This window comes from Megasphaera sp. (assembly GCF_047831605.1).
Classification (GTDB): Bacteria; Bacillota; Negativicutes; order Veillonellales; family Megasphaeraceae; genus Megasphaera; species Megasphaera intestinihominis.
The window spans coordinates 2,130,152-2,187,822 of the sequence record NZ_CP181255.1; the positions used below are offsets into that span (position 1 = coordinate 2,130,152).

At 51.8% G+C, this 57,671-nt stretch carries 53 protein-coding genes and 2 pseudogenes (2 of these 55 running past the window's edge); 48 read left to right on the top strand and 7 right to left on the bottom strand.

The window, feature by feature from the left end:
• From hemZ to arsB, 7 genes are all read left to right on the top strand, one after another.
• Positions 1-239, top strand: the final stretch of a protein-coding gene (hemZ, locus tag ACFWUB_RS10160) for a coproporphyrinogen dehydrogenase HemZ (protein WP_416183906.1). The gene continues 1,297 nt to the left of window position 1, outside the view; only the last 239 of its 1,536 coding nucleotides appear in the window; the start codon falls outside the window, past its left edge; its stop codon occupies positions 237-239.
• Positions 240-1,505: a histidine--tRNA ligase gene (gene hisS / locus ACFWUB_RS10165; protein ID WP_020310867.1), complete on the top strand. Its 1,266-nt coding sequence runs from the start codon at positions 240-242 to the stop codon at positions 1,503-1,505. It abuts the gene before it with no gap.
• 7 nt (positions 1,506-1,512) lie between these two features.
• Positions 1,513-3,306, top strand: a complete 1,794-nt coding sequence (gene aspS / locus ACFWUB_RS10170; RefSeq protein WP_020310866.1) for an aspartate--tRNA ligase — start codon at positions 1,513-1,515, stop codon at positions 3,304-3,306.
• Between the two features lie 313 nt (positions 3,307-3,619).
• A complete protein-coding gene (locus tag ACFWUB_RS10175; protein ID WP_292260794.1) occupies positions 3,620-3,931 on the top strand; it encodes an ArsR/SmtB family transcription factor in 312 nt (103 codons plus the stop codon).
• Between the two features lie 72 nt (positions 3,932-4,003).
• Positions 4,004-4,450 carry an arsenite efflux transporter metallochaperone ArsD gene (arsD, locus tag ACFWUB_RS10180; protein ID WP_020310864.1) on the top strand — a complete coding sequence of 149 codons (447 nt, stop codon included), beginning with the start codon at positions 4,004-4,006 and terminating at the stop codon, positions 4,448-4,450.
• Entirely contained in the window at positions 4,447-6,180 is a 1,734-nt protein-coding gene (arsA, locus tag ACFWUB_RS10185) for an arsenical pump-driving ATPase (RefSeq protein WP_296818617.1), read from the top strand. The genes arsD and arsA overlap by 4 nt, the downstream gene beginning before the upstream one ends.
• 118 nt (positions 6,181-6,298) lie before the next feature.
• Positions 6,299-7,333 carry an ACR3 family arsenite efflux transporter gene (gene arsB, locus ACFWUB_RS10190; RefSeq protein WP_020310862.1) on the top strand — a complete coding sequence of 345 codons (1,035 nt, stop codon included), beginning with the start codon at positions 6,299-6,301 and terminating at the stop codon, positions 7,331-7,333.
• A 275-nt stretch (positions 7,334-7,608) separates the two neighbouring features.
• Here the strand turns inward: arsB and ACFWUB_RS10195 are convergent, their stop codons facing one another.
• Positions 7,609-9,120, bottom strand: a complete 1,512-nt coding sequence (locus ACFWUB_RS10195) for a dihydrolipoyl dehydrogenase family protein (protein ID WP_292281510.1) — start codon at positions 9,118-9,120, stop codon at positions 7,609-7,611.
• 324 nt (positions 9,121-9,444) lie between these two features.
• Here ACFWUB_RS10195 and rpsO point away from each other — a divergent pair, with 324 nt between their 5' ends.
• From rpsO to ACFWUB_RS10245, 10 genes are all read left to right on the top strand, one after another.
• Positions 9,445-9,711 carry a 30S ribosomal protein S15 gene (gene rpsO, locus ACFWUB_RS10200; protein WP_020310860.1) on the top strand — a complete coding sequence of 89 codons (267 nt, stop codon included), beginning with the start codon at positions 9,445-9,447 and terminating at the stop codon, positions 9,709-9,711.
• Positions 9,712-9,850: 139 nt separating this feature from the next.
• Positions 9,851-12,004: a polyribonucleotide nucleotidyltransferase gene (pnp, locus tag ACFWUB_RS10205; protein WP_416183907.1), complete on the top strand. Its 2,154-nt coding sequence runs from the start codon at positions 9,851-9,853 to the stop codon at positions 12,002-12,004.
• Positions 12,005-12,009: 5 nt separating this feature from the next.
• On the top strand, positions 12,010-12,456 hold the full coding sequence (locus tag ACFWUB_RS10210; protein WP_279018116.1) for a dUTP diphosphatase: 447 nt from the start codon (positions 12,010-12,012) through the stop codon (positions 12,454-12,456).
• 168 nt (positions 12,457-12,624) lie between these two features.
• On the top strand, positions 12,625-13,185 hold the full coding sequence (locus ACFWUB_RS10215; RefSeq protein WP_020310857.1) for an NUDIX hydrolase: 561 nt from the start codon (positions 12,625-12,627) through the stop codon (positions 13,183-13,185).
• A 12-nt stretch (positions 13,186-13,197) separates the two neighbouring features.
• Entirely contained in the window at positions 13,198-14,370 is a 1,173-nt protein-coding gene (locus tag ACFWUB_RS10220) for a phosphopentomutase (protein WP_020310856.1), read from the top strand.
• A gap of 4 nt (positions 14,371-14,374) precedes the next feature.
• On the top strand, positions 14,375-15,679 hold the full coding sequence (locus ACFWUB_RS10225; protein ID WP_292106703.1) for a thymidine phosphorylase: 1,305 nt from the start codon (positions 14,375-14,377) through the stop codon (positions 15,677-15,679).
• Between the two features lie 15 nt (positions 15,680-15,694).
• Positions 15,695-17,077, top strand: a complete 1,383-nt coding sequence (gene rlmD / locus ACFWUB_RS10230; RefSeq protein ID WP_294023975.1) for a 23S rRNA (uracil(1939)-C(5))-methyltransferase RlmD — start codon at positions 15,695-15,697, stop codon at positions 17,075-17,077.
• 394 nt (positions 17,078-17,471) lie between these two features.
• On the top strand, positions 17,472-17,741 hold the full coding sequence (locus ACFWUB_RS10235) for a chorismate mutase (protein ID WP_020310854.1): 270 nt from the start codon (positions 17,472-17,474) through the stop codon (positions 17,739-17,741).
• A gap of 2 nt (positions 17,742-17,743) precedes the next feature.
• A complete protein-coding gene (locus ACFWUB_RS10240; RefSeq protein ID WP_020310853.1) occupies positions 17,744-19,903 on the top strand; it encodes an ATP-dependent RecD-like DNA helicase in 2,160 nt (719 codons plus the stop codon).
• 12 nt (positions 19,904-19,915) lie between these two features.
• A complete protein-coding gene (locus tag ACFWUB_RS10245) occupies positions 19,916-20,563 on the top strand; it encodes a ComF family protein (RefSeq protein WP_292298713.1) in 648 nt (215 codons plus the stop codon).
• Positions 20,564-20,680: 117 nt separating this feature from the next.
• Here ACFWUB_RS10245 and ACFWUB_RS10250 read toward each other — a convergent pair whose 3' ends face one another.
• The 3 genes from ACFWUB_RS10250 to clpB form a co-directional block, all read right to left on the bottom strand.
• The gene (locus ACFWUB_RS10250) at positions 20,681-21,283 is read right to left on the bottom strand and encodes an HD-GYP domain-containing protein (protein WP_020310851.1); all 603 of its coding nucleotides are present in this window, start codon (positions 21,281-21,283) and stop codon (positions 20,681-20,683) included.
• Positions 21,284-21,313: 30 nt separating this feature from the next.
• Positions 21,314-21,817 (bottom strand): S-adenosylmethionine decarboxylase family protein, encoded by a 504-nt coding sequence (locus ACFWUB_RS10255; RefSeq protein WP_292106713.1) that lies wholly within the window; start codon positions 21,815-21,817, stop codon positions 21,314-21,316.
• Positions 21,818-22,082: 265 nt separating this feature from the next.
• Positions 22,083-24,671 (bottom strand): ATP-dependent chaperone ClpB, encoded by a 2,589-nt coding sequence (gene clpB, locus ACFWUB_RS10260; RefSeq protein WP_302681476.1) that lies wholly within the window; start codon positions 24,669-24,671, stop codon positions 22,083-22,085.
• Between the two features lie 182 nt (positions 24,672-24,853).
• On the opposite strand from clpB, the gene ACFWUB_RS10265 reads away from it, so the two are divergent.
• The 12 genes and pseudogenes from ACFWUB_RS10265 to ACFWUB_RS10320 all read left to right on the top strand — a co-directional run bounded on the left by ACFWUB_RS10265 (position 24,854) and on the right by ACFWUB_RS10320 (position 35,843).
• A complete protein-coding gene (locus ACFWUB_RS10265) occupies positions 24,854-25,663 on the top strand; it encodes a tetratricopeptide repeat protein (protein WP_416183908.1) in 810 nt (269 codons plus the stop codon).
• A gap of 19 nt (positions 25,664-25,682) precedes the next feature.
• Positions 25,683-26,111: a hypothetical protein gene (locus tag ACFWUB_RS10270; protein WP_020310847.1), complete on the top strand. Its 429-nt coding sequence runs from the start codon at positions 25,683-25,685 to the stop codon at positions 26,109-26,111.
• 676 nt (positions 26,112-26,787) lie between these two features.
• The gene (locus ACFWUB_RS10275) at positions 26,788-27,627 is read left to right on the top strand and encodes a phage replisome organizer N-terminal domain-containing protein (RefSeq protein WP_416183909.1); all 840 of its coding nucleotides are present in this window, start codon (positions 26,788-26,790) and stop codon (positions 27,625-27,627) included.
• A complete protein-coding gene (locus ACFWUB_RS10280; protein ID WP_301877542.1) occupies positions 27,611-28,000 on the top strand; it encodes a hypothetical protein in 390 nt (129 codons plus the stop codon). The genes ACFWUB_RS10275 and ACFWUB_RS10280 overlap by 17 nt, the downstream gene beginning before the upstream one ends.
• An 851-nt stretch (positions 28,001-28,851) precedes the next feature.
• Positions 28,852-29,391 carry an N-acetylmuramoyl-L-alanine amidase family protein gene (locus ACFWUB_RS10285; protein ID WP_416183910.1) on the top strand — a complete coding sequence of 180 codons (540 nt, stop codon included), beginning with the start codon at positions 28,852-28,854 and terminating at the stop codon, positions 29,389-29,391.
• Positions 29,392-30,078: 687 nt separating this feature from the next.
• Positions 30,079-30,297: a hypothetical protein gene (locus ACFWUB_RS10290; protein ID WP_302491453.1), complete on the top strand. Its 219-nt coding sequence runs from the start codon at positions 30,079-30,081 to the stop codon at positions 30,295-30,297.
• Positions 30,298-30,498: 201 nt separating this feature from the next.
• A complete protein-coding gene (locus tag ACFWUB_RS10295) occupies positions 30,499-30,729 on the top strand; it encodes a DUF2922 domain-containing protein (protein ID WP_292300832.1) in 231 nt (76 codons plus the stop codon).
• Between the two features lie 133 nt (positions 30,730-30,862).
• A complete protein-coding gene (locus ACFWUB_RS10300) occupies positions 30,863-31,459 on the top strand; it encodes an RNA polymerase sigma factor (RefSeq protein ID WP_416183911.1) in 597 nt (198 codons plus the stop codon).
• 149 nt (positions 31,460-31,608) lie between these two features.
• Positions 31,609-32,870 (top strand): annotated as a pseudogene (locus ACFWUB_RS10305) (IS256 family transposase).
• 291 nt (positions 32,871-33,161) lie between these two features.
• Entirely contained in the window at positions 33,162-33,830 is a 669-nt protein-coding gene (locus ACFWUB_RS10310; RefSeq protein WP_416183912.1) for a helix-turn-helix domain-containing protein, read from the top strand.
• Positions 33,827-35,350, top strand: coding sequence for a type I restriction-modification system subunit M (locus ACFWUB_RS10315; RefSeq protein ID WP_416183913.1), 1,524 nt, complete (start codon positions 33,827-33,829; stop codon positions 35,348-35,350). The genes ACFWUB_RS10310 and ACFWUB_RS10315 overlap by 4 nt, the downstream gene beginning before the upstream one ends.
• Complete coding sequence (locus ACFWUB_RS10320) at positions 35,340-35,843, top strand: restriction endonuclease subunit S (RefSeq protein ID WP_226886746.1); 504 nt, start codon at positions 35,340-35,342, stop codon at positions 35,841-35,843. Before ACFWUB_RS10315 ends, ACFWUB_RS10320 begins: the two co-directional genes overlap by 11 nt.
• Here the strand turns inward: ACFWUB_RS10320 and ACFWUB_RS10325 are convergent.
• Positions 35,840-36,541 carry a restriction endonuclease subunit S gene (locus ACFWUB_RS10325; RefSeq protein WP_416183914.1) on the bottom strand — a complete coding sequence of 234 codons (702 nt, stop codon included), beginning with the start codon at positions 36,539-36,541 and terminating at the stop codon, positions 35,840-35,842. The two genes, ACFWUB_RS10320 and ACFWUB_RS10325, sit on opposite strands and share 4 nt — an antisense overlap.
• Positions 36,542-36,600: 59 nt before the next feature.
• Here ACFWUB_RS10325 and xerA point away from each other — a divergent pair, with 59 nt between their 5' ends.
• The 8 genes from xerA to ACFWUB_RS10365 all read left to right on the top strand — a co-directional run bounded on the left by xerA (position 36,601) and on the right by ACFWUB_RS10365 (position 46,996).
• A complete protein-coding gene (gene xerA / locus ACFWUB_RS10330; RefSeq protein WP_416183915.1) occupies positions 36,601-37,581 on the top strand; it encodes a site-specific tyrosine recombinase/integron integrase in 981 nt (326 codons plus the stop codon).
• Between the two features lie 12 nt (positions 37,582-37,593).
• Positions 37,594-38,805, top strand: a complete 1,212-nt coding sequence (locus tag ACFWUB_RS10335; RefSeq protein WP_416183916.1) for a restriction endonuclease subunit S — start codon at positions 37,594-37,596, stop codon at positions 38,803-38,805.
• Positions 38,806-38,886: 81 nt separating this feature from the next.
• Positions 38,887-41,964: a type I restriction endonuclease subunit R gene (locus tag ACFWUB_RS10340; protein ID WP_416183917.1), complete on the top strand. Its 3,078-nt coding sequence runs from the start codon at positions 38,887-38,889 to the stop codon at positions 41,962-41,964.
• Positions 41,965-41,977: 13 nt separating this feature from the next.
• Positions 41,978-42,538 carry a hypothetical protein gene (locus ACFWUB_RS10345; protein WP_416183918.1) on the top strand — a complete coding sequence of 187 codons (561 nt, stop codon included), beginning with the start codon at positions 41,978-41,980 and terminating at the stop codon, positions 42,536-42,538.
• A gap of 222 nt (positions 42,539-42,760) precedes the next feature.
• Positions 42,761-44,539 (top strand): GmrSD restriction endonuclease domain-containing protein, encoded by a 1,779-nt coding sequence (locus ACFWUB_RS10350; RefSeq protein WP_416183919.1) that lies wholly within the window; start codon positions 42,761-42,763, stop codon positions 44,537-44,539.
• 132 nt (positions 44,540-44,671) lie between these two features.
• Positions 44,672-45,112 carry an HD domain-containing protein gene (locus ACFWUB_RS10355; protein ID WP_027895252.1) on the top strand — a complete coding sequence of 147 codons (441 nt, stop codon included), beginning with the start codon at positions 44,672-44,674 and terminating at the stop codon, positions 45,110-45,112.
• 2 nt (positions 45,113-45,114) lie between these two features.
• Complete coding sequence (locus tag ACFWUB_RS10360; RefSeq protein WP_301876951.1) at positions 45,115-45,366, top strand: hypothetical protein; 252 nt, start codon at positions 45,115-45,117, stop codon at positions 45,364-45,366.
• Positions 45,367-45,613: 247 nt separating this feature from the next.
• A complete protein-coding gene (locus ACFWUB_RS10365) occupies positions 45,614-46,996 on the top strand; it encodes an ATP-binding protein (protein WP_416183920.1) in 1,383 nt (460 codons plus the stop codon).
• Here ACFWUB_RS10365 and ACFWUB_RS10370 read toward each other — a convergent pair.
• Positions 46,993-47,338: pseudogene (locus tag ACFWUB_RS10370) on the bottom strand (OPT/YSL family transporter); the annotation flags it as partial. The gene ACFWUB_RS10365 and the pseudogene ACFWUB_RS10370 sit on opposite strands and share 4 nt — an antisense overlap.
• 219 nt (positions 47,339-47,557) lie before the next feature.
• Between ACFWUB_RS10370 and ACFWUB_RS10375 the strand changes: the two are divergent.
• The 9 genes from ACFWUB_RS10375 (at position 47,558) to galU (ending at position 56,095) form a co-directional block, all read left to right on the top strand.
• Positions 47,558-48,712 (top strand): RNA-guided endonuclease TnpB family protein, encoded by a 1,155-nt coding sequence (locus ACFWUB_RS10375; RefSeq protein ID WP_416183921.1) that lies wholly within the window; start codon positions 47,558-47,560, stop codon positions 48,710-48,712.
• Between the two features lie 126 nt (positions 48,713-48,838).
• Positions 48,839-49,072: a hypothetical protein gene (locus ACFWUB_RS10380; protein WP_416183922.1), complete on the top strand. Its 234-nt coding sequence runs from the start codon at positions 48,839-48,841 to the stop codon at positions 49,070-49,072.
• A gap of 82 nt (positions 49,073-49,154) precedes the next feature.
• Positions 49,155-49,937: an electron transfer flavoprotein subunit beta/FixA family protein gene (locus ACFWUB_RS10385; RefSeq protein WP_301876948.1), complete on the top strand. Its 783-nt coding sequence runs from the start codon at positions 49,155-49,157 to the stop codon at positions 49,935-49,937.
• Between the two features lie 13 nt (positions 49,938-49,950).
• Positions 49,951-50,952 carry an electron transfer flavoprotein subunit alpha/FixB family protein gene (locus ACFWUB_RS10390; RefSeq protein WP_292262095.1) on the top strand — a complete coding sequence of 334 codons (1,002 nt, stop codon included), beginning with the start codon at positions 49,951-49,953 and terminating at the stop codon, positions 50,950-50,952.
• 188 nt (positions 50,953-51,140) lie between these two features.
• A complete protein-coding gene (locus ACFWUB_RS10395) occupies positions 51,141-52,427 on the top strand; it encodes a tetratricopeptide repeat protein (RefSeq protein WP_292262093.1) in 1,287 nt (428 codons plus the stop codon).
• A 27-nt stretch (positions 52,428-52,454) separates the two neighbouring features.
• Complete coding sequence (dcd, locus tag ACFWUB_RS10400; protein ID WP_292262091.1) at positions 52,455-52,982, top strand: dCTP deaminase; 528 nt, start codon at positions 52,455-52,457, stop codon at positions 52,980-52,982.
• 14 nt (positions 52,983-52,996) lie between these two features.
• Positions 52,997-53,974: a P1 family peptidase gene (locus ACFWUB_RS10405; protein WP_020311380.1), complete on the top strand. Its 978-nt coding sequence runs from the start codon at positions 52,997-52,999 to the stop codon at positions 53,972-53,974.
• A 152-nt stretch (positions 53,975-54,126) separates the two neighbouring features.
• A complete protein-coding gene (glf, locus tag ACFWUB_RS10410; protein WP_416183923.1) occupies positions 54,127-55,242 on the top strand; it encodes a UDP-galactopyranose mutase in 1,116 nt (371 codons plus the stop codon).
• Positions 55,223-56,095 (top strand): UTP--glucose-1-phosphate uridylyltransferase GalU, encoded by an 873-nt coding sequence (galU, locus tag ACFWUB_RS10415; protein ID WP_416183924.1) that lies wholly within the window; start codon positions 55,223-55,225, stop codon positions 56,093-56,095. Before glf ends, galU begins: the two co-directional genes overlap by 20 nt.
• A gap of 149 nt (positions 56,096-56,244) precedes the next feature.
• On the opposite strand, the gene tadA is transcribed toward galU, so the two are convergent.
• Positions 56,245-56,718, bottom strand: coding sequence for a tRNA adenosine(34) deaminase TadA (gene tadA, locus ACFWUB_RS10420; protein WP_416183925.1), 474 nt, complete (start codon positions 56,716-56,718; stop codon positions 56,245-56,247).
• A gap of 71 nt (positions 56,719-56,789) precedes the next feature.
• Here tadA and ACFWUB_RS10425 point away from each other — a divergent pair, with 71 nt between their 5' ends.
• Positions 56,790-57,452 carry a trimeric intracellular cation channel family protein gene (locus ACFWUB_RS10425; RefSeq protein ID WP_416183926.1) on the top strand — a complete coding sequence of 221 codons (663 nt, stop codon included), beginning with the start codon at positions 56,790-56,792 and terminating at the stop codon, positions 57,450-57,452.
• Between the two features lie 76 nt (positions 57,453-57,528).
• Positions 57,529-57,671 carry the 5' end (the start) of a DUF4127 family protein gene (locus ACFWUB_RS10430; RefSeq protein WP_416183927.1) on the top strand. The gene runs 1,696 nt beyond the window's last position, so 143 of the gene's 1,839 nt are visible here — the first part of the coding sequence; it begins with the start codon at positions 57,529-57,531; its stop codon lies off the right edge, out of view.

Below are 57,671 nucleotides of genomic sequence, written 5' to 3' on the forward strand. Positions count from 1 at the left end.
ACATTGGCTATGCCCTGCCGGGCAGCGTCAGTGCCTATAATATCGAGATGATGGAAGAACGGCAGTCCGTCCTGGCAGCCGGACCGGGCGGGGCGACGAAGTTCCTCTGCCGCGACGGCCACACCTTGGAAAAGGTGTACATGCTGAAAGACGTCGATGCATATGTGCAGGCGCTGGCCGAAAGAATAGCCCAGCGCCGCCGTTTGTGTGCTATCATATACGGAAAAGAGGATGTTTAAATGGCTATTACTGCACCGAGAGGCACGCAGGATTTTCTGCCGGAACAGACGGCAGAGTGGCAGCTGCTGGAAGCAAAGATCCGCCAGATCTGCTCGCTCTACGGCTTCGGCGAAATCCGCACGCCTATGTTTGAAAGTACTGAATTGTTTTTACGCGGCATCGGGGAAACGACAGACGTCGTCACCAAGGAAATGTATACCTTTGAAGACCGCGGCGGCCGCAGCATGACATTGCGCCCGGAAAATACGGCTTCTGTCGTCCGGGCCTTCCTGGAACACAAGCTCTACGGCGACCCGCAGGTCCACAAGTTCTACTACATGGGCCCCATGTTCCGTCATGACCGCCCCCAGGCTGGCCGTTACCGCCAGTTCACCCAGTTCGGCGTCGAAGAAATCGGCTCCAAGGACCCGGCTGTCGATGCGGAAATCATTGCCATGGCCTTCCAGCTCTTCCGGGAACTGGGCCTCAATGATCTGGTCCTGCACCTCAACTCCGTCGGCTGCCCGAAGTGCCGTCCCGTCTATCGCCAGAAGCTCCTCGATTTCTTTGCCGACAAACGGGACCAGCTCTGCGACGACTGCAACGAACGCCTGGAAAAGAACCCTCTCCGCGTCCTCGACTGCAAGGAAGACGGCGAAAAGATGATGCAGATGGGCGTACCTTTGATCACGGATAATCTCTGCGACGACTGCAAGGAACATTTCCACAAAGTCCAGGAATATCTGACGGCCATCGGTATTCCCTTTACCCTCGACCCGCGCCTGGTCCGCGGCCTCGATTATTATACCAATACGGCCTTTGAAATCATGTACGCTCCTTTGGGCGCACAGAGCACGGTCTGCGGTGGCGGCCGTTACGACGGCCTCATCGAAGAAGTCGGCGGTCCGTCGACACCGGGCATCGGCTTTGCCATCGGCATGGAACGGCTGCTCCTGACCTTGAAGGAACAGGGCCTCCTGCCGCCGGTCGAAAAGAAGCAGCCCGTCTTCATCGTCGCCCTCGGCGATGCGGCCAAGACCAGGGCCTTCGAACTGCAGCAGCAGCTCCGCGAAAAGGGCCTCTATGCTGAAATCGACCTCCTGGGCCGCAGCATGAAGGGCCAGATGAAATCGGCCAACAAGCTCAATGCCGATTACACGGTCATCATCGGCGAAAACGAATTAGCCGCCGGTGAAGCCCAGGTCCGCAATATGGCCAGCAAAGAACAAGTCAGCGTTCCCCTTGATGGGATTGTTGCATATATGGAAACACACAAGAAGGGATGATTTACGAATGGATACAATGGAAGGTTTACACCGCTCCCAATACTGCGCTGAAGTAAGTGAAGCGGACAACGGCAAAGAAGTCGTCTTGACTGGCTGGGTCGAACGCCGCCGCGACCACGGCGGACTGATTTTCATCGACCTCCGCGACCGTACGGGCATCGTACAGGTCGTCGCTTCGCCGGACTATGAAAAGGTTTCTTTCGATAAAGCTGAACAGGTACGTACGGAATACGTCCTGGCTGTACGCGGCATCGTCCGCATGCGCGATAAAGATACGATCAACCCCAAGATGAAGACCGGGACCATCGAAATCCGCTGCGAAGAACTGCGTATCCTCAATTCGTCCAAGACGCCGCCGTTCTATATTGAAGACAACATCGACGTCGACGAAAAGATCCGCCTCAAATACCGCTACCTCGACCTGCGCCGTCCGGAAATGCAGAAGAACCTCATCATGCGCCATAAAGTAAAACATGCCATGCGCACGTTCCTCAACGAACACGGCTTCATCGACATCGAAACGCCGGAACTCTGCAAGAGCACGCCGGAAGGCGCCCGTGACTACCTCGTACCGAGCCGTGTCAACGAAGGCAAATTCTACGCCCTGCCGCAGTCGCCGCAGATTTTCAAACAGCTGCTCATGATTTCCGGTATGGACCGTTACTACCAGATCGCCCGCTGCTTTCGCGATGAAGATTTGCGCGCCGACCGCCAGCCGGAATTCACCCAGCTCGACATGGAAATGTCCTTCATGGACCAGGAAGAAATCCTGACCCTCGTCGAACAGATGGTACATTACATCTTCAAAGAAACCCTGGGCCACGACGTCAAGCTCCCGATTCACCGCATGACCTGGGACTACGCTATGGAAAACTACGGCTCCGATAAGCCGGATCTGCGCTTCGACATGAAGTTCACGGACGTCACGGAACTCGTCAAGGACACGGACTTCAAAGTCTTCCGCAGCGTCATCGACAACGGCGGTCAGGTCAAAGCCATCAACGTCAAAGGCGACGCCGACATTCCCCGTCGTGAACTGGACGGCCTCGTCGAATACGTCAGCCACTACGGCGCCAAGGGCCTGGCTTGGATCGGTTTCCTCGAAGACGGCACGCTCAAATCGCAGATCAAGAAGTTCTTTGGCGAAGACAAGCTCCGTGAAATCGGTAAAGCCTGCGGTGCTGAAAAGGGCGACCTGGTCCTCATGATTGCCGACAAACCGAAAGTCGTCGCAGCCGCTCTCGGCGAACTGCGTAAAGAAATGGCCCGCCGCATGAACCTCATCGACGAAGACGAATTCGCCTTCACCTGGGTCGTCGACTTCCCCATGTTCGAATACAGCGAAGAAGAACACCGCTACGTCGCTATGCACCATCCGTTCACAGCCATGCGCGACGAAGACCTGGACAAACTGGAAACCGACCCGGCTCACGTCTATGCCAAGGCCTATGACCTGGTCCTCAACGGCATCGAACTCGGCGGCGGCTCCCTCCGTATCTACCAGCCTGACGTACAGCAGCGCGTCTTCAAGGCCATCGGCCTGACACCGGAAGAAGCAGAACAGAAATTCGGCTTCCTCCTCCGCGCCTTCGAATACGGTGCACCGCCCCACGGTGGCCTGGCCTTCGGCTTGGACCGCATGATCATGCTCATGCTCAAACGCAAGTCCATCCGCGACGTCATCGCTTTCCCGAAGACCCAGAACGCTATCGACCCCATGAGCGAAGCTCCGTCGACAGTCACCAAAAAACAGCTGCATGAACTCCATATCCAGGTAGAAGAAGACTTGGTAAGCAAATAGAGAGATGAAAAAAGCTTGTCGCATGTGCGACAAGCTTTTTTTCGTGGCGCGGTCCTATGGACCGCTTTCGTAGGGGCCGTCCTAAGCCTTTTTGGCCCGTCAGGTGCCGACCAACGAGAGGCGCAGGACGGTTGCCAAAACGGACAGCTGTGGCTAGGCGGCCCGCTTGTGGGAATCCCGTGAATGGCTTTCCCAAATGAACGCGATTGGTTTACGAACCACGAGCCGCTAGCAGACACATTGACAAACGTCAATGTGTCTGCTATACTCTAACCATAGATTGATAAACTTCGATATGAAAGGAGGCGCCGTGATGGAGGAAAGGGAAGCGGTCCGCGTATTCAAGGCTTTGGGTGATGAAAAGCGGCTGCGCATCTTGTCGCTCTTGCGGCAGGGGGAACGCTGTGCCTGTGTGCTCCTGGAACACTTGAACCTGTCCCAGCCGACGCTGTCCCACCACATGAAGATCCTCTGCGATGCCCAGCTGGTCACAGGCCGCAAGGAAGGGAAGTGGGTCTATTATTCCCTCAACCGCGCCCAGGCCCAGGTTCTGGAACAGGCCGTTCACGACTTATTCCAGCCCAGTGCCGTGCCGGCAGAGGACGAAGCCTGCCGCTGCCAGTGAGGCAGGCCCTTTTTTCAGCTTATACATTGATAAATGTAAATATATAAATTTCTCTTTAGGAGGTCTTTCATCATGAAACATATGGAAATCTTTGAACAAGCAATGTGCTGCCCGACCGGTCTCTGCGGTCCGTCTATCGATCCGGAACTCTTGCGCGTATCGACGGTCCTGGACACGCTGAAACAGCACGGCATCGACGTCGGCCGCTATAACCTGACTAGTGCGCCCTTGAAATTCGTCCAGACCAAGGCCGTGACGGACTTTCTCCAGTACCACGGTCCTGAAGACCTGCCCCTCATCCTCGTCGACGGCGCCGTCCAGTTTGCCGGCCGCTATCCGACGAATGATGAATTTGCCAGCCTCATCGGCTTCGACCCGGCCATCCTCGAAGCCGCTCAGGCCGCTGGGGACAGCTGCTGCTGCGGCGACAGCGCCGAAGAAACAGCTTCCTGCTGCTGCGGTGACACGCCGGCGGAACCGGAAAGCCCGTCGTGCTGTTGCGGAGGTGACTGTAAATGATCCTCTACGATCCCTTTCACGTCGTCCAGACGAAATACCTCTTCCTGACCGGCAAGGGCGGCGTCGGCAAGACGTCCGTCGCCTGTGCCACGGCCGTCGCCCTGGCCGATGCCGGTAAGAAGGTCCTGCTCATCAGTACCGACCCGGCGTCGAATCTGCAAGACGTCTTTTCCATGGAACTGACCAATAAGGCCACGCCCATCGCCGCCGTGCCCAACTTGGCCGTAGCCAACCTCGACCCGGTCCAGGCCGCGGCCGAATACCGGGAAAGCGTCATCGGGCCCTATCGCGGCCTCCTGCCGGAAGCGGCCCTGCGCAACATGGAAGAACAGCTGTCCGGCTCGTGTACCGTAGAAATCGCCGCCTTCAACGAGTTCACCAATTTCCTCACCGATGAAGCCGTTGCCTGTGGCTACGACCACATCATCTTCGATACGGCGCCGACAGGCCACACCCTGCGCATGCTGCAGCTGCCGTCGGCGTGGAGCCAGTTCATCCAGAAGAGCAAACACGGCGCGTCCTGCCTGGGCCAGCTGTCGGGCCTGGAATCGCGGAAAGAACTGTATAAACAGGCCGTCCAGACCCTGGCCGACGGGGACAGGACGACGATGCTCCTCGTCGCCCGTCCCGATGCCCTGCCGCTGAAAGAAGCGGCCCGGGCGTCGAAGGAACTGGCCGCCCTGGGCATTGCCAACCAGCAGCTCATCGTCAACGGCCTGTTGGCCTCGTGGGATGACGATGCGACCAAGACGTTATACGAAAAACAGCAGGCCGCGCTGAAGGCCATACCCGAAGCCATCGCCGATTTGCCGCGCTTCCAGATTCCCTTGCGGACGTACAACATCACCGGCCTGGACCACGTCCGGGCCCTGCTCAAAGGGGAAGTGAAGGAAGCGGCGACGGAACTGACGCTGGAACGGGTCCAGCCCCTGCAGGCCGTCATCGACGACCTGGAAGCCCATCAGCGCAAGGTCATCTTCACCATGGGCAAGGGCGGCGTCGGCAAGACGACCGTCGCTGCCGCCATCGCCCTGGGCCTGGCCCGCCGCGGCCATCGCGTCCACTTGACGACGACCGACCCGGCCGCTCACTTGCAGTACGTCGTCAGCCAGACGGACAACCTGACCCTGAGCCATATCGACCAAGGGGAAGAGCTGAAGAAATACCAGGATGAAGTCCTGAGCCAGGCCAAAGCCAACGGCCTGGGCCCGTCGGACCTGGCCTATATCGAAGAAGACCTGCGCTCGCCGTGCACCCAGGAAATTGCCGTCTTCCATGCCTTTGCCGACATCGTCGAAGCGGCCGACGACCAGATCGTCGTCATCGACACGGCGCCGACAGGCCACACGCTGCTGCTCCTGGAATCGACGGAAAGCTACGACCGGGAAATCCGCCGGACCCACGGTTCGACGCCGCCGTCAGTACAGCACCTGCTGCCGCGCCTGAAAGGGGACGAAACAGAAGTCGTCATCGTCACCCTGCCCGAAGCGACGCCGGTCTATGAAGCCCTGCGCCTGGAAGCGGACCTGAAGCGGACGAAACTGCGCTCGAAATGGTGGGTCATCAACAAATCCTTCTATCAGGCCCGGACGACGAGCCCCCTGCTAAAAGCCAAGGCCTCTCACGAAATCGCCTGGATCAACAAAGTCGACGACCACACCCAGGGCCACACGGCCCTCATCGCCTGGCGCCCCGACGAAGTCCGCGGGGAAGTCCTGGGAAAATTATAGTCTGTAGTTGAGCGTTTGTAGTTTGTAGTAAAAGGGCTTGTCATCGTGTAGCAAGCCCTTTTTCAGATATTAAACATTCATATATTTCAATTTATCTATTTATAGGAGGCGCGTTATCATGGAACATGAATCACACGCAGGCATCAGTTTTTTTCAGCGATATCTGACCCTTTGGGTCTTGTTATGCATGGTCGTCGGCGTAGCCATCGGTTATGCCCTTCCGGCTGTGCCAGCCTTTTTAGATACCTTACAGGTCATGGGGATTTCTATTCCCATTGCCATTTTGATTTGGCTCATGATTTATCCGATGATGATGAAAGTCGACTTTCAGAGCATCAAAGCCGTAGGACGCCAGCCTAAAGGCTTGTTCGTCACTTGGATTGCCAACTGGCTCATCAAGCCTTTTACCATGTATGCTATTGCCTGGTTCTTCCTTTTCGTCCTCTTTGGTTCGTGGATCCCTGCGGACCTGGGCCGGCAATACTTGGCTGGCGCCGTATTGCTCGGTGCGGCTCCCTGTACGGCCATGGTTTTCGTCTGGAGTACACTGGTCAAAGGGAATCCGGCCTATACCGTCGTCCAAGTCGCGACGAATGATTTAATCATTCTCATCGCTTTCGTACCTATCGTCAAGTTCCTTTTAGGAGTTTCACAAGTTGCGGTTCCTTATAGTGTCCTCTTTGTCAGTATCTTCCTGTTCGTCGTCATTCCTCTGGCAGGCGGTATCCTGACCCGGATGACTGTCGTCAAACGAAAAGGTCTCGATTATTTTGAACAGCACTTTGTACACAAATTCGATTCGGCAACGACGTGGGGACTGTTGCTGACGCTGGTCATCATTTTCAGCTCCCAAGCCCAGGTCATCTTATCGAATCCACTCCACATCGTCCTCATCGCCATTCCCCTTACCTTGCAGACCTTCTTTATCTTCTTCCTTGCCTATGGAGCCTGCCGGCTGCTGAAACTGCCCTTCGACATTGCCGCACCGGCCGGGTTCATCGGCGCTTCTAACTTCTTTGAATTGGCCGTTGCCGTAGCCATTGCGCTCTTTGGCGTCACCAGCCCGGCAGCCTTGGCGACGACCGTCGGTGTCCTGACCGAAGTCCCGATTATGCTGACCCTGGTCCGCATTGCCTTAGCAACTAAAAACTAGCTACGCTAGTCCCTGGAATTGTAGGGGCTTGCTGCAGCAAGCCCGCTCCAGAATATGTGTGCTTTCCCAATCAGTTTTCTGGAGAAATCGTCCCCATATCCAACGGGCGCCCCCTCTACTGCGGTCCGTTTCAGCAACCGTCCTGCCATTCCTTACAGTCATGACCTGACGGGCTGAAAAGGCACGTGGTCGCCCCTACAAATAAAACCCCATCCGCTAACCACGAACCACGAGCCACTAAAAAGCGGCTGTCTTCAAAGGACAGCCGCTTTTTCCTACTTCCCTTCGTAATAATACCGCGTCCACATGACGACTTCCGACAGGGACGGGTGAGGGGTCATGGTTTCGCTGAAGGTGTAGACCGATTTGGGATTGAGGGTCCGCGTCAGCGGTTTGGCCCGCAGGGCCTGGACCGTCGGCGACGCGATGTCTTCGTGGATGGGATGGACGACGTGGGTGCCGCTCATGAGGTTATTGATAAAAGGCTGGATGAGGATGGATGCTTCGGGGCCGACGATGTGGGCGCCGAGGATGAATTTCGTCTTCTTGTCGATGACCAATTTGACGAAGCCGTCGTCTTCATCGCCCGGTTCGTAGCCCATGGCGTAGCCCTTGGCCGACGATGAATAGTGGTTGATGGCCGTTTCGACGTCATAGCCTTTCTTCACGGCCTGGTCTTCCGTCAGGCCGACGTGAGCCGCTTCGGGATAGGTGTAGGTGACGGCCGGCACGGCATCGTAATCGGCCCAGCGCCACGTTTCCGGTTCGTTTCCGGAAAAGAGGTTGTGTGCCAGGATTTCCGCTTCGTAATTGGCCTTGTGGCGGAAGGGGGCCAGGCCGTTGACGTCGCCCAGGGCCCAGATATTTTCAGCCGTCGTTTCCAGGAATTCATTCGTTTCGATGTAGCCGCGCTTGTCCAGGCGGACGTCGGTGTTTTCCAGGTGCAGCAGTTCCGTCATGGGCCGGATGCCCGGAGCGACCAGGATTTCTTCGGCAGCTACTTCGCCTTCTTCGCCTGTCGTGCGGTCGCGGAAGGACAGGACCTTCAGGCCATCGTGCTGGCTGACGGAAACCGTGTCTTTATTGAGGCGGATGTCCATGCCGTAGCGCTGGAACTGCTTGAGGATGAATGCCGATACGGCCGGATCTTCCTTGGGCAGGAGGCGGACATTGTGCTGGACCATCGTGACCTTCGTGCCGGCGGCGTCGAAGACGTGGGCGAATTCACAGCCGATAGGGCCGCCGCCGATGATGATCAGGCTCTGGTAGGGCTTTTTCGGATACGACGGGCCAAAGAACGATTCCGACGTCAAATAGCCCGCTTCTTCCAGGCCCGGCAGGGAGGGGATATTGGTCCGGCCGCCAGTAGCAACGAAAATCTTATCGCCCGTCAAAGTGACGCTGCTGCCGTCATTCAGGGCGATGGCGACGGTGTGGTTGTCGACGAAAGACGCCGTGCCGTTAAAGGTGTCGACATTGGGGAACTGGTCGTAATAACTTTGAATAGCCGGACTTTCATCGACCTTTTCCCACAGTCGCTTGGACAAGATATCCCAATCCAGGCGGACGTTGTCGGCAAAGACGCCGATACGGCTCCCTTCGCGGATTTCGCGGATGCGGTTGGCTGTCGTGACCATGACCTTCGTCGGGATACAGCCGCGGTTCAGACAAGTCCCGCCGAACCGGCCGCGTTCAATGACAGCCACCTGCAAGCCCTGGGCCAGGGCCGCATCGGTCACAATATTGGCTGCCCCCGTACCGATGACAATGACATCATATTTCTTCATAAATAGCGCTCCTTTATTTCTAACAAAATATTAAATACAACCTTTTTAGTATAGTATAAGCGAAAGCGGCCTTTTTGACAAGGCCATATGAGCAGCTGGCTGCTAGCCGCTGGCCACGAACCACGGAATTCCCACAAGCGGGCCGCCTTTACAGGACGGCCCCTACGAGCCACGAGCCACGAACCACGAAAATCCCCTTTACACAACCGCCCGGGTATAGTATAATAGCTATGTCGTACGGGTGCTCGGTGTCTCGATGACTCCGACGATCACTTAGCACTTTGCGAATAGATTCAATTTTTTTACACATGGAGGAAAGATACAATGTTAAGCGTAGAAGAAAAAAAAGCAATCGTAGCTAAATTTGGTGCCAATGAAAACGATACGGGTTCTCCGGAAGTACAGATTGCGCTCCTCACGAGCCGCATCATCTATTTGACGGAACATCTCCGCAGCCATAAAAAAGACCATGCATCCCGCCGCGGCCTGTTGAAACTCGTCGGCCAGCGCCGTAACTTGCTCGGTTACTTGCAGAAACACGATCTCAATCGTTATCGTGCAATTCTCGAAAAATTGAACTTGCGTAAATAATCTCGCATACTGTGAGGCTGATGCTGATGTGACTGCATCAGCCTCTTTTTTCAGGACACAGGGTGGTAGGTTGTAGCCTGGGTATATCGCCGATGTTCCCGGACTAGTGCCTATCACCTGTGAATTCAAGGAGGTAACAATGGAAGAACAGAAATTCCAAATGGATTTCGCCGGCCGCCCGCTGGTGATTGAAGTCGGCAAACTGGCTAAACAGGCCAGCGGTGCCGCATTGGTCCGTTATGGCGACACGGCCGTTTTCGTCACGGCTACGGGCTCGAAGGAAGCGCGTGAAGACGCTGACTTTTTCCCGCTCACTGTCGATTACGAAGAAAAGATGTACTCCGTCGGCAAGATTCCCGGCGGCTTCATCAAACGCGAAGGCAAACCGCCTGAATCGGAAACCCTTTTTGCCCGCCTCATCGACCGTCCGATCCGCCCGCTCTTCCCGAAGACATACCGTCATGACGTCCACGTCGTGGCTTATGATTTCTGCGTAGACCATGACAACGCTCCGGAAATCGCCGCTATGATCGGCGCATCCGTATCGCTGTGCATGTCCCATATCCCCTTTGCCGGCCCGATTGCCGGTGTCCGCGTCGGCCGCGTCGATGGCCAGTTCATCATCAACCCGACCGTCGCCCAGAGTGAACAGAGCGACATGGATATCGTCGTTGCCGGTACAAAAGACGCCATCCTCATGGTTGAAGGCGGCGCTCACGAAGTCCCGGAAGAACAGGTCCTGGACGCCATCATGTTCGCCCATGAAGAAATCAAGAAAGTCGTCGAATTCCAGCTCAGCTTCCTCGACAAGATTTCCGTACCGAAACAGGAATTCGTCGAAAAAGAACCGCCGGCAGATATCGTCGAAGCTGTCCACGCTTATGGCGAAGAAGCCATGAAGACGGCTATCTTCACGGCTGACAAAGTCGAACGCGAAGAAAAGATGGACGCTGTCGAAGCCGACATTTATGAACACTTTGCCGACATCTATCCGGACAACGCCGATGATGTCGCTGAAGTCACGCAGAAGATGATCAAGGAAATCGTCCGCCACATGATCGCCGTCGACAAGATCCGTCCTGACGGCCGCCGTGTCGACGAAGTCCGTCCGGTCAGCTGCGAAGTCGGCCTCTTTGCCCGCACTCACGGCACAGGCCTGTTCACCCGCGGCCAGACGCAGATCATGAGTTTCTGCACCCTGGCTCCGCTGTCGGAATGCCAGCACATCGACGGCGTCGGCCTGGAAACAGAACGCCGCTACATGCACCACTACAATTTCCCGTCCTTCTGCGTCGGCGAAACGAAATCGTCCCGCGGTCCCGGCCGTCGTGAAATCGGCCACGGTAAACTGGCAGAACGCGCATTGACCCAGGTCATGCCCAGTGAAGAAGAATTCCCGTACGCCATCCGCGTCGTATCGGAAGTCCTCGAATCGAACGGCTCCAGCTCCATGGGCAGCGTTTGCGGCAGCACCCTGGCCCTGATGGATGCCGGCGTGCCCATCAAAGCGCCCGTTGCCGGTGTCGCTATGGGCCTGGTCACCAAAGGCGATGACTTCACTATCCTGACCGATATCCAGGGCATGGAAGACGCCTTGGGCGACATGGACTTCAAAGTCGCCGGTACCATGAAAGGGGTCACGGCGATCCAGATGGATATCAAGATCAAAGGCCTCAGCCGTGAAATCCTGGCCCAGGCTCTGAAACAGGCCCACGAAGGCCGTATGCACATCATGGGCAAGATGATGCAGGTCATCAGTGAACCGCGAAAGGAGCTCTCTCCCTACGCTCCGCGCATCATCTCCATGCACATCAAGCCGGATAAGATCCGCGACGTCATCGGGCCGGGCGGCAAGATGATCAAGCAGATCACCGAAGAAACAGGCGCCAAGATCGACATCGACAATTCGGGCCTGGTATACATCGCTGCCGTTGACGGCGAAAGCGGCCAGAAGGCCAAAGAATGGATCGAAAAACTGACCGAAGACGTCGAAGTCGGCAAGACCTACGTCGGCAAAGTCACGCGCATCATGAACTTCGGCGCTTTCGTCGAAGTCCTGCCGGGCAAAGAAGGCCTGGTCCATATTTCCCAGCTGGCTAAAGAACGGGTTGAAAAAGTCGAAGACGTCGTCCACGTCGGCGATGGAATCATGGTCAAATGCGTCGAAATCGACAGCCAGGGCCGTGTCAACCTGTCCCGCAAAGCCCTCCTGGGCGGCGGCGACGAAGGCCCGTCCCATCGCAGCCGGGGTCCCCGCGGCGGTCATAACAGCCACGACCGCCAGAAACGGTAAGGCTTATGGCAGGCAGAGGATTTGAAATCGTCACGGCCTATGAAGGCCGTGGCATCCATCTTCCCGTCCGCAAGACGGCCAAGAGTGCCGGCTACGACCTGGAAGCGGCAGAAACGACGGTCCTGGCACCGCATGCCGTCACGGTCGTCCCGACAGGGCTGAAGGCTTTCATGGAAGACGATGAATACCTTTCCATCTTCATCCGCTCCAGCCTGGCCTTCAAGAAGGGTCTCATGCTGGCCAACAGCACGGGCATCGTCGACAGCGATTACTACAACAATGCCGACAATGAAGGGCATATCATGATTGCCTATTACAATACCAACGATCAGGCCTATACCCTGGAAAAGGGCGAACGCATCGGTCAGGGCATCTTCATGAAGTACCTGACCGTCAACGACGACGCTGCCAGCGGTATCCGCACTGGCGGCATCGGCAGCACGGGAAAGTAAAAAAGTGAAAATGAGATAATATACCTATCTGGAGGGTTTTGCCTCCCCTGATAGGGGAGGTGGCCCAACGGGCCGGAAGGGTTGCACTGAAAAAACAACCTCTCAGCCAGCCTGCGGCTGCCAGCTCCCCTATTAGGGGAGCCTTTTTTTGAAAGGATGATGAATCAAGTGAGTATCAGCAAAGAAACACTCGTTTCTCGTAAAGAAATCATGAAGGGCCGGGTCCTGCACGTCACGGTCGATACGGTTTCCATCGACGACGGCCAGGGCGGCGAAAAGAAGACGGCCACGCGCGAAGCGGTCTGGCATTTCGGCGCCTGCGCCATCCTGCCGCTGACCAATGACGGCAAGATCATCCTCGTCCGCCAGTATCGCTATGCTGCCGCCCAGGTCATGCTGGAAGTGCCGGCCGGCAAAATCGAACACGACGGCGAATCGCCCGATTACTGCGCCGCCCGGGAACTGGAAGAAGAAGCAGGCGTCACGGCTTCGGAAATCCTGCCCCTAGGTTATACCTATACGTCGCCGGGATTCTGCAGTGAACGGATTTACCTCTATCTGGCCCGGGGCCTCCAGAAAGGGAAGCAGCACCTCGACGACGACGAATTCATGAACGTCGAATACTACACGCCCAAGGAAATGGAAGACCTCATCGATAAGAACGAAATCACCGATGCCAAGACTATCGCAGCTTTTGAAAAAGCCCGCAAATATCTGCCGGGATTATAAGGAGGGAACCCTATGAAATTCAATCGCATCATCGTCATCGTCACGGACAGCGTCGGCGCCGGCGATGCACCGGATGCCGAAAAATTCGGCGACAAAGGAGCCGACACGTATGGCCACATCGACGCCAATGTACCCTTGAAGGTGCCTAATCTGCGCCGCCTGGGTCTGGGCCGCGTCGCCCATATCCATGCGGAACCGGCCGATGTCGTCGGCTCGTATGGCCTCATGCAGGAAATCTCGGCCGGCAAGGATACGACCAGCGGCCATTGGGAATTCATGGGCAACCCCGTGGAAAATCCCTTCCCGACCTTCCCCGATGCCTTCCCGCCGGACCTGTTGAAAGCCTTTACGGAAAAGACGGGCTACGGCTACATCGGCAATGAAATCGCGTCGGGCACGGAAATCATCGAACGCCTGGGGCCGGAACATTTCCGCACGGGCCTGCCCATCGTCTACACGTCGGCGGACAGCGTCTTCCAGATTGCCGCCCACAACGACGTCATCCCCCTGGAAGAATTATACCGCATCTGCGACATTACGCGCCGCGAAGTCTGCGTCGGCCCTTATGAAGTAGGGCGCATCATCGCCCGGCCGTTCATCGGGACCCAGGGCCATTTCGTCCGCACTGGCGACCGCCGCGATTACAGCCGTCTGCCCAAGCGGAAAATGGTCTTCTCCTATTTGTCCGAAGCGGGTTATGCCGTCGTCGGTGTCGGCAAAATCGGCGACATCTACGCCCACATCGGCCTGACCGAATCGTACCACACGGCCAACAACCACGAAGACATGGAAGCCCTGCGGACCCAGCTGGCAGCTCATCGCCAGGATAAGGGCCTGCTCATGGCCAACTTCGTCGACTTCGACAGCATGTACGGCCACCGCCGCAACGTCCAGGGCTATGCCGACTGCCTGGAAGCCTTCGACCAGGAACTGGGCCAGCTCCTGACGGAAATCCACGACGACGAACTGCTGGTCATCACGTCGGACCACGGCAACGACCCGACCTGGCACGGCACGGACCATACGCGCGAACGGGTACCGCTCCTGCTCTACAGCCCGGCCCTGAAGGAATCGGTCGACTTAGGGCTCCGCCAGACCTATGCCGACCTGGGCATGAGCATCATGGATAATTTCGGCCTGACAGGCCTTGAATTCGGTACCAGCTTTTTATCGGAACTGAGGTGATCCTATGTGGCCCATCGACTGCATCGAACACAAACGGGACGGCAAGGTCCTGACGAAAGAAGAAATCTCGCGCTTCATCACTGACTATACGGCAGGGCGCGTCGCCGACTACCAGGCGGCGGCCTGGCTCATGGCCGTCTATTTCCAGGGCATGACTTATGAAGAAACGAAGGAACTGACCCTGGCGATGGCCCATTCCGGCGATATGGTCGACTTGTCGTCCATTCCGGGCATCAAAGTCGACAAACACAGCACCGGCGGCATTGCCGATACGACGACGCTCATCGTCGCGCCCTTAGTGGCGGCAGCCGGCGTCCCCGTCGCCAAGATGAGCGGCCGCGGCCTGGGCTTCACAGGCGGCACGGCAGATAAACTGGAATCCATCCCCGGCTTCCACGTCGTCCTGCCGGAAGAACAGTTCCTGGAACAAGTGCGCCGCATCGGCCTGTCCCTTATCACCCAGTCCGGCGAAATCGCACCGGCTGATAAGCTGCTCTACGCCCTGCGCGACGCGACGGCGACGGTAGAGAGCATCCCTCTCATCGCCAGCTCCATCATGAGCAAGAAAATCGCCTCTGGTGCCGATGCCATCGTCCTCGACGTCAAATACGGCGACGGCGCCTTCATGAAGACCCAAGAACGGGCGCGGGAACTGGCCCGGACCATGGTCGGCATCGGCAACCTCGCCGGCCGGCCGACACGGGCCGTCGTCACGTCCATGGAAGCGCCTCTGGGCACGGCTATCGGCAACTGCCTGGAAGTCGATGAAGCCGTCGAAGCCCTGTCGGGCAAAGGCGGCCGGCGGCTCATGGAAGTCGTCGAAGCCATCGGCGCCCAGATGCTCATCGTCGGCGGCAAGGCCCAGGACGAAAGGCAGGGGAGAGCCATGATCCGCGACCTTGTCGCTTCCGGCAAGGGCCTGGCTAAGTTCCGGGAATTCGTCAAGGCCCAGGGCGGCAGTACGTCGTGGATCGGCAAGCGGCCCCTCACCAAGGCGCCCCAGGTCTTTACGGCCGTCTGCACCGATGAAGGCTACATCACCCGCATCGACGGCCGGGCCCTCGGCGAAATCGCCATGGCTATGGGCGCCGGCCGGGCCCGCAAGGAAGATGCCATCGACCCCATGGTCGGCATCCGCCTGTTCAAAGAGCTCTATGACCCGGTCCGTCCCGGCGAAGCCCTGTTCACCTTATATGGCAAGGAAGGCGCCGATATGATGGCCCTGGCCCGGCAGGTCGCCGACCACATCATCGTCACAGCCGAACAGGCTCCCGTCCAGGAACCGGTCATCAGCGAAATCATCGTCTAAATAGAAAGGAATCCCATGAAAGAAACACGGCAAATCCCCGTCCAGAAGGGGAAAACCTATGATATATCCATCGTCCGCCTGGGCAGCAGCGGTGAAGGCGTCGGACGCTATGAAGGCTTTACGGTCTTCGTGCCCTTCGCCCTGCCCGGTGAAACCGTACGGGCCCGCATTACCCTGGTCAAGAAGACTTACGCCACGGCTTCCCTGGTCGAAGTCCTGAAGCCCTCGCCGGACCGGATCCAGCCCCAGTGTCCCGTCTACGACCGCTGCGGCGGCTGCCAGCTCCAGCACCTGAGCTATGAAGGGGAATTGAAGGAAAAGCGCCAGCAGGTCCGGGATGCGCTGGAACGCATCGGTCATCTGCAGGGCCTCGACGTCCTGCCGACCCTGGGTGCCCATACGCCCTGGCATTACCGCAATAAGATGCAGTTCCCCGTCGCTGCTGCCGGCAAGGGCAAAGTCGCTATCGGCTGTTTCGCTGCGGCTACGCACGAAGTCATCGACGTGACGGACTGCGCTATCCAGAAAGAAGGGAACAACGCCATCGTCGCCGTCGTCCGCCAGTGGATGAAGGACTTCAAGATCCCCGCCTATGACGAAGACGCCCGGACGGGCATCGTCCGCCACATCATGGGCCGCGTCGGCGTCCATACGGGTGAAATCATGGTCTGCCTGGTCACGGCCTGCGACATGGTGCCGCACATGAAAGACCTGGTCCAGCGCCTGCGCCGGGACATACCGGGCCTGACCAGCGTCGTCCAGAACGTCAACAAGCGCCACACCAACGTCATCTTGGGACCCAAGACCAAGACCGTCTACGGCAAAGGGACCATCCACGACTCCATCGGACCCCTGACCTTCCACATTTCCGCCCAGTCCTTCTTCCAGGTCAACAGCGAACAGGCCCAGCGCCTCTATGAAACGGCCCTCGACTTTGCCGACCTCAAAGGCGGCGAAACCGTGGCCGACGTCTACTGCGGCACCGGGACCATCACCCTGTTCCTGGCCCAGAAAGCCAAGCAGGTCTACGGCATCGAAATCGTCGCCCCGGCCATCCGCGACGCCGTCCGCAACGCCAAAGACAACCGCGTCGGCAACGCCCAGTTCATCTTAGGCGACGCCATCTACAAACTGCCGGAACTTATCAAAAACGGCGTCCGTCCCGACGTCATCGTCCTCGACCCGCCCCGGGCCGGCTGCGGCGAACCGGTCCTCAAAGCCATCGCCCAGAGCAAACCCAAACGCGTCGTCTACGTCTCCTGCAACCCGGCCACCCTGGCCCGCGACCTGGCCTACCTCGACCAGCACGGCTACCACACCACCAAAGTACAGCCCGTGGACATGTTCCCGCGGACCCATCACGTCGAGTCCGTGGCCTTGTTGACCAGAGCTCACTAATTGAATCGGGATTACCTAAACAGGACCTGCGCACATAACTGTGCACAGGTCCTGTTTCTGTATGCAAAAAATTATAGCTGAGACGAAAGATAAACAGAAACAAAACAATCAACTAACCCCGATTGGGGTTGCGTAGGGGCTGTCCCAAGCCTTTTTGGCCCGTTGCGAGATTTCATCAAAGCCCATTCTGGCATCGTCATAAACTTTGGCTATTCACAGGATTCTCAGCGGGACGCCTTGTTCAGGACGTCCCCTACGAAATCGCATACAGGCGATGAGAGGGTTACTAATTTTCAAATCCGATTTTGTATAGAGTGTACAAGATGAATAAAATGGTCTGAACCCGCTTTTTTTGTTATAATAAAGGTATTATGCAGAAGGGAAGGGCTAGTGTATGGAATTAGAAGAATGTCGTCGGGAAATCGACGTATTGGACCGGGATTTGACGAAAATACTGGAACGGCGCATGCAGGTCGTCGCTGAAGTCGCCGCCTATAAGAAGGAGCATCATATGGAAATCTATGACCCCCGCCGGGAACGGCAGGTCCTGGATAAGATCGCCAATCTGACCGTCCAGAAGGAATTGTCGCCGTATCTGCGGCGTATTTATCAGTGCATCATGGATGAGAGCAAGAAATACGAACGGGAGCATATGGGGCTGTGAAGATGGAACAAATCGTAGTACGAGGCATTGCGGAACGCCTCTTATTTGAAGCGCCCGATTCGGATTACCGCGTCTTCCGCCTGCACGATGAAGACGATGATGCGACGTATACCGTCACCGGCCACGGGACGAAACCCCTCGTCGGCGACCGCCTGGAAGTGAAGGGCCACTGGGTCCAGCATAAGCGCTATGGCCGCCAGTTCGCCGCTGACGGCTGGAGCCGCATCATCCCCGAATCGGTCGACGGCATCGAACGCTTCCTGGGCAGCGGCGCCGTCAAGGGCATGGGACCGGCCCTGGCCCACCGCGTCGTCGCAGCCTTTGGCAAGGATACCATGGCCGTACTGGAAAAAGACCCGCAGCGGCTCCTGGAAGTCGAAGGCATCGGCCCTAAGAAGCTGGCTGTCATTACGGAATCCTTCTATGAAGAAAAACAGGTCAACGACATCGCCTATGACCTGGAACAGCACGGCGTCGCCGGCCGTTATGCCAGCCGGCTCTTGCAGAAATACGGCGACGACGTCCACTACGTCCTGACGGAAGAACCGTACCGCATGATCGCTGAAATCGACGGCATCGGCTTCAAGACGGCCGACCAGATTGCCCTGGCCTACGGCATGGACCGGCAGGACCCGCAGCGCCTCAGCGCCGGCCTGACCTATGTCCTGCGGACGATGACCCAGAATGGCCACGTCTGTATCCCAGATACGGAACTGGTCCGGCGGGCGGCTTTCATCCTCCAGGCTGATGCCCTGGGGCTGCACGACATCCTCCGGGAAGCCATCGAAGTGGGCCAGCTCTGTACGGCCGATTTTGAAGGGACTTTGTACGTCTACACGCCGGAAGCCTATGAAGAAGAGGAATATATTGCCGGGCGCATCGGCGAAATGGGGAATATGAAGCCCCTGCCCATGAAGACTCACGTCCAGCTCTTCCTCGACCGCTGGCAGGATGCGCGCCATTTCGAGCTGGCCGACAAGCAGCGCGAAGCCGTAGAGAAATCCCTGCAGTCCGGCATGACCGTCATCACCGGCGGCCCTGGGACGGGCAAGACGACTGTCGTCCAGACCATCATCCGCCTGGCCGAACAGGAAGGCCTGCGCATCCTGCTTTGTGCACCGACGGGACGGGCGGCCAAGCGCCTGGCCGAAACGACGCAGCGCAAGGCCAAGACCATCCACCGCCTGCTCGTTCCCGACGGCCACGTCGGGGCCATGCAGGTCTTTGAATACAACGAAACGAAGATGCTGCCGGCCGACCTGGTCATCGTCGATGAAGTATCCATGCTCGACATGGAAATGATGTACCATCTCCTCAGCGCTCTGAAGCCGCAGTGCCGCTGCATCCTCGTCGGCGACGCCGACCAGCTGCCATCGGTCGGGGCCGGCGCCGTCCTGCACGATATCATCGCGTCCGGTCAGGTCCCGGTCGTCCGCCTGGATACGATTTTTCGTCAGAAAGAAGGGGGCCGCATCGTCACAAATGCCCATCTCATCAACAGCGGCCGCCTGCCCGTCGTCAATGAAGACACGGAATTCCGCTTTGTCGAAATCGACAACGAAGCCGACGGCGCCGAAAAGATAAGCGCCCTCTATAACAGCGAATTATTGGAAACGGGCGATAAATTCGCCGTCCAGGTCTTGTCGCCGATGTATAAGAACCCCTGTGGCGTAGATAACCTCAATCAGCTCATCCAGGAACGGTTCAACCCGCCGGCCGAAGGGAAGGCCGAACTGAAAGGGAAGAACGTCGTCTTCCGCGTCGGCGATAAGGTCATGCAGAAGCACAACGACTATGAAAAAGGCGTCTTCAACGGCGATATGGGTGAAATCTTTGCCATCCAGAAGGACATGGTCTATGTCCGCTATCCCGAACAGGATGTCAAATACGAAGGCCAGGAAGTCGATGAAATCACCCTGGCCTATGCCATTACCGTCCACAAGAGCCAGGGCAGTGAATACCACACGGTCATCATGGTCCTGGTCAACAGCCACGCCATCATGCTCCAGCGCAACCTCTTCTATACGGCCGTCACTCGGGCCAAGCGCAAAGTCATCCTCGTCGGCACCAAGCGGGCCGTCCAGACAGCCGTCCAGAACCAGCGCACGAGCCGCCGCTTCACACTGCTCATCCCACGCCTGCAAGGAGAACTCATCGTCTAGGGAGGGAAGACCATGTCCCTGATCACGCAGCTTTTCAACCTCTTATATCCGCCGCGCTGTCCGTCCTGCGGTGCCATGGTAGCCCATGATGGCGACTGGTGCCCGGCCTGTCTGGCTGCCATCTGGCATCCCCGGCGCATCAACAAGACGCCGGCTGTGAGGCACCTCAGCGCCTGTTACTGCCTGACCGATTACCGCGGCGCCATGCGCCATGTCCTGCACGACATCAAATATAACGGCAAGCCAGGGAAGTGCCAGGCCTGCCGGATCCTGCTCGACTGCTTCCCCTGGCCGGAACGGTTCGCCCGCATCGACGTCGTCGTCCCCGTGCCGCTGGCACCGGAAAAATTACAGCGCCGCGGCTTCAACCAGGCCGAAGCCCTCTTTCGCGACTGGGCCTCGGCCCGCTGGACCTGGTGCGACGCCTTGCAGCGCCTGCGGCCGACGAAAGTCCAATGGCAGCTCCGGCGGGACGAGCGGACCGAGAACGTCCACGATGCCTTTGCCGTCAAAGAAACCATCGACGTCGATAAAAAACACATCCTCCTCGTCGACGACATCTTCACGACTGGTGCGACCTTAGAAGCCTGCGCTCATGCCTTGAAACAAAAAGGCGCCGCCAGCGTGACGGGCCTCGTCATCGCCAGCGGTGCACCATAAAATAAACGCAGTTCGCAGGCGGCCGGCGTTCTTCAATTCGATGAACGATGAACGACCTACGATGAACGTAAAAAGCGCTGTCTTCATGCAACAGCGCTTTTTGATTACAATGTGTTATTAACCTAATGTTTCAATAAAAGCTTTGACCACTTCCGGATCAAAGAGCAGGCCCGACGCGCTGAAGAGTTCGCGGACGGCCTGTTTTTTGGTTTTCGCCCAGAATTCTGCCGACGGGTTGATGATCATGTCGTAGTAATCGGCGACGGCGATGATGCGCGCCCCCAAGGGGATATTGGCGCCGCGCAGGTGTTTGGGAAAGCCCGAGCCGTCCCAGTGTTCGTGGTGATAGCGGATGTAAGGCACGATGTCCTGGCAGCAGGGGATGTTTTCCAGCATGTTGCCGCCGGCTGCGGCGTGGCGCTTGTACTGCGCCTTTTCCGAGCGGTTGAGATAGGGCATCTTGGCCAGCAGGGTATTGGACACGAAGAGCAGGCCCACGTCATGGAGGAGTGCTGCGTATTTCACTTGTTCGATTTCACTCTTGGGCAGCGTCAGTTTGGCGGCGACGCTGACGCTGTAGTTAGCGACCTGCAGGGAATGCATATATAAGCGCTGACTCTTCAACTGTATGAAATTGAGCAATTCCGCTGTAATGGCGTCGAGGGACGTCATTTCCTCCCGGGCAATGCCCGCAGCCTGTTTTAACGATACCATATACATGACCAACAAACCCTTTCATCTGCAAACGTGTTACTTGTTCGTCGTCCGATGTGCCCGGCGTACCTTCTGCGGATGGCGGAGGATGTTGAACATCTTCACACTCGTCTTCTTGATGCGTGCACCGGTGTTTTTCATGCGCCGTGCCGTCGTGATCTTCGATTTGCGTTTCGGGCGCATGTCTCGGATAGAGCCGAAATCACCGCGGCGGATACTTGTCGCTTTGATGCGGTCTGAGCGGAGGTTTACCTTCAGGGTGCTCATGATCTGGCTCGTCTTGAGGTCGATATTAAAACTGTAGATGTCCACTGCCACGTAGGACAGGGGAGGATAGGCGTGAATACAAATATGTGCGTTGCCGGAAACGGCAATACACGTCAGTTCGTCGTCGATATGGAAGAATGTAATCCCTTCGACAGGGGCGCCGACGAGGTCGAACGCGCGCTCTACCAAGGGCTGCAAATCTTCGGCCTCCGAAAAGGAAGCCTTGCAGTTATAAAAATCGATGAGTACATGTTTTCCTAATGTGTTATTCATAAATCTCCACCCGTTACTTAGTTACAGCTTATTATATACTGTTTTCGGGCCGATGTAAACAGAAAAAAAGACCCGTTCCCGATGTTTTTTTGCATCAGGAACGGGTCCTTTATGCGCCAGCCGCCAGCCACTCACTGCTGACAGCTGACTGCTAGCCGCTGACCGCCAACTGCCAGGGGTTAGGGCCTAGCAGCTAGGGGTTAGTGTCTGACAGCGTTTTCCACATACTAACAGCTAACATCTAACGGCTAATAGCTCGCCACACTCACGCGGCATGGGCACGCATGGGCGTGAAGGTGAAGCCATTGCCGTCGTAGCCGATGGTGACTGTATCGCCTTCACGGATAGTACCGGCGATGATGTCGCGGCTCAGGGCCGTTTCGACGGTATGCGTGATCAGACGGCGCAGCGGACGGGCACCGAACTGCGGGTCGAAGCCTTTGTCGGCCAATTCCTGCAGGGCTTCGTCGGTCCAGGTGAGGTGGATCTTGACCTGTTTTTCCAGACGTTTGCCCAGGCGTTCCAGGAGGATAGCGGCGATATTGCGTACCTGGTCTTTCTGGAGCGCTTTGAAGACGACGATGTCGTCGACACGGTTGAGGAATTCCGGACGGAAGTACTGTTTAAGCAGTTCACGGACTTTCTTGTTGGCTTCGTCGTAATCCTTCGATTCGAGGATTTCGTGGGAGCCGAGGTTACTGGTCATGATGATGATGGTGTTCTTGAAGTTGACTACACGGCCTTTGCCATCGGTCAGGCGGCCATCATCGAGAATCTGCAAGAGGACGTTGAAGATGTCCGGATGGGCCTTTTCGATTTCGTCGAGGAGGATGACGCTGTACGGACGACGGCGGACGGCTTCAGTGAGCTGGCCCCCTTCATCATAGCCGACATATCCCGGAGGAGCCCCGATCAGGCGGGATACGGTATGTTTTTCCATGTATTCCGACATATCGATACGGATGATGTTGCGTTCATCATCGAAGAGGGCTTCAGCCAGGGTCTTGGCCAGTTCGGTCTTGCCGACACCGGTCGGGCCGAGGAAGATGAAGGAACCAATCGGACGGTTCGGATCCTTGATACCGGCACGGGCGCGGATGATAGCATCGCTCACGACGCGGACGGCATCGTCCTGGCCGACGACCCGTTTATGCAGCGTTTCGTCGAGGTGCAGGAGTTTTTCCCGTTCGCCCGTCATCATCTTGGTGACCGGGATACCCGTCCAGCGGCTGACGACCTGGGCGATATCTTCTTCGCCGACTTCTTCTTTGAGGAGCTGCGAATCCTGGTGTTCAGCCAGGTAGGCTTCCTGTTCCTTCAACTGTTTCTGCAGTTCCGGCAGTTTGCCGTACTTCAATTCCGAAGCCTTGGCCAGGTCGTAATTGCGTTCTGCCTGGGCCATGTCGCTCTTGACGGCGTCGATTTCTTTCTTCAGGCCCTGCATGCGCAGGATGGACTGTTTTTCTTTATCCCACTGGGCTTTGAGCTTGCTTTCCTTTTCTTTCAATTCATTCTTCGTTTCCGTGATCTTAGCCAGGCGTTCTTTGGAAGCGTCGTCCGTTTCTTTGTTCAGGGACTGTTCTTCGATTTCCAGTTGCATGATCTTATGGCGCAGTTCGTCAATCGGCGTCGGCATGGATTCGATTTCCGTACGCAGTTTGGCGGCAGCTTCGTCGACGAGGTCGATGGCCTTATCGGGCAGGAAACGGTCGGAAATGTAGCGGTCCGACAAGACGGCGGCAGCGACCAGGGCTTTATCACGGATGCGGACGCCATGATGGACTTCGTAGCGTTCTTTCAGACCACGGAGAATGGTGATCGTGTCTTCAACAGAAGGCTGATCGACCATGACCGGCTGGAAACGACGTTCCAAAGCGGCATCTTTTTCGATGTATTTCTGGTATTCATTGAGCGTCGTAGCGCCGATGCAGCGCAGGTCACCGCGGGCCAGCATCGGTTTCAGGATGTTGCCTGCATCCATGGAGCCTTCAGAGGCACCGGCACCGACGACAGTGTGGATTTCATCGATGAAGAGGAGAATCTGGCCGTCCGATTTGGCGATTTCATTGAGGACCGATTTGAGTCGTTCTTCAAATTCGCCACGGTATTTGGCACCGGCGATGAGGGAACCCATATCGAGGGAGTAGAGGGTCTTGTTCTTCAGCGATTCCGGGACGTCGCCGCTGACGATACGGCGGGCCAGGCCTTCGACGATAGCCGTCTTGCCGACACCCGGTTCACCGATGAGGACCGGGTTGTTCTTACGGCGGCGCGAGAGAATTTCGATGGTGCGGCGGATTTCGTCGTCACGGCCGATGACCGGGTCCAATTTATTCTGGCGGGCAGCAGCGGTCAAGTCGCGGCCGTATTTTTCCAGGGCCTTGTAGTTTTCTTCCGGGTTATCACTGTTGACGTTGGCCTTGCGGTTGGCTTTAATGGTACTCATGATCTTGTCCTGAGTCAAGCCGAATTCACGGCACAACTGCTGGACTTCGTCGTCGCTTTCGCTGACGATGCCCATGAGGATATGTTCCGTGCTGATATATTCATCGTGCATGGAGTCGGCCAACTGCTGAGCCTTGCCGATGACACGGACCATTTCTGTCGACATGGACAACTGGCTGGAGCCTTTGACAGACGGGATTTTCTTCAATAACTGTTCCAAGCGGGCCTGGAGCATGGGGACGTCAGTGTGACATTCCGAGAAAATCGTATTGAGCAGGCCTTCCGGTTCTTTCGTCAAGCCCATGAGCATATGGACCGACGAGAGTTCCTGGTTATAATGGAGCGCGGCAATCTGCTGGGCAGACTGGAAGGCTTCGATGACCTTTTGCGTATATTTTTCGTTTCCCATAATTAAGACCTCCTTACTTATGGTGGAAGTAATCATTCTTAGGAGCTTTCCTCAAGCTCTAGTATCATTATACCGTTAAAAGTCAAAAAGTCAATAGGTCAAAAGAAGAAAAGTCAAAAAATATATTTGACAAAGGAAGGGGCCTTTCGCTACACTTAATCTGTCAGGAAGGAGACACACTTATGGATGAAAAAGAACGGAAAGCTTTTGAAGGCGATGCTCAAGCGCAGTGTGACATGGGCGATGACTATTTTTTTGAAGCTTTCGATGCGGATATAGAAGATAAAGATGTTTTATATAGGAAAGCTATCTATTGGTATCACCGGGCCGCCCAGAAGGGGCACGCCGCCAGTCAGTACAACTTGGCCTATCAGTATGAACACGGTCTGGGGATAGAGATTGACTTGGAACAGGCCGTGTACTGGTACCTCCGGGCCGCCAATCAAGGCTACGGCGCAGCCGAGAACAATCTGGGCCATCTTTACGAAACGGGATGCGGCCTGCCCCAGGACTATGCCCAGGCCCTGCACTGGTACGGCCGGGCGGCGCGGCACGACGATGCCGACGGCCAGTGCAATACGGCCATCATGTACCAGTTCGGCTATGCCGGCAAGCGGGATTACGACCAGGCCGCCTATTGGTATGCCCAGGCCGCCGGGAAGGGCCAGACCATTGCCCAGAACAACCTGGGATACCTCTATGAGACGGGCCGCGGCGTCCCCCAGGACTGGGAACTGGCGGCGCACTGGTATTACGAAGCTGCCATGGCTGGTGACGGACCGGCTCAGAATAACCTGGGCGTCCTCTATCGCGACGGCCACGGCGTCCGCCATGACCTCTGTCAGGCGGCGTATTGGTTCGCCCAGTCGGCTGCGTCTGGCTATAAAGAGGGCATGAAGAATTATGCCCGTGCCCTGGAAAAGGGGGAAGGCGTGGAGAAGGATACCGTCGAAGCGGCCTATTGGCGGCATAAGGGAAATGAACAGGACTGACATTTTTACGTAATTGAGCATGATCCACTCCCGCTGGTTCCGCCTGGTCGTCATCGTCGTGCTGATGGTGGCCGGCGGCCTTTTCCTCTGGCAGTATAACCAGGTCGATAAGCCGCAGCTGGTCAACAGCGATGGCCGGGTCTTTGAAAAGGCCCGCGTCGTCGATATTGTCCGCGATAATCTGCAGGAAGACGGAAGCCGTGTGGGCGATCAGATCGTCACCTTGCGCATGGAAGATGGCCCCGATGCCGGACAGACCGTTCAGGCGAATTGCCCGAACGGTCTTCTCTTTGGGACCGTCTGCCAGCCCGGGATGGCGGTCATCGTCATTTCGGCCAACGTCGGCGCCATGGGTGTCCTCTTCCTCTTTTTCCCCATGGTCCTGCGCGGTATGGGTCCCGTCGCAGCGGCCTTGAGCGCAGTGACACATAAAGTGGAACATAAATGATTAAAGGACGCAGGCCGCCGTTCGCAGTTCGCAGGCCGCCGCGGATTCAGATGCGGCGTTCCGCCGCGACAGACTCACGATTTTTTGACCTAAAATTTTTTCTTTGCCTGCAGGCCTGGTAAATCAAGCCTTTTGACAAATGCCTGAAATTTTGGTTAAATAAGAGTAACCTGTTAACTGCCGTGTAGGCAGCTTAGAAATTTTGAAAAAGAAAAACAGGGATTCTTCCTTGGTTAACTGCCGCATAGGCAGCTCAGAAAAACAGGGACAGTCGCACGAAGGTTTTGACCATCATGCGACTGTCCCTGTTGCTTTATAATTTGCAGAGAAAACTTTTAAATTTTAAGCTATCCGCTAACCACTAACTGCTAGCCACTAACAACTTAAAAGGGACTGTCGCATATGCGATAGTCCCTTTTTTGCTGCTTCCCATACTTCTGTAACGCGTTACCTGTAAAGAGAAGAAAAGAGAAAGGGAAAAAAGAAGAGAAAACATACATAAAAATTTAAAGCATACGCTTAAAAAAAGGTGACACATGTCCGCAGCTTTTTCTCTTATATGGGTGTCAAGGGCAAAAGCCCAAACCGAAACGGAAACGAGGTGCTGATAATGAGAAGGCTGCAATGGCTGAAAACCAGGACGGGACTTTTTTCAGATCCCCGTATGCTTTGTCTGATGAATCAGGCGAACGGCGATTCGTACATCGTCCTCTGGTTTTTCCTGAAAGACATGGCCGGGACGGTTAATGACAACGGCCTTGTCTACGTGTCGGGACAGGAAGCCATGACGACGCAGCTCATTGCCAAGTGCCTGCACCGCCGCCGACCCTTCATTGAAAAAGGGTTGACACTGTTGGAAAAACTGGAACTCATCGAACGCGACAAAAGCGGTCTTATCCGCATTGCCATCTGGGATGAATTACAGGATTTCCAGCGCGACGAAAAGAAGCGGGAACAGACGAAAGAACGGGTCCGCCGCTACCGTGAGAGGCAGCGCCAAGCTCAGCGGGAAGATAGTTCGGTGGATGCGGCGCCTGTCATGACGGCAACGTCAGCTTCTGATGAAATGGCCATGACGGCAGAAGAAGCGCCGGTCTATGACGGCGAACCTGTGACGATGCCGAAAGTCATGCGTGACTACGCGTCGGTCCAGAAATATCAACAACTCTTTGGTCCCATGCAGGGCGAGTTCGCCCAACAGCTCATTGATTTAGAGAAATTGTGGGGCAGCGAGTCGACCTGTATTGCCATTGAACTGGCCCATGAAAACGGGGTCAACAACATCAAGTATATCCAGGCCATCTTGAAGAACAGCAACGGCCGTCCTATGAAGAAGGAGGACGCTTATGCACGTAACCAGAGAGAATATTACGAGCACCTTGATGCGGTGTTACATGAAGCCCGGAGAGAGAAGCTGCAACGATTACAAGCTGAAGATGCTCGAAGAAATGCTGCCCGAAACGATGACGGCACAGCAAGCGGAATCTCTTTTGCATCGCTTGTTAAAACGATGTAAATTCGAGCCATCCATTGCCGAAGTCATGGAAGAATGGTATGCCATCGTCCGCGAGAACCGCCGTCCCCAGGTCTTTCAGGCCGGACCGGCGCAGACCGTGCCCCAGCGCCACATCAATCGGCTGAAAGATACGCGGAATGCCTTGCTGGAAGGGCGTCCCATCGAAGGGCTGAACCTGTCGGAGAAACTCATCCGATTCGCCCGCAGTTTTTTCCCGGAAATCAGCCTGTCCGTCATCGAACGGAACCAGTTGGAAATCTCTAACTGTATGACCGACCGGCAGAAAGACTTGGAACGGAAAGACGGCTATATGACTTATATGAAACTCGATAAACGCGGCGTCATTACGCTGTATATGTCTAAAATCCAATGAGAGAAAGGAGACGAGAATGAACCGGATATTAAGATTTTTGAGGAACCTCGACAAAAGGAAGCTCATTTTCATCCTACAGAGAGCCAGTGCCGTATTGCTGCCGATTAGGCCCTATCCGGACTGCGGACGCGGGCACTGCCCCTGTCCGGCCGTAAAGCACAGGCCCATGCAGGGCATCGCCATCGGAGGAACGACCGCCAGCGTCCATATGAGGCAGTAAATTGGGATTCGCAGGCCGCAGGTCGCAGGCGGCAGTTCGCCTCGGAATCAGATGCGGCGTTCCGCCGCGACAGACTCAAATTGACAACATCGCTTCGGGAAGCCCTCAGCTTGTAAAAATAGCCCCGACTGGGGCTGCGTAGGGGCCGGCCTTTAACCTCTCAGACCGCCTTTGGCAGCCAGCTCCCCTATAAAGGGAGCCTTGTGCGGCCCGCTGCGAGGTTTCATCACAGCCCATCCTGGTATAGGTATAATGGTGGGTTTTTACGAACCATTCGTCATAAATTCCGGCTATGCACAGAGGTCACGGCGGGCGCGCCACGTGCACGCCCCTACATATCGCATACAGGCGATAAAAAATCAACGTAGTTCGCAATTCGCAAAGAAAATGTACGGCGATGGCTTTGTGCGTAGGGGCTTCCGCGTGGGAAGCCCGCTAGAGAGAGTTAACAACAGCCTATCCAGGTATAATGGCAGGTTTTTACGAACCACGAACCACGAACAACGAGCTACGGCTTTTTCCGAAGCGGCCTGCGACCGGCGGGGCCGTTAAGCCTCAAACTCGATGAACGACGAACGACCTACGATGAACAACAAAACGGCCGTCAGGCCATACTATCGAAAGGAGTGCTATGAAAGTATATCTCAATGCCGGGCACGACCGGCAGCTGGATCCGGGCGCCGTCAATCGCCGCCTGAATCTGTGTGAATGTGATGCGGCCTATGAATTGGCCCTGGGTGTCCAGCAATATTTAGAACGAAATGGAATAGCCGTTGTCTTTGGGCAGGACGATGACCTCTATCGTATCTGCGACCAGGCCAATCAGGCCGAATGTGATCTCTTCGTATCCATTCATTTCAACGCCTACAATGGCAGGGCCAGCGGCACGGAAACGCTTATTTCCGGGTCCACCGGCAGCCTCATGCTGGGGCACTGCATCCAGAGCAATTTGAAAGCCGTCCTGAATCTGCCCAACCGGGGACTCAAGGAACGGCCGGGACTCTTTGTCCTGCGCAATACCATCATGCCTGCCGTCCTCGTCGAAGTCTGTTTCATCGACAACGACTTCGACTGGCGCCGCTACGACGCCCACCGCGACGAAGCAGCCCGGGCCATCGCGACGGGCATCATACAGTACCCGCACCAGATGCATGGCGCTCAGGCGGCATGATGAACGCAGGCCGCAGTTCGCAGGTGGCCGGCCGCCTCGGACTCAAATGCCGCTGCGCGGCGTCAGACTCAAACTAACAACATCGCTTCGGGAAGCCCTCAGCGCGTAGCGGGCGCCCCCTCTACGGCGGTCCGTTTCAGCAACCGTCTTGACATTCTTTGCAGTCATGACCTGACGGGCTGAAAAGGCACGTGGCGCCCCTACGGATGCGGTTTCGCCGCGGTCCTGCGGACCAAAAAAATTCACGGCCATCGGCCTTGTGCGTAGGGGCTGTCCCAAAGGGCAGCCCGCTGGAGAGATTCAACCACAGCCTATCCAGGTATAATGGCAGGCTTTTAAGTGATGAAAAAATGAACGCAGTTCGCAGGCCGCAGGCGGCAGGTCGCAAAAAAATACACGGCCGAAGGCCTTGTGCGTAGGGGCTTCCACGTGGGCAGCCCGCTAGAGAGATTCAACCACAGCCTATTCAAGTATAATGGCAGGCTTTTAGGCGATAAAAAAATGAACGCAGTTCGCAGTTCGCAGGCGGCAGGTCGCAAAAAAATACACGGCCGAAGGCCTTGTGCGTAGGGGCTTCCGCGTGGGAAGCCCGCTAGAGAGATTCAACCACAGCCTATTCAGGTATAATGGCAGGCTTTTATGAGCTACGAAGGCTCTTCATATACGAAAAGAAAGGAGAAATGAACTATGGCAGCAGAACGCAAAGCGATTTCCAGCAAGTTAAAGCTGGTCATCAGCTACAACGACGAAAATGACAATTTGTGCGAAAAATCCGTACAGATGCGTAACCTCGTCACCGGCGTCGAACCGGCAAACGTCGTCACCGCCGTCAACGCCATCGGTACGCTTTATGAAGACCCCATCACGGGTATCCATGAAGTCGTCGAAAACGAAATCACGGCGTAAGGGAAGAACCTCTCAGTCAGCTTCGCTGACAACTCCCCTACAAAGGGAGCCTAGCCTCCCCTGATAGGCCCTTTTTGGCCCGTCAGGTGCTGACCACAGGGAAGCACAGGGCGGTTGCCAAAACGGAGAGCTGAGCTGGAGGTGGCCCGAAGGGCCGGAGAGGTTGCTCTTCTCATAATACCAAAGAAAGGAGGAATTACCATGGCCATTAAATCGGAAACGAAAACGTTACAGCTTACATTTGTGGACGGAGCCAGCAAAAATGTCAGCTACTCCATTTCCAATCCGAAATCTGATTTGACGAAAGAAACCGTCGATACAGCCGCGCAGACCATCGTCGACAGCAAGATTTTTGCTACGACCGAAGGCGGTAATCTGACCGGTCTCAAGTCGAGCCAGATCGTAACCCGTAAAGTCGAAACGCTCGAATAAGCGTAACCGAATAGAGATGCCTTGGGCCGCATATCGGCCCAGGGTATTTTCGCATTTTGCCAAAGATTAAAATTTGCTAAGATAAATTCAGAAAAGAGGTCTTAATTTGATTTTAAGGTAAGGAGAGGATTACGTGACCATATCATTGCGACACTGCGTGCGTGAAGCACAGCACGGAAATCATGAAGCTGTTTTGTTCTTATTACGTGAATTTGAACCTTTGATTCGTAAATATGTAAAAAAATATTATGTGTATTACGAATCACTCGAAGAAGCCATTTCGACGGCTGATCATGCTATCGTCGATTGTATTTTTACTTTTGACCTAAATAAAAAAGACAACCAGAACGACTACAGAAAGAACAATGTACAACGGCAACTGCTGGCGGCTGTACACAATGCTTTTGAATGTGAAAGTTACCGGAAACAATGTTATTGGAAACGCGTCCAGAAAAACATCATCGAATCGGATATCGTCACCGATTTCCCCTATAATTGGGCTGCGCCGGAAGAAGAAACGCCGGAACACTGCCTGCTGAAACAGGAGAAAAAAGAACAGGTGTGGAAAGCCCTGAACAGATTGAATGAAACGCAGCGGACGCTTATCGTCGCGCATTACATACATAACCAGACCTACGATTATATTTCGAAAAAATATGGCATCGAAAAAAGCAAAGTCCGCCGCATTATCAAACGGGGACTGAATGTATTGCGATGTCTGCTGGAATAGAGAAAAAAGTGCTGCCGCACAGAGCTTTGGCTTTGGGCGGCAGTTTTTTTGCTGCCATCGGGAGTGTAAAATAGTTTGTGTAAACCAGTTATTGCACAAATCAAATTTATCCTCCATAATTGGGTAATCAAATATTGAGGATGGTACTCATGACGAAACGTAAAAAATCTACGCCGACATTCGGAGAACAAATTGCTCAGCAGATTCTTGAAAACTATGATCTTAAAGATGCTCAGGACATACAGAATGCCTTGAAGCAGGTTTTCGGCCCTATCTTTGAAGCCGTACTGAAAGGGGAAATGCAGAATCACCTCGGTTATGAAAAAAATGGGCATTTAGAAGATTCAACAAATGCTCGTAATGGGTATTCCCAGAAGACGTTGAAAACCTCGCTGGGCGAAGTCCCTATTCGTGTCCCCAGGGACCGTCAGGGCCAGTTTGAACCTCAGATTGTAAAGAAACATCAGCGCGATGTGTCGTCGATTGAAGGCAAAGTATTGGCCATGTATGCACGCGGTATGAGCCAGCGTGACATTGCCGCCACCATCGAAGACATTTATGGTTTCCAGCTCTCTCATGAACAGATTTCGAACATTACGGACTGTGTCATGGAAGAAGTGAATCGCTGGCGCACACGGCCGCTGAAGCCATTCTATCCTTTTTCCTTTGTAGACTGCATCTATGTTTCTATGCGGACAGAACGCGGTATCCGTCAGGTCGCTGTCTATGTGATGCTAGCTTACGATACCAACGGGCACAAAGATGTACTGGGCCTTTGGATTAACGAAACGGAAAGCAAGCATGCCTGGATGCAGATTTTCGATGAGCTCAAAGCCCGTGGCATCGAGGATTTAGGCATTCTCTCATTAGGCATTCTCTCAATCGATGGTGTATCCGGTTTGGAAGAGGGCGCAAAGGCTATTTTCCCGAACGTCACGGTGCAGCGTTGCATCGTCCATCTCGTACGAAACTCGATTCGTTATATTCCACGGAAGCAGTGGAGTGCTTTCACAAAGCAGCTGAAAGGAATTTATGGTGCGGTAAACGTGGAAGAAGCACGGCGGGGGGCGACCAGTTTAAACAGGACTGGCAGGAATATCCCGGTGCCGTCGCCGTTTGGGAAAACAACTTCCAACATGTTGAGCAGCTCTTTAATTACGGCCGTGCCGTACGTAAGGTCATGTACACGACCAATGCTATCGAAAGCGTAAATGCCAGCTTCCGCAAGGTTACGAAGAAAGGTTCATTTCCTAATGAAGACGCTGTTTTTAAAATATTCTATCTTCGAATCTTGGAACTCTACAAGAAATGGAATTCACATTGCCTAGCCAATTGGGCGATGATTCGGAACCAGTTGCTCATTGATGAACGGCTTGGACCTCTGATGGAAAAATACGACAAAGATTTCTAAAAAATTTACACAAAATTCTTGACATACCCCAATTAGGTATGTGAAAATTCATTAAATAAATAAAATATTTGCTTAAGAAATTTATCGATTCACCAATAGATGATGAGTATTTGTGATATAATATAAATATTCGTGGTACGAATTATTTAATTCGACTTTTGCATATGGGGTAGAAAATGAATACCGAAATTGAGATAATAAAAAGAAGAATTAAGAAAATAATTGATTATAGTTCTTTCCAAAATCGTGAACTGATAGTTGGAATTGATGGCTGTAGTCCGGAGGTGGATTATGTGCGATAATTCACGTTCTGTCAGTGACAGATTAAAAGAACTTTTTGCAGATGAAACTGATGCTATTACGGCAAGCAGGCTTCATATGACCCAGGGGAATCTAAACAAAATAAAAAATGGTAGACAAGCTTTAACCGTAGACAACCTTCGATTAATTAGTGAAACATATCATGTATCTGCTGATTGGATTTTAGGTTTAAAAGAAGGTAGAGCCATTAATGATATTGATTTAGATAGGCTAGATTATAGCCAGGTGTTTGTACTCATCGATAAATTGTATGAAAACAAAACAATTGAACCAGCTAGTTTAACTGAAACTATCAAAACATCTGATTCATATGATGAAGTGAATTCGGAAGAAGTGCTGGATGATAGCCAACAAATTTCTACTGTAGGTATTGACTATGACCTTATACGAATTAATGATCCAGCATTATCATTCATGTTACGACGAAGAGTGAAATTAATTGAGGTGGATTTTAATATTTTTAATGATTGGAAAGAAAAACATTTGAAGGACTATAAGGGAATTCCTTTATTACTTTGTGATGAAGAAATGCGCGATTATTTACTCAATCATTGCTCTGGGAAAACAGAAGGGGATTTGATTGAAACGTTAAAGAATTATATAAATTTGCTTTCAAAAAATAAGGGGAAAAATAAATGAGTAATGTAAATACAGCTGATATAGGATTTGAAAAAGAACTGTGGGACGCTGCCTGTGTCCTGCGTGGAAATATGGATGCTTCTGAATATAAAAATGTTATTTTAGGGCTCATCTTCCTCAAATATATATCTGATAGTTTTGAAAAAAAATATAAAGCCCTCGTCGAAGAAGGCGAAGGCTTTGAAGAAGATCGTGATGAATATGAAGCGGAAAATATTTTTTACGTGCCTCATGGCGCCCGCTGGGAAGATATTGCCAAGGCGGCTCATACACCAGAAATTGGCAAAATCATTGATGAGGCCATGATTGCCATTGAAAAGGAAAATAAATCCTTAAAGGGAATCTTGCCGAAGAACTTTGCTCGTCCGGAATTAGATAAAAGACGGCTAGGTGAAGTGGTGGATATCTTCACTAATAAAGTGAAGATGAATGATACGAATGAAAAAGATATCCTGGGCAGGACCTACGAATATTGCCTGCGGAACTTTGCCGAACAAGAAGGAAAGAATGCCGGACAATTCTATACTCCATCCTGTGTAGTTCGTACGATTGTAGAAATTCTGCAGCCCTATAAAGGCCGAGTATATGATCCCTGCTGTGGGGCCGGAGGGATGTTTGTACAATCTGCAAAATTCATCGAAGCCCATCAGGGAAAGATCAACGATATCTCCGTATTTGGACAGGAAAGTAATCCGACCACTTGGAAAATGGCTAAAATGAATCTGGCAATTCGCGGTATAGATGCAAATCTGGGAAATATTCCAGAGGATACCTTCTTAAGTGACCAGCATCCGACAATGAAGGCTGATTTCATTATGGCTAACCCACCATTTAATCTCAGTCCATGGGGGGGCGACAAGCTAAAAGAGGACCAACGTTGGATGTACGGCATGCCACCAGAAGGCAATGCAAACTTTGCCTGGATGGAGCATATGATTTGGCATCTTGCTCCAGAAGGAAGAATTGGCATGGTACTTGCTAATGGTTCTCTTTCTTCCAATACTGGTGGTGAAGGTGATATCAGGAAAAATATCGTAAATGCAGATTTGGTGGAATGTATTATTGCGATGCCTAGTCAGTTATTCTATACCACGCAAATTCCGGTTTGCCTCTGGTTTCTAAACAAGAATAAGAAACGTAAAGGTGAAACACTGTTCATTGATGCACGAAAAATGGGTACGATGGTTAGTCGGAAGCTGCGAGAACTTACTGACAGTGATAAATCCGATGAACTAGGAGATATCCAAAAACTTGCACAGACCTATAAAGAGTTTGTAGCTGGATCCTTGAAACCGGTAAAAGGATATTGTGCTGTCGTTTCTACATCAGATATAGCAAAACAAGATTATATTTTAACGCCAGGGCGGTATGTTGGCATTGAAGAGCAGAAAGATGATGGAGAACCTTTTGATGATAAAATGAAACGGCTTACCAGTGAGCTTTCGGAGATGTTTAAAAAATCCCATGAGCTTGAGGATGCGATTAAGAAAAATCTGGAGGCGATTGGATATGAAATCTAAGCTATCAGATATCTGCTTTTACTGTAAAGAAAAGATTGCGATTGCTGAACTATCCAGAGAAAATTATATTTCTACTGAAAATATGCTTCCAAATAAAAATGGAGTAACTATTGCTGCATCATTGCCAACAACGATTCAGACGCAAAAATATGAGAAAGGGGATGTCTTAGTATCTAACATTAGACCGTATTTTAAAAAAATATGGCTTGCTAATAAAAAAGGTGGATGTTCTAATGATGTGCTCGTGTTTAGAGCTAAAAATGATATAGAACCGCGGTACCTTTATTATGTCCTTGCAAATAACTCGTTTTTTGAGTATTCAATGGCAACCGCCAAGGGAACCAAAATGCCAAGAGGCGATAAGAAAGCCTTGATGGAATATGGGATACCAGATTTTGACTTAAAGGAACAGCATAAAATTGCTAGTATACTATCAACCATTGACGATAAAATTCAATTGAATAATAAAATAAACAAGAATTTAGCGGCTTAAATGACAATCTTGGAAACGTCGATCTCACCAGACATCAGCTTGGGCAATAGCGTGTCCCGAATTTCTTTCAATGCATCATTCTCAATATAGTTTGTGTACAATTGATTAGTAATATAACTTGAAATTTTCTCAAATTCAATTAAATCATCTGCTTTAGGAATAAATATTGGATGTTTTATAATGTGTGTAACTTTTATACTTGGCTGTACAGAACCAATATTGTATGCAAATAGATCAGCACGAATAAACCGTAAATATTGATAAAGATACAATGGGCTAATGGTGATAGCTCTGAGGGCAATAACATTTTGTGCAATACATCCTTTCGTGCCAAGGTATATTTTTATTTCGCCTAAACTGCCAACTGTTGAAATTAATATGTCCCCAGGCTTAGGATGCCCACGACGAAACCAAGTTTCATATGTAGCTTTATTGACATATTTCGTGCAATTATTAAAATCAATGATACGGCAAGAACCCTTAAGGGAACCGACGTCAATAATTGGGTATTCAAAGGTGTTAGTTGTAAGTGGTGGTGTTTTTCCCCGGTTGTCAATAATAGTAATTAAATCTCCAAGTTTTGGGCATGTACTGGTAGTTGCTTTAGAAATATTATCCTTGAATTTGTGGGCAAATAAAGTTGCAAGCTGCTCCTCTAAATTCTTGTTTATAACTCCCACCAACGGCGGGAGCAACAACCAACGGAACTGCCGTTGATGTCGTTCTCTGGAAAAATTATGGAAGGAGAACTGACAAAATGAGAGAAATCATCAAACAAGAAGTTGTACAGCGTATGCTACCACTTCTTGACAATGCACAGATAAAGGCACTAGAGCATACGCTGGAAATTGTTCTTGACAAGTATCTGGAGAACAAGCCTGATAATGACGAAATAAGCAGCGTAGAACTGTTGCAGAAGTTTTTAGAGGCTAAACGAATCGAGGGATGTTCTGAGAAGACACTGGCCTACTATCAGAATACGATAAATCGGATGCTTTCGAATATCGGGAAGGAAGTGATGCACATTATGACCGAAGATTTACGGTCGTATTTGACGGATTACCAAAAACAGAATAGTCTCAGCCGGGTGACCATTGATAATGTGCGCAGAATCCTTTCCAGTTTTTTCTCATGGCTTGAGGATGAGGAATATCTCATTAAAAGTCCAATCCGTCGAATTCATAAGGTAAAGACAATCATCAGTATCAAGGACACGTATTCTGATGAAGAGTTGGAAAAAATGCGTGATAGCTGCGATGAGAAACGTGATCTTGCTCTGATTGACATACTTGCCTCTACTGGCATGCGTGTGGGTGAATTAGTGCGTCTGAATCAATCGGACATTGATTTCAATGAACGTGAATGTAAAGTTCTCGGTAAGGGGAACAAGGAAAGAATTGTTTATTTTGATGCTCGTACGAAGATCCACTTACAGGGGTATCTTGACAGCAGAAGTGATAACTGTGAAGCATTGTTTGTTTCGTTAAAGTCTCCACATCTGAGATTAACAATTGGTGGTGTGGAGTCGAGAATACGGGAAATCGGTAAAAAGCTGAACATTGATAAAGTGCATCCGCATAAATTCCGCCGAACACTTGCTACAAAAGCAATTGACAAAGGCATGCCTATAGAGCAACTACAGCAATTGCTCGGACATAAACGGATAGATACGACGCTTCAGTATGCAATGGTTAAACAGAGCAATGTGAAGATGGCGCATAAAAAATATATTGGATAGGAAGATGATATAGTGAATGAATGGCATACTTATACGTTAGAAGAGGCATGCGAAAATATATATAGCGGAGGAACCCCTTCTACAAAAAATAAAGAATATTGGGGCGGAAGTCTGAAATGGCTTTCATCAGGAGAAACATCTCAGCGTTTTATCTATGATACCGAAAGAAAAATTACCCAATTAGGTGTTGAAAATTCTTCGACTAAATTTGCATATAGAGGCAGTACAGTCGTTGCAACTGCCGGACAAGGGCATACAAGAGGGCAGGCCAGCTTTTTAATGACTGACACATATTTGAACCAGTCTGTAATTGCTTGTAAGCCTAACATAAACATAGTAATTCCTTTGTATTTATATTACAATTTAGCTAATAGATATGAGGAATTTAGACTCTTGTCAGATGGAACAAGTACGCGCGGAAGCCTTTCTGGGCGAATTTTAAAAAAAATGGCTATCCGACTTCCCTCAATCGCAGTTCAATCAAAGATTACCGCTGTACTTTATTCAATAGATCAACAAATAGTAAACAATAATCGAATAAACAAGAATTTACTTCAGCAAATAATGACGTTGTATAATAAGCTCGTTAAAAACTCTGATTGGCCCGCCACAACAATTCATGACATTGCCGAGAAAGTAGCAATGGGTCCGTTTGGCTCTAATATCAAAGTATCGACATTCGTTCCTAAAGGTGTCCCTATTATAAGCGGCAATCATCTTCGTGGGTATTTTCTTGAGGAACCAGAATTCAACTACATAACGGAAGAACACGCTGACCGTCTTAAAAATTCAAGTGTTTATCCTCATGACATCATATTTACTCATGCGGGCAATATTGGCCAAGTTGCGATGATTCCCGATGGTTGTAAGTATGATCGCTATGTTTTATCACAGCGTCAATTCTATTTACGTTGCGATGAAACCAAAGTGGTTCCAGAATTCATACTCATGTTCTTCCACAGTACTTCCGGCCAGCATGAGCTGCTTTCTTATGCCAATCAGACGGGTGTTCCTTCAATTGCTCGACCAGCAACCAACTTAAAGAAAATTCTATTTAAGTGTCCCCCAATTGAAGTGCAGTTAGAATGGAAAGCCCAAGTAAGTCCTTTGATTGGAAGTTACATAAACAATCGTGATGAGAATGAAAGTCTTGCCTCTTTACGTGACGCGTTACTTCCAAAACTCATGTCAGGTGAAATTGATGTCTCTAACATTGACATTTAAGCTGCTAAATTCTTGTTTATCCATTCAAGGAGTAGCGTGTTAATTGATATTTTAAAGTTTCGAGAAATGGGAGGATGCATTATGGAATCTTCTTATACAGAAGCAAGTTATGAAAATTCCATTATAGAATTGTTTGAAAATATGGGATATACATATTGTTATGGACCTGATTTTCCACGAGATCTTACAGATCCGATTATGGAAGATCAGCTCAAAAATTCATTGGAAACTGTAAATCCTAAATTGCCGTCCCAGGCGATTGATGAAGCCATCTATAAGATAAAAAATTATGAAGCGGGGGCACTGGTTTCTAAAAATGAAGTATTTATGGACTATCTCCAAAATGGCGTTGAAGTCACGTATCGTGCTGGGGAAGCATCACGGTCTACGTTAGTTAAATTAGTAGATTATGACCATGTGGCCAATAATAGTTTTATCGTGGCCAATCAATGGACCTTTAAAGACTTTGAAACCAAACGAGCCGATGTAGTCATCTTTTTAAATGGACTGCCCGTTGTTTTGATTGAATTAAAATCCCCCAAGAACGATGAAGTGACCATTAAAGATGCCTATCTCCAGATTCAAAACTATATGAAATCCATCGAGAGCGCATTTATTTATAATGCCTTCTGCGTCATCAGTGATCAGTCCCAGACCCGTGCTGGCTCTATTACAGCCAGCTTGGAACGGTTTATGGAATGGAAGACCGTTGATGGGAATTATGAAGAAACCCGCTTTGCCGATTTTACGACCTTATTCAAAGGGATGTTTGAAAAAAATCGCTTCCTAGACATCCTGCATAACTTTATCTGCTTTTCGAAAGAGAGTGGTGGTGATGTCAAAATCATAGCAGCGTATCACCAGTATTTTGCCGTACGCAAGGCCGTAGAATCTACGGTTAAAGCCAGTGGCAAAGGGGGAGACGGACGAGGCGGTGTATTCTGGCATACCCAGGGGAGCGGTAAATCATTGTCCATGGTCTTCTATGCTCACCTATTGCAGCAGGCTATGGATAGTCCAACTTTGGTTGTTATCACGGATCGGAACGATTTGGATGATCAGTTGTTTTCTCAGTTTAGTAAATGTAAAGACTTTTTACGTCAAACAGCTATTCATGCGGATAAACGAAAACTATCTGAAGACGAAAAGAATGCAGCTTCGAAACAAATAGGCTTAATGGACTGGCTGGATGGGAGAACGGCTAATGGAATCATTTTTACGACCATGCAGAAATTCGAAGAAACGGACGAACCGTTGTCTGTACGGAAAAATATCGTCGTCATGGCCGATGAAGCCCATAGAAGCCAATATGGGTTTGAAGAAAAGGTTAATGCTAAAACTGGTAAAATTTCCATCGGTAATGCCCGCAGAGTACGAGATGCCCTGCCTAATGCGACGTATATTGGTTTTACGGGTACGCCCATTGCCTTAGAAGATCGAAATACCATTGAAGTGTTTGGGGATTATATTGATATCTATGATATGACACAGGCTGTAGCTGATGGCGCTACGTTGCCTATTTACTACGAAAGCCGGGTTATTAAGCTCAATCTGGATCAGAAAGTATTAGAGCAGATTGACCAAAAATATGCAGAGCTAGCTAGCGAAGCTGAACCGGGAGCCATTGAAAAAAGTAAACACGAACTAAGTAACTTGGAAAGCCTCTTGGATCGAGATGAAGTCATTACATCTCTTTGCTCGGATATCATCGATCATTATGAAAACTATCGGCAGTATGAACAATCTGGAAAGGCCATGATTGTGGGATATTCCCGCCCCATTGCTATGCATATTTACCATAAGATATTAGAACTACGGCCGGAATGGAAAAAGAAAATCGCGGTAGTCATGACGGGGAGCAATCAGGATCCACCGGAATGGAAAGAAATTATTGGCAATAAGGCCCATAAAGAAGAACTGGCTAATCAATTTAAGGATAATTCCAGTGAGCTGAAAATTGCAATTGTAGTCGATATGTGGCTGACCGGTTTTGATGTGCCGTCTTTGTCTACGATGTATATTTTTAAGCCAATGAAAGGTCACAACCTGATGCAGGCTATTGCCCGTGTCAATCGGGTATATAAAGATAAAGCCGGTGGGCTGGTAGTGGACTATATCGGAATTGCTTCGGCCTTAAAAGCAGCTATGAATCAATACACCAAGCGGGACCAAAAGAACTATGGCCAGATGGATGTAGCCAAGACGGCGTATTTAAAATTCAAGGAAAAATTGCAGGTCTGCCAGGAACAATTTTATGGGTTTAATTATCAAGAATTCTTGACGACAGACAGTGACCTGCGGCGGGCAGAACTGATTCGTGATGGCGTGGACTTTATGGTACGGCCGGGGCGAGAAGAAATCAAGAAAAACTTCCTTACGGAATCTCTGCTGATGAAGCAGGCGTTTTCACTCAGTAAAAGTTTGGCCAATGCGGAAGAAAGACGGTCGGAAGCCTATTTTGAAACGGTACGGTCGATTCTTAATAAGTTGGAGGGCAAGGAACCACTGAAGTTAAAAGAAATCAATCGTCAAATCAACGAGTTATTAAAGCAGACGGTCAAGAGTGACGGAATTATCAATCTGTTTACGGATGCAGATAAAGAGTTTAACCTGTTTAATACGGCCTATCTGAAAGAAATCGCTAAAATGCCGCAGAAGAACTTGTCTATCGAAATCCTGAAAAAATTGATTGCCGAACAAGTCCATCTTTACCAACGGACCAATTTGGTAAAATCCCAGAAATTTTCGGATATGCTTAGTAAAGCTATGCATTCGTATTTAAACGGCATGCTCACCAACGAAGAAGTTATCGATGAGCTCATGAAAATGGCGCAGGATATGGCTAACGCTAGTAAGGCCGGTAATGCATTAGGGTTATCCGACGAAGAAATGGCCTTCTATGATGCACTGACACGTCCCGAAGCAGTGAAAGATGTATATACGAATGATCAATTAGTAGCAATGACGAGAGAACTGACCGACCAGTTACGTAAATCTAGAACGGTAGATTGGAATTTGAAAGAATCCGCAAGAGCTGGTATGAGACGGATGGTTAAACGGCTACTGCATAAATATCATTATCCACCAGAAGGAATGGCGGATGCTATGAAGACAGTCCTTCAGCAATGTGAAATGTGGACGGATCAGATGGAGGCGTAAAGGAGAGCGCACAATGGATGACAAAAAAAGTAATGGTCAAAATTATTCTGATGACGCTGATATGGTTATCAGGGTAGAAAAAGATTCACATAAGGGGAATACATACTATGCAGCCGAGTGTTGCACTCCAGACGGAATATTATGGGGAATAAGTACAGATTTGCAAATACTATCTTATGAAAAAGATCATTACATTATTGATTATCCACCTCTTTATGTCCCTGATGGCTATATAAATATATTACATGCGCTAACAAGTGCAATAGATGCCGCTGGATATACTGGACAATGGACATATAGGCCGTTGGAAAAGGCGTTACAAGAAGAATTTGAAAAATTTGGTGTTAATCGACAAACGATGGTAGGTTTATTTGATTATTTGGACAGAACTTGCAATCAAGCAAATTCTACAGATTTAGAAGAGATTGTCGAAACAGCAGATATAAAAAAGACTATGGCTTATTTTAATATGCCAGAGAAAAAGGCAAAAAAAGAGCTGAAGAAAGAACTCGCATATTTTTTTAATGTAAAATTGCCCAATCTTGTTTCAGAAATTAATAACAATCAAAAATAAATACAAAGTGGTAGAGTAAGGAAAAATGCAGTGATGTATTATGCTATCTTAGCTACGAGGATAGAGTTTCGTATCTCGTTAAGCCGATTCTTGAAGTGATTCAGGAAGCTGATGACCAACTGGAACGTTCTGAAATTCGAGATGCGTCGAGCTCGTGGCCTTGTTGAAAGAAATAATTTGTACAAAATCAGTAAGAAAAAAAGAAAGGACCAGCGATAGAAGATGAAGACAAATGATAGGCAGCTTATCGAACTTATGAAAGAGGTGGACAGTGGCGCTGCCCAGCTTCCTGATTTTCAGCGAGGCTGGGTATGGGATGATGGCCGTATCCGATCACTAATCTTGAGCGTCATTCACAATTTTCCTGTTGGTGCGGCAATGTTCCTTGAGTATGGGAATGAGAGTATTCGATTCCAACACAAACCGATTGAAGGTTCGCCGGCAGATCAGACTGTGGAACCAGATGAACTGATTCTTGATGGTCAGCAGAGATTAACATCTCTTTATAATGCGCTTTACAGTAGAAATCCTGTACATACGAGAACTGATAAAGGAAAAGATATCGAACGATACTATTATTTAGACATTGAGAAGGCACTCGATCCAAAGGCCGATGATGAGGAAGTTGTGATTTCTGTACCTGCAACCAGACAAATTACTTCAAATTTCGGTCGAGATGTAGAAATGGATTTGTCAATAAAAGAGCAGGAATTCAAGCTAAAGAAGTTTCCACTTAATATTATTCTAGATCCTTCTGCGGTTGTGGATTGGCAGATGGAATACAACACTTATTACAAACTGGATTGTGACGTATACAAACAATTTAAACAGTTCTTTACCCAAATAATAAATCCGACTCAACAATACCAGATGCCGATTATTTGTCTCGATAAGAATACCCCGAAAGAGGCGGTCTGTCAGGTCTTTGAGAATGTAAATACTGGCGGAGTTTCATTAACAGTCTTTGAGCTTGTTACAGCTATCTTTGCAATGGATGACTTCCAGCTTAGAAAAGATTGGGAAGGGCGAAAGACGAAGTATTTTTCCGGTGACCTGTTGTCAAAGGTAACAGCTACTGATTTTCTGACAGCGTTGACCTTACTTTCATCGTTTAAAGCAGGGGGGACGGTCAGCTGTAAAAAGAAAGATGTACTTGCTCTGACCCTCGACGAATACAAAAAATATGCTAATAGCTTATGCAATGGTTTCTTGCTTGCTGAGAAACTACTGCAGGAAGAACGGATTTTTTCAAGCTATGACCTGCCGTACAGTACCCAGCTGGTACCTCTCTCGGCTGTTTGTACGGTCCTTATGGATGGTAACCGAATCCGCACAACTTCTGTCAAGAATATGGTCAAACAGTGGTATTGGTGCGGTGTATTTGGAGAACTGTATGGTTCGGCAAATGAAACCAGATATGCGAACGATATTGTTCAAGTCGTGAATTGGATTAATAATAACGGAAACCTGCCAAAGACCGTGACTGATTTCTACTTCAACCCAATGCGCCTGCTCGGAATGCAGTCCCGCCAGTCTGCCGCTTACAAAGGGGTGATGGCGCTTATCTTGAAAAACCATGCCCAGGATTTCATCTCTGGTGCAGAAATGGATTTCTCGACCTTTTCGAACGAAAAAATTGATATTCATCACATATTTCCGAAGAATTACTGCATCAAGGAAGGCTACGATAAACGCAAATGGAATAGTATTGTGAACAAAACGCCAATCTCTGCAAGCAGCAATCGTGAAATTGGAGGCAATGCTCCTTCTAGCTATCTTAAACGACTCGAGAAGAACGGCTCGGTATCGTCTGCTGATCTTGACAAATATGTAGAATCTCATTGGATTGATCATAACTTGCTCCGTGCGGATGATTTCCAAAACTTTATTATCGACCGGGCAAAAAAGCTCTTGGCCGCCATCGAGAAGGCAACCGGGAGAACCATTTCGGGCAAAGATTCTGATGAGGTAAAGCAGGCTTTTGGAGCAGCATTGAATTAAAACATTCAGATAATAAATTCATACTATGTTATAATGAATATGTGAGGTGATACGTATGAATAGAGATGGTTTTTGGGATAAGGAAGATGAGATTGATGTTCTCCATGAATTAGGGAAAGAGGATTGGTAGCATTGGGTAAAAAACTTTCTTTAGCAGCTGAAGTGGCTGAAAAATATCACGCCGGTATGACTGATAAGGCGGGAAAACCTTATATGTGCCATTTAACGTCGGTTTCTAACGCTGTACTGCCTTTGGGAGAAGACTATGCTGTAGTCGGTATGTTGCATGATACCTTAGAGGATACGGAGATGACGAAGGAAACTCTTTCTTCATTATTCGGAAAAGAGGTAGCCGATGCCGTTTCTCTTTTGACTCATGATGATAAGGTACCCTATCTGGACTATGTACGGGGAGTTAAAAAATCTGGTAATCCATTAGCGATTGCTGTCAAGAAGGCTGATTTAAGAAATAATATGGATTTAACCCGTCTGCCGAACGTAACAGACAAGGATTTGAAACGGGTGGAAAAATATAAGAAAGCCTATGCGATTCTGACAGGGGATGAAGTCTGATAATGACCGTAGAAGATATAAAAAACGCTGAGATAGAGTTATTGGAAAAGTGGTTTGAAGATGACACCTGGAAAAGTTTTCCTGAAGATGCTCAGGGGGAGTTGTTAAATAGGTTGATAGACTATAAAGCTCGTAATCTTGATGGTGTGGACACACCCATTTGGGAAGTGTTCAAAACCCAAAAGGTTCAGAAGATGATCAGGGAAGGCTTTTTTGATGACATGGAAGAATACTTGATAGACCCTAAAGAATAAACTGTAAATGTGATTGGTCATCCTTGTCTGCCGTTTCAAATCTTCAAATCCGATTCTGCATAGAGAGCCGCATAGCCAGCCAGGGCGATGCGGCCTTTTTCTGTGTGGTCATAGAGTTCGCCGTCCCGTTTTGAGGTCTGGACTGGCAATGAGGAACATGGTATAATTTCACTCAGAAATATTTTACTCATAAACTTTTTAGTCAAAATATTCTAAGTAAAATAAAACTGAGTAAAGGAGTGGGCCTATGTTTATTGGAAGAAAAAGGGAACTGATGCGGCTGCAGCAAATGTATGATTCGCCAAGGCAGGAAGTGATACTGATTTACGGACGCCGGCGCATTGGTAAGAGTGAGCTGATTAAGCAATTTTTACAGGCGCCTGAAGTGACTGGGCTGTATTATCAATGTAAGCGGACGACGGAAATGAATAATGTGCAGAGCCTGTCCGCTTTGATTTCCGATGTGTATCAGTATCCGCCCCTTGCTTTTTCGGGAATAGAAAAGCTGCTGGAGTTTCTTTTTCAACGAGCCTGTCAGGAAAAACAAGTCCTTGTTTTGGATGAATACCCTTATTTACGGCAGACTGTCGCCGGGTTGGACAGTATACTGCAATCTTTGATTGACACGTATCGGGAGCGTTCGCAGCTGAAGCTGATTCTTTGCGGGTCCTTTGTGGATACCATGAAATCGCTCATGTTGGAAGAAAATCCGTTATATGGCCGTGTGACCTTGGGGCTCCATGTCCACCCTATGGATTATTTTGAGTCTGCGCAATTCTACCCCGACTTTTCCTTGGAAGACAAGGTGCGTCTGTACAGCGTTTTTGGCGGAGTTCCTTATTATAATAGTTTGATTGATCCGGCCCGGAGTGTCCGGGACAATGTCATCTCTCTGCTGGTGGAACCAGGCGCTCGGCTGGAAAATGAGGTGCAGATGTATCTGTTGGGGGAATTATCGAAATTCATCAATGCCAATGAGGCTTTCGAGGCCTTGGCCAGGGGATTTCACCGCTACAAGGATATTTTGTCGCAATCCCATATTTCCAGCAGTCCGGCTTTGGCTGAGGTCTTGAAACGACTGATTCTCATGGAGCTCGTTGAAAAAGAAGTGCCTATTAATGATGTACATAATAAAAAACGAGCCAGTTACCACATTTGTGATAATCTGGCCAGTTTTTATTATCGCTATATCTTTCCTTATAGTTCACAACGGCAAATCATGGCGCCGGACGTTTTTTTTGACCGGTATATTGCGGCCGATTTCGCTCAGGTTTTCGTACCGAAGCGGTTTGAATCGCTGTGCCGGCAATTTCTGATCCGCCAGAACCGGCAGGGACGTCTGCCGGAAATCTTCGATGCCATCGGGACCTATTCTTACGATTTGCCAAAAGAGCATAAGAATGGGGAATTCGATGTCGTTACGCATGATGATAAAGGTTACATCTTTTACGAAGCCAAATTCCGGCAGACGCCCATTACGGATGCCATGATTGAAACTGAAATCCGTCAGGTCCGTCAGACGGGGATGGATTGTTATCGTTATGGCTTCTTTTCTCGTGCCGGCTATGAAGTGACTCCCAGACCGGACGTCATCCTCTATACGCTGGACGATTTGTTTGAAAGCTGTTAATGACTGGCTTTCTTGACCTTGCAGGCTACGGTGTAGATGACGGCACACATGACCAGGTAGGCGACGATGCCGAGGTAGGTGGCTCCCGGCGTGACGACCCAGTCTTTGAGGAACCAGTCGATGCCGCCGATGTGCAGGACGGCGCTGATGAGGCTGCCGATGGCGCCGCCGGCGACGAAGCCCGAAGCGACGGTGCTGCCTTCACTGAGGCGCAGGGCGTTGAGGGCGTCGTCTTTGCTGCTATGGGAGACGAGGTACGATACGAGGCCGCCGATGAGGACAGGTGTATTGATTTCCATGGGAAGATGCGCCGAGGGCAAAGGCCAGGGGCGGGACTTTCATCTAAAATGCGGGCAGGATACTCCGGCCTCTTAGGTCGGAGAGGAATGCCCGCCTCACCTCACTTTCTTATCAACTAGAGTTTCAGCAAAAAACATGCTATAATATTTTTGATGAAATAATATACATTTTAGAAAGGCAGGTGAGAAAATGTCCGACCTAACCAAAACGATAAAACTTCGCATACATGTTACTCCTGAACAGGAAGTATTATTCCGTCAGATGACGGAGCAGTACCGTCAGGCTTGCAACTTCGTATCCAGATATATCTTTGACAATCAGTTCGACTTGGCTTACCAAAACCTCAACAAGCAACTGTATGGCGACCTTCGTAGCTTATTCGGCTTGAAATCACAGCTGGCCCAGTCCTGCATCAAGACTACGATTGCCAGATACAAGACGGTCAAACAACAGTTATTCCGAAAGCCTTACAGATACAAGGACGAGAATGGCAACTGGAAACGCATCCCTAAGACTCTGGAATGGCTCTGGAAACCCGTGTTCTTTCGTCGCCCGCAAGCCGACTTGGTTCGCAGCCGGGACTATAGCTTTGTCGATGACGGACAAGTCCTGTCTATCAACACGCTCGGCAAAAGAACCAGATGTACCTTCGAAGGTGAACATTTGGCTGGATACCTTGATGGTTCCTATCAACTCGGTACTGCCAAACTGGTTGAGCTGAAGGGGCTATGGTATCTCCATATCCCTGTTACAAAAGCGGTCGAAGAGTTTCAGAAAGGGAACGTCCGTCATGTTGTCGGTATCGATCGTGGTTTGCGTTTCCTTACAGTCAGTTATGACGAGCAAGGTAAAACGAATTTCGTCTCTGGCAAAAAGATTGCCACCAAACGCCATAAATTCCAAGAAGTACGGAAACAGCTCCAGTCCAAAGGGACAAAATCAGCAAAGCGTAAACTCAAAGCCATTTCCGGGCGAGAGAACCGTTGGATGTCTGATGTGAATCATCAGATTTCTAAGACACTCGTACAGAAATACGGCAAGGATACGCTTTTCGTACTCGAGGACCTTGCTGGCGTCAGCTTCGAGGAAAGCAATCTTTCCAGAACCGCGAAACAGAACTACGATTTGCGGAGCTGGAGTTTCTACCAGTTGGAGCAGTTTCTGACTTACAAGGCTCATGAGAACCGTTCGGAAGTCCTGGAAGTGTCGGCGAGGTATACCTCCCAGCGTTGCCCGAAATGCGGTACTATCCGCAATGCGAACCGCGACCACCATAAGCACCTGTACAGTTGCCAGTGCGGATACAAATCCAACGACGACCGTATCGGAGCCATGAATATCCAGCTTCTCGGGACGATGTGGATTTCTGGGGATAATAATCCTCGCTACGAACGAATAACAACTACCTCGGAGTAAACTTCTTGGTAAAACGGGTGTTGTCAGCCACCCGATGATGTAGGCGGATTTAGGGAGACATCTTGGATGCCGTTAGAACCTATGTAGTTCCGACTTACAAGCCGCCACTTCTATAAGTGGCGGTAGTTGACCATCCACAGGAGGAAGTCAAAGAAGGCACCGGCCATGTACAGCGGCCAGGGCGCCCGGACCCGTGTAGCCGTAGGCGTGGTCGAGGAGGAAGATGACGCCGACGGCGATGATGGCGGCATAGTGCAGGCCCGTGAAGTAGCCGATACCCAGGAGGACGCCCAGGACGCCGCCGACGATGTTGGTCCCGGCGCTGTCAATGGGAAGATAATTCAGATAGAGATTTTGTAAATAAAAACAATTATCCGTTGATAAATTATTGAATATGGAGTATAATAGGTGACATAAGAAGACGCAAAAAGGAGGCTTACTTATGAATATTGTAGTTTTGGTAAAGCAGGTTCCTGCGATTTCGGATATTGAAATCGCCAAAGACAACAACTTGGTCCGTGTCGGCGCTCCGTCGATGCTCAACCCGGTTGATAAACACGCCATCGAAGCGGCCGTCGCCGTCAAGGATGCCGTCGGTGGTACAGTGACGCTCCTGACCATGGGCAACGCCCTGGCCGGTGAAATGATGCGTGACGGCATTGCTATCGGTGCCGATAAAGGCGTCCTCGTCTCGGACGAACGCATGGCTGGCTCCGATACGCTGGCAACGGGCCTGGTATTGGCCAAGGCCATTGAAAAATTGGGCGGTGCCGACCTGGTATTCACGGGCAAGCGCTCGACCGATGGCGATACGGGGCAGATCCCGCCGGCTATTGCCCAGCGTTTGGGCATGGCTCTCATTTCCTATGCCAACTCGGTCAGTGTCGACGGCACGACGGTAACGGCTACGCGCCTGAACCACGACGGCATTGAAACGGTACAGGCTCAGCTCCCGGCTGTCGTCTCGGTTACGGAAAAGAGCAACACGCCGCGTTCCCCGAAAATCCGCGGCAAGATGGCTGCCAAGAAAGCCGTCTTCGATGTCTGGAAAGTGGAAGACCTGGGCCTCGATGCAGCAAGTGTCGGGAAATCTGGTTCGGCGACGAAAGTCACGGAACTCTTCGCACCGGAACCGAATCCGGTCGGCGTCATGATTGAAGGCGCTACGCCGGCAGACGCTGCGGCTAATCTCGTCAAAGAACTGACTGCCAAGAACTTGCTGTAAGGAGGGCTGAATTATGGAATTGAAACAGAATATCTGCGTATATATAGAAATCGCCGGCGGTGCCCTGAGCCCGCTGAGCATCGAATTGTTGGGCAAAGCCCGTCAGCTGGCCGATGCCAAGGGCAAACAGGTCGTCGCCTTCGTCGCCGGTGCCGATACGGCCAAAGCCAGCCAGGAAGCCATTTCCTATGGCGCTGATGCCGTCGTCGCTGTCGAAGACAGTGCCCTGGCTGCTTATGATTCCGTCTTGTACACCAAAGCTATTGCCGCTTTGGCTGAAAAATATGAACCCAGCGTCATCCTCATCGGCGGTTCGCCCGATGGCCGTGACCTCGGCGGCCGCCTGTCGGCTCAGCTCGGCGTCGGCCTGGTCGCAGACTGCACGGACGTCCGCTTTGAAGGCGATGACGATACGCTGACCTGGATCCGTCCGGCTTATACGGGCAAGCTCTTCGTCAAGATCCAGACGACGACGCGCCCCCAGCTGGCTACCATCAGCGACAAGATTTTCCACGGCACGCCGGCTGACCCGGCCCGGAAAGGCGAAATCATCAAAGAAAGCGTCGACTTCGCCGGTGCTGCTCCGTCCGTCAAAGTGACGAACTTTGAACCGGTCGAAAAAGAAGCGGAAGAACTGACCATCACGACGGCCGATATCGTCGTCGGTGCCGGCCGCGGCGTCCAGACCGAAGACGGCATGAAAGCCGTTCAGGCTTTTGCCCAGCGCATCGGTGCAGCCTTCGGCGTATCCAAGCCCCTCGTCGACAAAGAATGGGCTCCCTATGAATGGCAGATCGGCATTACAGGCAAGAAAATCGCCCCGAAGATTTACATCGCCCTGGGCATTTCCGGCGCCATCCAGCACAAACTCGGCATCCAGGACGCCGGTCTCATCATTGCCGTCAATAAAGACCCGGATGCACCGATCTTCAAATTCGCTCACTACGGCATCGTAGGCGACCTCTTTGAAGTCATGCCGGAACTGGAAAAACAAATTAAAAAGATCCGTGGCTAGAAAATAGTTTGTAGTACGGAGTTTGTAGTTTTTAGTGAAAACCTTTAAATTTAAAACCATCCGCTAACTGCTAACAGCTAGCCGCTGACTGCTAAAAAAGGTGCTGTCTTCATGCGACAGCGCCTTTTTTATGTTATAATACCCTTATCATATACGAAAATGTTGTGAAAAAATACGGAGGTGGTTCCATGGATTCTTTTGCTGCCCGCCAGGCCTGCCGCGACGGCCGCTATGACGAGGTTCTGGCTATGTATGGCAAGGCGGCACCGGACCGGTCTTGGACGTGTTGGGATTATTATTACTATGCCTATGCCCTGCGCAAGACGAAGCAGTACAAGAAGGGGCGGGAAATCGCCCGGGCCGGCATGATCGCCTTCCCCGATTTCGTCAATCTCCACGGGATTTACTGCTGGTGCCTCTATTATTTATATATCCAGAAATTCGATGAACGGACGCAGGCACCGGAGGATTTCCGCCGCGCCGTCGACGCCATCTTGAAATACAGTCAGCAAGGGCCGTATACGCCGTATGCCCTGGCCGTGTGGCGCATGGTCGATGTCCTCAAGAACCAGCCCGGTCAGGCCGGTCTGATGGGGGCCTACTTGCGCCGCCTCGACCCGGACCAGCTGCCGGACCAGGAGAAGACCGTGACTTTGAAGGGGCGGGAACGGGTCATTGCCTCGGACCGGGAACGCTGGTATTCCCTCATGAGCCGCATCCTGGTCAAGGAAGAGAAGTACGATGACTGCATCACCTTGTGCCGGCAGGCCCTGAACTATTTCCCTCAGCTCCATCATGACAACGACATCTGGTTTTCTTACCGCATCGCCCTCTGCCTGCTGCGCCAGGGCCGCGTCGGGGAAGGGCGGCAGCGCCTGGAGAACCTGCTGAAGTACAAGCAGCACTGGATTCTTTTCCGGGGCCTGTTCTTTGCCGCCCAGGCCGAGGGCGACAGCGCGGCCATGCGCCGCTATGGGGCGTCGGCCTTCCTGGCTGGCGGCGAGTTCAAGGCCAAGGTCAATTTCATGGTCCAGTTCGCCCAGGCTTTGGAGAATATGGGCGGTTATGAGAAGATGGCCTATTTCCATTACCTCCTGGCCAAACGGGTCCGCATGGACCAGCATTGGAAGGTCAAGGCCGAACTCCTGGCCAAGACCGACAGCTATGCTTTTCCCGAACCGGACCGGCAGGAGCTGATGGACGGGCTTCATGGATTCTGGATGGACGAGAAGCATGCCGGCCAGACGCGCCACAAGGGGACCATCGAAAAAATCCTGCCCGGCAGCAAGGCCGGCTTCCTGCGGGAATACGGCGGCAATCAGTATTATTTCCGTACCGCTTCGCTGTACCGCGTCCGCCCGGAGGAAGGGGAGAAGGTCACGTTCTATGTAGAGGACTTCTTTGAGACAGGGAAAGAAAAACCGGCTCATCGCGCCGTGGACATCGAACCGGTTTTGCTATATGATAAGAAGTGAATTTACTAGAGAAAGTGAGTGGCACTCATGATTTTATCAGGCAAGGAAATTGTCAAGCATTTAGGTAAGGAAATCATCATTGAACCTTTCCATCCGGAACGGGTCAATCCCAATAGCTATAACCTGTCTTTGCACAATGAACTGATGGTCTATGACCACCAAGAACTGGATATGGCCAAGCCCAATCCGGCATCGACCATTTATATCCCCAAGTCGGGCTACGTCTTGCAGCCTAACAAGCTCTATCTGGGCCGGACCAATGAATATACCCGGACTGACGGCTATATCCCCATGCTCGAAGGCCGGTCGTCCGTCGGCCGCCTGGGCGTCTTCATCCACGTCACGGCTGGCTTCGGCGACGTCGGTTTTGCCGGTTACTGGACGCTGGAAATCTTCTGTGTCCAGCCTATCCGCATCTATCCGAACGTGGAAATCTGCCAGATCTACTATCATGATATCGACGGCGAATACGATACGTATCAGCACGGCAAGTACCAGAACAATACGGGCATCCAGCCCAGTATGCTCTGGAAAGACTTTGAAAAGATGAAATAAAGGGAAGTGTCTTCATGAAAGAAATAGATATGTTAGCCATGGCCCGGACGAACGGTTTCCGCCTGGGCAATGCCCAGGACCGCCAGGGCGGCACGGGCTGCACGGTCCTCGTGTTCCCGGAAAGTGCGCCCTGTGCTGTCGACGTCCGCGGCGGCGGCCCGGCCAGCCGGGAATCGGAACTGCTCAGTCCTATGGCGGCTGCGTCGGGCATCCACGCCATCCTGCTCAGCGGCGGCAGTGCCTTTGGCCTCAATGCCTCGACTGGCGTCATGCAGTATTTGGAAGAACAGCACATCGGCTTCGATACGCGCATCTGCAAGGTGCCCCTCGTCGTCGAATCGTGCATCTATGATCTGGGCTGCGGCGACAACGTCCGCCCTGACGCCGCCATGGGCTATGCGGCCTGCCAGGCGTCGGAAAGTGGGGACTTCCGCCAAGGCTGTTACGGTGCCGGTACGGGGGCGACGGTCGGCAAGCTCTGCGGCCCGGACTATATGATGAAATCCGGCCTCGGCGCCTATGCCGTCCAGGTCGGCGACCTTCAGGTCGGTGCCGTCGTCGCCGTCAATGCCGTCGGCGATGTCCTCGACGAAAACGGCCAGATCCTGGCCGGTATGCGCAGCCGCGATGGCCAGGGCTTTGCCGATACGCGGCGGGTCATGCTCGAAGAAGCCGGCCAGACGCCGACCCTCTTTTCCCAGCGCGCCGTCGGGACGACGACCAATACGACTATCGGTGCCGTCGTCACCAATGGGCAGTTCGACAAGGCCCAGCTGAAAAAAATCGCCGCCCTCGGCAGCAACGGCCTTGTCCGGACCATCCGTCCCGTCAATACGACGGCGGACGGCGATTCTCTCTATGCCGCCAGTGTCGGCAGCGTTTCGGCCGAATTGAGCCTGACCGGGACCATCGCCGCCTACGTCGTCGAACAGGCCATCCGCCGCGCCGTCCGCCAGGCCGAAAGTATGTACGGCGTGCCGGCGTACCAGTAAAAGGGTAGCCCCTTACGCCAGGCCGGGTTTGTCCTGCCGGTTGTAGTATAGAGTTTGTAGTTTGTAGTGGGGGTATAACTGCGAACTGCGACCTGCGGCCTGCGAACCAGGGATTCCCGCAGGCCATTAATAACGAAATGAGGAACTAAATTATGTACGATTACGTCATCGTCGGCAGCGGCCTCTTTGGCTGTGTCTTTGCCCACGAGATGCATCAGGCCGGCCAACAGTGCCTGGTCCTGGAACGTCGGGGCCATATCGGCGGCAATGTCTATTGTGAAGAGAAGGACGGCATCCATATCCATCGCTATGGTGCCCACATTTTCCATACGTCGGACCGCCGGGTCTGGGACTATGTCAATCAGTTCGTCGAATTCAATCATTTTATCAATGCGCCCATTGCCAATTATAAAGGCGAACTGTACAATCTGCCTTTCAATATGAATACCTTTGCCAAGATGTGGGGCATCATCACGCCGGAACAGGCGGCGGCCAAGATCGAAGGCCAGCGCCGGGCGGCAGGGATTACGGAGCCTAAGAATCTGGAAGAACAGGCCATTTCCCTCATCGGCACGGATATTTATACAAAATTAATCAAAGGCTATACGGAAAAACAGTGGGGCCGGAGCTGTACGGACCTGCCGGCATTCATCATCAAGCGCCTGCCCGTGCGCTATACTTTCGACAATAATTATTTCGACGACTGTTGGCAGGGCATCCCCGAAGGGGGCTACAATGTCCTCATCGACGCCCTTCTGGAAGGCATCGAAGTGCGGACTGGCGTCGATTATAACCGCGAACGGGCGTCGTACCTGGATATAGCCCGTAAAGTCGTCTATACCGGTCCCATTGACGAGTATTTCGGCTATCGCCTGGGCCATCTGGCCTATCGGGGCCTGCATTTTGAAACGGAACGTTATAACGAGGTCAACCATCAAGGTGTGGCCGTCATGAACTATACCGACCGGGAAACGCCGTACACGCGGACGATTGAACACAAGCATTTTGAATTTGGCAGGCAGCCTGTGACGTATGTCACCAAGGAATACCCGGCTGAATGGCAGGCCGGCGAAGAAGCCTATTATCCTGTCAACGATGCGGTGAACCAGAATTTATACCATGAATATGCGGCCTTAGCCCGCCATGAACGCAATGTTATATTCGGCGGCCGACTGGCAGAATATACGTATTACGATATGGACGATGTCATCGCCGGCGCCCTGGCTGCTGTAGAAAAGGAAGGATACCATGCAGAAACGAATTCGTAAGGCCGTCATCCCGGCGGCAGGCTATGGGACGCGCTTTTTGCCGGTCACCAAGGCCATCCCTAAGGAAATGATTCCCATTGTCGACAAACCGGTCATCCAGTACATCGTCGAAGAAGCCCTGCAGAGCGGCATCGAAGAAATCCTCATCATCACGGGCCACGGCAAGCGGGCCATTGAAGACCATTTCGATACCAATATCGACCTGGAGCTGCAGCTGCGCCAGCAGGAGAAGGACCAGCTGCTGCATCTGGTCCAGGACATTTCGTCCATCAATATCCATTATATCCGCCAGAAGCACATGCGCGGCCTGGGCGATGCCATCCGCTGTGCCGAATCGTTCATCGATAACGAGCCCTTTGCCGTCCTCTTGGGCGACGACGTCGTCTACAATCCTGAGCAGCCGGCGCTGAAACAGATGATGGATGCCTTCAGCCGCCTGGGGGCTACTATGCTCGGCTGTCAGGAAGTGCCGCAGGAACTGGTATCGCGCTACGGCATCGTCCAGGGCCAGCCGACGGACGACGACCGCGTCGTCAAGCTCATCGACATGGTCGAAAAGCCGGCTGTCGACGAAGCGCCGAGCCGCCTGGCCGCGCTGGGCCGCTATATCCTGACGCCGGATATCTTTGAAATCCTGCGCCGCGTCCAGCCCGGCAAGGGCGGGGAAATCCAGCTCACCGACGCCCTGCGCCTCATGGCCGACCGGGAAGCGGTCTACGCCTACACCTTCAGCGGCCGCAGCTACGACACGGGCAACAAACTGGGCTTTTTGAAAGCCACCGTCGAATACGCCCTGCGCCGGGAAGACTTGGGCGAAGCCTTCCGGGAATACCTGCGCCATAGCCTCCCCTGAGAAGGGGAGGTGGCCTGAAAGGCCGGAGGGGTTCTTCACGGAGCGAGTCTTTATAGTTTGTAGTACAGAGTTTGTAGAAGATGGCTTTAAATTTAAAAGCATTCACTACAGACTACAAACTGCAAACTTAAAACTTCCCAGAGGCTGTCTTAATGCAACAGTCTCTGGGATTTCTTCCTCCTTTGACGGAAGAAATCTTTCATCAGGGCCGCACATTCTTCGGCCCGGACACCGGCTGTGACTTCGGTCCGGTGGTTGAGGCGATCGTTGTCGACGAGCTGGAAGAGGGAGCGCACGGCACCGGCTTTCGGGTCGTCGCAGCCGTAGACGACGCGGTCCAGGCGGCTGTTGACGATGGCGCCGGCACACATGGGGCACGGTTCGACGGTCACGTAGAGGGTACAGCCTGTCAGGCGCCAGCGATTGAGGGCGCGGCAGGCTTTTTCAATGGCCAGCAGTTCGGCGTGGGCCGTCGCACAGGGCAGGCTTTCGCGCAGGTTATAGGCCCGGACGACGACTTTCTTTTCATAGACGATGACGGCGCCGATGGGGATTTCTCCGACGGCATAGGCCGTCTTGGCTTCGGCCAGGGCTTTGCCCATATAAAATTCATCTTTAGTCATAGTGGATGGAGTCTCCTTAGCAAAAAAATTTATGTCTATCATAACACGAAAACAGGGAAGGGGAAACTATTATGGATGCCATTTGGTGGCAGATTTTCGACTTATTAGGGACGACGGCCTTTGCCGTATCCGGCGTCTTCGCAGCCATTTCACGGCGCATGGACCTCTTCGGCATCTTCGTCCTCAGTGCGGCGACGGCTGTCGGCGGCGGTATTATCCGCGACATCCTCATCGGCAATATCCCGCCGGCTGCCTTTAAGAACAGTATCTATTTGTGGATCATCCTCGGCTCCATGGCCGTCATCACGATCATCGTCCGCTATTTCAATATCCGCATGTGGCGCCGCGTCGTCGGCAAGCTCTCCATCTGGTATCTCGTCTGCGACGCCATCGGCCTCGGCTCCTTTACGGTTACCGGGACCCTTTTGGGCTGCTTCTATTATCCCGACTACTGGATCCTCGACATCACCCTCGGCGTCCTGACAGCTGTCGGCGGCGGCGTCATCCGCGACGTCCTGGCCGGGCGTATCCCCGGCGTCCTGCGCAAGGAAGTCTACGCGACGGCGTCCCTCCTGGGCAGTATCTTCTTGTACGGCGCCGTCATCCCCTTTGAGGTCCCCTTGGAAGTCGGCGCCATCGTCGCCTTTTCCGTCACCGTCGCCATCCGCCTGATGGCCATCCGACTGCACCTCAATATCCCAAGGATTCGCCGGGCCCACCATCGGAGGGCGTAGGGCGCCCCTACAAATTTCCCCAGGGCCGTGATATAATAAAGGGTACAATTTTTTTCTTCATAATAGGAGTGATAACGTGAATCTGTTACAGAAAGCAGTCAGCCTGGCCGTAGCCTCTTTCTTTTTATGTGCCTCGCCGGCTGCACTGGCAAAGACGATTTTATATGTACCCCAGGATGACCGGCCTGTCGATTATGAATACACGGTCAGTACGGCCGA

Excerpts from the sequence above, each read along its gene's own strand:
- hisS (WP_020310867.1), top strand. The coding sequence starts at position 240 with ATGGCTATTACTGCACCGAGAGGCACGCAGGATTTTCTGCCGGAACAG.
- aspS (WP_020310866.1), top strand. The coding sequence starts at position 1,513 with ATGGATACAATGGAAGGTTTACACCGCTCCCAATACTGCGCTGAAGTA.
- ACFWUB_RS10175 (WP_292260794.1), top strand. The coding sequence starts at position 3,620 with ATGGAGGAAAGGGAAGCGGTCCGCGTATTCAAGGCTTTGGGTGATGAA.
- arsD (WP_020310864.1), top strand. The coding sequence starts at position 4,004 with ATGAAACATATGGAAATCTTTGAACAAGCAATGTGCTGCCCGACCGGT.
- arsA (WP_296818617.1), top strand. The coding sequence starts at position 4,447 with ATGATCCTCTACGATCCCTTTCACGTCGTCCAGACGAAATACCTCTTC.
- arsB (WP_020310862.1), top strand. The coding sequence starts at position 6,299 with ATGGAACATGAATCACACGCAGGCATCAGTTTTTTTCAGCGATATCTG.
- ACFWUB_RS10195 (WP_292281510.1), bottom strand. The coding sequence starts at position 9,120 with ATGAAGAAATATGATGTCATTGTCATCGGTACGGGGGCAGCCAATATT.
- rpsO (WP_020310860.1), top strand. The coding sequence starts at position 9,445 with ATGTTAAGCGTAGAAGAAAAAAAAGCAATCGTAGCTAAATTTGGTGCC.
- pnp (WP_416183907.1), top strand. The coding sequence starts at position 9,851 with ATGGAAGAACAGAAATTCCAAATGGATTTCGCCGGCCGCCCGCTGGTG.
- ACFWUB_RS10210 (WP_279018116.1), top strand. The coding sequence starts at position 12,010 with ATGGCAGGCAGAGGATTTGAAATCGTCACGGCCTATGAAGGCCGTGGC.
- ACFWUB_RS10220 (WP_020310856.1), top strand. The coding sequence starts at position 13,198 with ATGAAATTCAATCGCATCATCGTCATCGTCACGGACAGCGTCGGCGCC.
- ACFWUB_RS10225 (WP_292106703.1), top strand. The coding sequence starts at position 14,375 with ATGTGGCCCATCGACTGCATCGAACACAAACGGGACGGCAAGGTCCTG.
- rlmD (WP_294023975.1), top strand. The coding sequence starts at position 15,695 with ATGAAAGAAACACGGCAAATCCCCGTCCAGAAGGGGAAAACCTATGAT.
- ACFWUB_RS10235 (WP_020310854.1), top strand. The coding sequence starts at position 17,472 with ATGGAATTAGAAGAATGTCGTCGGGAAATCGACGTATTGGACCGGGAT.
- ACFWUB_RS10240 (WP_020310853.1), top strand. The coding sequence starts at position 17,744 with ATGGAACAAATCGTAGTACGAGGCATTGCGGAACGCCTCTTATTTGAA.
- ACFWUB_RS10245 (WP_292298713.1), top strand. The coding sequence starts at position 19,916 with ATGTCCCTGATCACGCAGCTTTTCAACCTCTTATATCCGCCGCGCTGT.
- ACFWUB_RS10250 (WP_020310851.1), bottom strand. The coding sequence starts at position 21,283 with ATGTATATGGTATCGTTAAAACAGGCTGCGGGCATTGCCCGGGAGGAA.
- ACFWUB_RS10255 (WP_292106713.1), bottom strand. The coding sequence starts at position 21,817 with ATGAATAACACATTAGGAAAACATGTACTCATCGATTTTTATAACTGC.
- clpB (WP_302681476.1), bottom strand. The coding sequence starts at position 24,671 with ATGGGAAACGAAAAATATACGCAAAAGGTCATCGAAGCCTTCCAGTCT.
- ACFWUB_RS10265 (WP_416183908.1), top strand. The coding sequence starts at position 24,854 with ATGGATGAAAAAGAACGGAAAGCTTTTGAAGGCGATGCTCAAGCGCAG.
- ACFWUB_RS10270 (WP_020310847.1), top strand. The coding sequence starts at position 25,683 with ATGATCCACTCCCGCTGGTTCCGCCTGGTCGTCATCGTCGTGCTGATG.
- ACFWUB_RS10275 (WP_416183909.1), top strand. The coding sequence starts at position 26,788 with ATGAATCAGGCGAACGGCGATTCGTACATCGTCCTCTGGTTTTTCCTG.
- ACFWUB_RS10285 (WP_416183910.1), top strand. The coding sequence starts at position 28,852 with ATGAAAGTATATCTCAATGCCGGGCACGACCGGCAGCTGGATCCGGGC.
- ACFWUB_RS10290 (WP_302491453.1), top strand. The coding sequence starts at position 30,079 with ATGGCAGCAGAACGCAAAGCGATTTCCAGCAAGTTAAAGCTGGTCATC.
- ACFWUB_RS10295 (WP_292300832.1), top strand. The coding sequence starts at position 30,499 with ATGGCCATTAAATCGGAAACGAAAACGTTACAGCTTACATTTGTGGAC.
- ACFWUB_RS10310 (WP_416183912.1), top strand. The coding sequence starts at position 33,162 with ATGTGCGATAATTCACGTTCTGTCAGTGACAGATTAAAAGAACTTTTT.
- ACFWUB_RS10315 (WP_416183913.1), top strand. The coding sequence starts at position 33,827 with ATGAGTAATGTAAATACAGCTGATATAGGATTTGAAAAAGAACTGTGG.
- ACFWUB_RS10320 (WP_226886746.1), top strand. The coding sequence starts at position 35,340 with ATGAAATCTAAGCTATCAGATATCTGCTTTTACTGTAAAGAAAAGATT.
- xerA (WP_416183915.1), top strand. The coding sequence starts at position 36,601 with ATGAGAGAAATCATCAAACAAGAAGTTGTACAGCGTATGCTACCACTT.
- ACFWUB_RS10340 (WP_416183917.1), top strand. The coding sequence starts at position 38,887 with ATGGAATCTTCTTATACAGAAGCAAGTTATGAAAATTCCATTATAGAA.
- ACFWUB_RS10345 (WP_416183918.1), top strand. The coding sequence starts at position 41,978 with ATGGATGACAAAAAAAGTAATGGTCAAAATTATTCTGATGACGCTGAT.
- ACFWUB_RS10350 (WP_416183919.1), top strand. The coding sequence starts at position 42,761 with ATGAAGACAAATGATAGGCAGCTTATCGAACTTATGAAAGAGGTGGAC.
- ACFWUB_RS10360 (WP_301876951.1), top strand. The coding sequence starts at position 45,115 with ATGACCGTAGAAGATATAAAAAACGCTGAGATAGAGTTATTGGAAAAG.
- ACFWUB_RS10365 (WP_416183920.1), top strand. The coding sequence starts at position 45,614 with ATGTTTATTGGAAGAAAAAGGGAACTGATGCGGCTGCAGCAAATGTAT.
- ACFWUB_RS10375 (WP_416183921.1), top strand. The coding sequence starts at position 47,558 with ATGACGGAGCAGTACCGTCAGGCTTGCAACTTCGTATCCAGATATATC.
- ACFWUB_RS10385 (WP_301876948.1), top strand. The coding sequence starts at position 49,155 with ATGAATATTGTAGTTTTGGTAAAGCAGGTTCCTGCGATTTCGGATATT.
- ACFWUB_RS10390 (WP_292262095.1), top strand. The coding sequence starts at position 49,951 with ATGGAATTGAAACAGAATATCTGCGTATATATAGAAATCGCCGGCGGT.
- ACFWUB_RS10395 (WP_292262093.1), top strand. The coding sequence starts at position 51,141 with ATGGATTCTTTTGCTGCCCGCCAGGCCTGCCGCGACGGCCGCTATGAC.
- dcd (WP_292262091.1), top strand. The coding sequence starts at position 52,455 with ATGATTTTATCAGGCAAGGAAATTGTCAAGCATTTAGGTAAGGAAATC.
- ACFWUB_RS10405 (WP_020311380.1), top strand. The coding sequence starts at position 52,997 with ATGAAAGAAATAGATATGTTAGCCATGGCCCGGACGAACGGTTTCCGC.
- glf (WP_416183923.1), top strand. The coding sequence starts at position 54,127 with ATGTACGATTACGTCATCGTCGGCAGCGGCCTCTTTGGCTGTGTCTTT.
- galU (WP_416183924.1), top strand. The coding sequence starts at position 55,223 with ATGCAGAAACGAATTCGTAAGGCCGTCATCCCGGCGGCAGGCTATGGG.
- tadA (WP_416183925.1), bottom strand. The coding sequence starts at position 56,718 with ATGACTAAAGATGAATTTTATATGGGCAAAGCCCTGGCCGAAGCCAAG.
- ACFWUB_RS10425 (WP_416183926.1), top strand. The coding sequence starts at position 56,790 with ATGGATGCCATTTGGTGGCAGATTTTCGACTTATTAGGGACGACGGCC.